Origin of the sequence: Desulfovibrio oxyclinae DSM 11498 (genome assembly GCF_000375485.1) — a bacterium.
Classification (GTDB): Bacteria; Desulfobacterota; Desulfovibrionia; order Desulfovibrionales; family Desulfovibrionaceae; genus Pseudodesulfovibrio; species Pseudodesulfovibrio oxyclinae.
Map to the genome: position 1 here is coordinate 1 of NZ_AQXE01000008.1, position 55,832 is coordinate 55,832.

Below are 55,832 nucleotides of genomic sequence, written 5' to 3' on the forward strand. Positions count from 1 at the left end.
GGACCAAAGGGGCGGGCCCCCTTTGGAATCCCTGAGTTGTCAGCGGGGTTGCAGCTGCCGGGTTCATGCGGCCGCACAACCCGCGTCCCAGCTGCAACCCCGCTGACGGGGATTTGGGAGCTGGGGGGCTTGGTTGACGGGCTTCTGTAGCAAGGAGAATTCGTCAAGGAGAGCTTTCTCTGCTCACAAGCTTATCATCAAAACTCCCCCCTGCACTCCCACTCCCCCGCCAACACAACAACCGCCATCAGCCTCCCGCCAAGCCGCCTATACGCCTTAGCTTTCGGAAAGCCTCGTGCGGCTTGGCAACACAAAAGGTTTTGGGAGATTCTTAAGAACCCTTTTGCAAAAGGGTTCTTAAGCCCCCGGAGGGCCGTCGGAGACCCGCCGGAGGCACAAAAAGAAAGGGCGTCCCGGTTGGGACGCCCCTTTTGTAGATATGGTGCGTTCGCCTACTTCTTGGCTTCGCGGGCTTTTCTGAGCCAGTCGTACCACTTTTCGAGGTTGTCTCCGGTTCTGCAGGAGATGGGGAGCACTTCGATATCTGCGTTGAGCTTGCGAGCGTGTGCGCTGGCGCTGTCGAGGTCGAAGTCCACGTAGGGGAGCAGATCGACCTTGTTAAGCAGCATGACTGCGGAGATATGGAACATGAAGGGGTATTTTTCCGGCTTGTCGTCGCCTTCGGTGACAGAGAGCAGGGTAATCTTGTGGTCTTCTCCCACGTCGAATTCTGCGGGGCAGACGAGGTTGCCGACGTTTTCCACGAAGAGGATGTCGAGACCTTCGAGGTCTATCTGCTTGATGGATTCGAGAATCTGGCCGGAATCGAGGTGGCAGCTGCCTTCGGTGTTGATCTGGACGGCCTGTGCGCCGGTTGCTTCGACGCGTTTGGCGTCGTTGTCGGTCTGCAGGTCGCCTTCGATGACTGCCATCTTGAATTCGTCGCGCAGGTCGGTGAGCGTGCGTTCAAGCAGGCTGGTCTTACCGGCTCCGGGAGAGCTCATGAGGTTGAGGCAGAGTATCTTCTTCTCTTTGTAGATTTCCTTGAGTTTTTCGGCAAGCTTGTCGTTTGCTTCAAGGACGTCGCGTACTATGGGAATTTCGCTGCTCATGGGGTGCTCCTTGTGAATCCCGGCCCTTATTCTTCGGGGTCGGCGGGTTCGATACTGTCGATGTAGAGTTCCTTGCCTTCAAGGACGTTGTGGCCGAGCACTTCCTCACAGCTCGGGCAGGGCATGTAGCGGTTGTGGTCGGGGGTAAATTCCGTCCCGCACTTTCCGCATGCGACCTTGAGCGGTATCTCGACGATTTCGAGCTTGGCTCCGTCGAATTCACTTGTGCCGGGTGTCAGCGCTTCCCACGCGAACTGCATGGCTTCGGTCACGACGCCAGCGAGTTGCCCGTTCTTGATGACCACCCTTTTGAGGCGGCCGATGTCCCTGTTGGTCATTTCATCCCGGAGAATGTCCAGAATGTTTTGTACTATCGACATTTCATGCATGGCTCATCGGCATACCGCAAATTGGAAAAGGCAGCAAGGAACTCATGAAGATAACACGCTCCCGGAAAGGTATGAAAAAGGCCCGGTTCCGAGTCGGAACCGGGCCTGGAGTCGCGTCTGGAGGCTCTTTAGCGGGCGATCATGTTGCGCAGGGTGTCCACGCAGTTTTCGCAGCTGTGACCCATGTCGCCGAGGCATTCGCAGAAGTGGATGAGCTGGTAGATGTCCTTGAACTCCATATCGTCGGAGTTGTAGATCTTTTTGACCAGTTCGTTGGTACTCCTGCGGATGCTTTCGCGTTCCTTGCGGACTTTGCGGTAGGTCTCCTTGGTGCCTTCGCGGTCGATGGTCTCGCCATAGACGAGGTCGATGGTCGCCTTGAGGGCGGGGCCGAGGAGTTCGGTGGCGGTCCGCACGCTGTCGAGCAGGTTGATGAGGTCCTTTTGCATGTCCGTGGGCACGTCCACGGGGCGCATGCCGAGCCAGTGCAGGGCGTCCTGCGCGGCATCGAGGATGTTGTCCTGAAACTTGGTGTAGTTCAGAAAGAGGGTCTTATCCACGGCCATGTAAAGGCCTTTGGGAAGGTGGTTGCGGATGTTGCGTTTGATTTTGTCCGCGTGGTTCTCGATTTTATCGATGGCATTCTTGAGCTCCTTGAATTCGCGGCACACGCCGCCGGAAACGTAGCATTCAAGGGAGTCGTCGATCGCACCGATGCATTCGGCTATCTTGTCGTAGTGTTCGACAAGGCCGTCCATGGGGTCTCGCCGGGCAAGCAGCCCGAAGAAAGGCAGTCTCAGGTACATAATTCCTCCACTAGTCCCTTATGCTAATAGCATATGGCCTTTAACAATTCAAAGATAACAATGGAGGTCACGGCGGCTATGGGAACCGTGAGCACCCAGTAGAGCACGATTTTGCCGAGCACGCGGAAGTCAACTGCACGGAAACCGCGGGCCATGCCCACGCCGACCACCGCGCCGACGGCGGCATGGGTGGTGGAGACGGGTAGTCCCATGTTGGAGGCCACCAGCACGGTGCTGGCTGCGCCGAAGTCCACGGCAAAACCGCGGGTGTTGGTGAGCTGAGTGATGCGCCCGCCCACAGTGGCCATGACCTTGTGGCCGAGCAGTCCGATACCCACGGCGATGCCGACGCCGCCGAGGATGAGCATGCTCATGGGCACGTCGGCCTGGGCGAGAAGCTGATGCTCGCGGGAGATGAGGTAGATGGCGGCCACGGGGCCGATGGCGTTGGCGACGTCGTTGGCACCCTGCGAGAGGGCCACGTAACAGGAAGTACCGACCTGCATCTTGCGGAAGACGGTCTCGACCGTTTCGGGGCCTTCCTCGGCGTCGCGAACCAGCCGGGACACGATCCACCATGCCAGGCAATACACGGCGCCCGCCACACCGGCGGCAATGAGCAGGGAGACGGCCCAGGGCAGGTTGAGGTCCTTGCCCACCGGCGTCTTGTAGAGAAACGAGAGCATGATCAGCGCCACGGTGAGGGCGATCCAGAAGGGAGCCCATTTCTTGGCCTGCTGAATGAAGTGTTTCTTGTAGAGTATTTTCTTTCGTATGCTGGTGAAGACGAAATAGCCTATGGCGGATGCGAAGAAGGGCGAGATGATCCAGGAGAGCACGATGCCGCCCATCTTGAGCCAGTTCACCACGTCCGCGCCGCCGGCCACCATGCCGAAGCCCATGATGGCTCCGACTATCGAGTGTGTCGATGAGACCGGTAGCGAGGTGAGTGTGGCTATGAGCACCCATATCCCTGCGGCAAGCAGCGCGGCGAACATGCCTATCATGATGATTTTGGGGTCGGATATGGATGCGGGGTTGATGATCCCCTTGGATACGGTGGCGGTCACGTGGGAGCCGAGGAATACGGCACCGACGAAGTTGAGAATACCGGCGATGAAGACCGCCTGCCGCACCGAGATGGCCTTGGCGCCCACGGCGGATGCCATGGAGTTGGCAACGTCGTTGGCGCCGAGGTTGAATGCCATCATGAATCCGGCGCCCAGCGACAGGTAAAAGAATACGTCGTAAATGTCCATTTTTCCCCCCCTCCGGCCTTGGAGGGTCGCGTTCGTTAGTTTTTTTCGGCGGCGTCGAGACTGAAGCAGAACCTCGCTCCGCTGCCGTCCCTTCCCGCTCCGTCATGCCAAATGTCACCGCCGAAATTCCTGACTATCCGACGGCATATGGCCAGGCCGAGTCCTGCTCCGCCCTGACCGTCTATGGTGTTCTCGTCCACTCTGTAGAAACGTTCGAACACCTTGTCGCTGTGTTCCTTGGCGACCCCCGGACCCTGGTCTTCGACGCAGAAGCGGACCTTGCCGTCGGATCTGCTGGCGAAGACGCGGATCTCGCCGCCCTCCGGGCTGAACTTGACCGCGTTCTGGATGAGATTGTGGAAGACGTGCAGCAGCCCTTCTTCGTCACCCATGACCGCGAGGTCGCCTTCTTCGACTTCGGTCCGGATGGTCACGTCCTTATCCGAGGCCAGCGGGGTCACGTCAACCACGGCCTGTGCAAGAGCGTCGTGTCCCGAGACCGCGTTCATGCGAAACGCCTTGCCTACCTGCTCGGATTTGGCCAGTGCCAGCATACTGGAGATGACCTGACTCATATGGTTGGCGTTTTTGACGATGATTTCGAGAAAGCCGCGTGCACCTTCGAAGTCCTTGGGCGGGCTGTCCAGCAGCGTTTCCGAGTAGCCCTTGATGCTGGTCAGCGGTGTGCGCAGCTGATGCGATGCGTTGGCCACGAAGTCCTTGAGGGCTTTTTCCGAGCGCTTCATGGCGGTGATGTCGTGGAAGACGAGGATGATCTTGCGGCCACCGTCGTGATCCGTGTACGGCACGGCGCTGACTTCCACCACGCGATTGTCGAGCAGGTCTATGACCCTTGGCTCCATGTCCTCTTCGGTGGCGGTGTCAGAGAGCAGGCTGTCCACGAGGTTCTGGACCTCGTAGCGGCGCGTCACTTCGATGGGGGTGCGGCCGCGTGCGGTGGCGGGCATGGAGATCATGCCGTCCAGTGCGGAGTTGTAGGACTCCACGCGGCCCTGTGCGTCGAGGGTCATGACGCCTTCGGTCATGCCTTCGAACATGGCCCGCAGCTGGCCCTTCTGGTCTTCGATGGTGCGGATGTGCCGCTCGATCTTCTTGGCCATGGCGTTGACCGATTGGGCCAGCGGGTAGAACTCGCCACCGGGGATGACTCGGATGCGTTTGGAATAGTTTCCGTCGCCGATTTGCCTGGCCAGGTCGGAGAATGCCTTGATGGAGCCGCTCATGACGCGAGAGAGCAGGGCCGCGAGGCCCGCTGCGGCCACCATGGTCAGCAGCATGAGCCAGAAAAAGTTTTCCCTGAGGTCGCCCACGCGCTCCCGGACCTGAGAAAACGGGGTGGCGACGCGCAGCACCCCGGCGGGCAGGCCGCCGGTGGCGGGCATGTTCCAGGCCACGTACATCATTTCCTGATCCAGCGTGGCGGAACGGCGACGGTCCATGCCTTTGCCCGCGTGCAGGGCGTTGAGCACTTCAGGCCGGTGTCCGTGGTCTTCCAGCCCGTCGAGGGCGTTGAAGGGTACTTCGGAGTCGGCAAGTACCTTGCCGTCGTGAATGTAGGTGATGCGGACGCCCAGCCGACTGCCGAGCTGCGTGATCCATTCGTCGAATTCGAGGCGGGACTGGAAAGGGCGGTGATCGAGCGCAAGCCAGCGCACGGTCTGCAACTGCCGCCACGAACGCTCTTCGGTATCCTCGATGAGGTCGGAGCCGACAAGGGTGGTGCTGTAGTAGAAGACCACTCCCATGGCCGCCAACAGCAGGGCCCCACCCCAAAGAAGGACCCGCATCCGGAAGGATTTAAGTATCATGTTCGGATTTTCCTCATAAGGTTCCAGCGTCCGTGGACGCGCGAGAACTATCATAAAAGGCGTCCCCTTGAAACAGCGTTTTGTTACAATCACGTTACACGAGGAGGGTGGGTGCGCTTGTGGCCGAATTAATGGTCGTTTTTTGGCAAATACGCATAAGAAAGCCGGAGAATCAGCGATTCTCCGGCTGAAAAGTCAGCGTAAACGTATCTCAGTGCTCCGAGACCATGATGAAGTCATTGTCACGCGAGGCGGTGTGACAGGCGATGCAGCCGTTGGGTCGCCCGGATACCAAGACCTCGCCCTTGGGGCCGTACTTCGCCCAGAACCAGTCGCCGGCCGCGGGGTTGTAGCCCTCCACCTTGTACATGACGGTGATGGCCTTGAGGGTTTTCTCAGCGCCGTAGTTCTCCTTGACGATGACGGAGCCGTCCCCCTTTGGATGTCCGGGGATTCCGGTCTGATCGTTGATGTAGACCTCGTGCCACTGACCGTGGGGGGCATTGCCTTCCTGCATTCCCTCGTGGTCGGGGAACTGGCCCCACTGCGTGTAGGGATCGTCGATGGCGATGCGTTTCCAGAGCGCTTCCGCGTCGGGGCTGGTGGCGCTTCCCGCCATGGCCGCGGCCGTCACCGCAAGGAGCAGGATAATGCCGAGCAGAACCTGTTTCATCACACCCTCCGAGTTTGCGAGACACTAGCATCAAACGTGCGGCGTTGCCAGAGCGAAGCCATGATAATCCTGCCGACCAATGTCACAAAAAAAGGGCGCTTCCATAATGGAAACGCCCAGGGTGCCGCCAACGGCAAAAGCTGCTACTTGAAATCGGCGATCTTGCGAATCTCGCCGAAGCCCGGATTGAGGGACCGGACGTGCCGTTCCAGCTGCAATTCCATCTCGAGGTAGTTGTCGCCGGTGGACACGATGGTTTCCGAGTCGCCCTTGATGATTACGAACTGGTACATGCTGTTATCCTCTCGTCGATTGTTTTTTTGAAGCGATGATATTAACCGAGGTCGCCCTGGTCGGCAAGCTCGTCCTCTTCAGGGGCGCCGAGCGCCTGCACGGTGGAAGTGGCTTTCACTTCCGCCTGCTTTCCCGAGGTCATGGCGATCTCGCCTTCAAGGAAGGCGCCCTTTTCCATGACAAGGGTCGGCGTGGAGAGGCTGCCGCTCAAGCGGGACCCTTTCTGGAGAATGGTCCTGCCGCCGACGAACACGTCGCCTTCGATCTTGCCGCTTGATGCGAGATCGCCCACATTGACGACCCCCTGGATATATGCCTCGGGTCCGAGGACCAGCGTGCCTTCCGTGGATATCTCGCCCTGAAATATGCCGTCAATACGGACCGTGCCCACGAAGTGCAGCTTCCCGCGGTATTCGGTACCTACGCCGAGGAAGGCGTTGAGTTCCGACGAGTCGCCCTGTGCGGATGATTTGCTGAAAAAGCCCATTGTACCTCACGAACTGTCTTTGCGCGCCTCGAAGCAATGAAACGTGCCGATGGGGCATATACCGTCCCGGCCCGCCGAACGCCACAAATTTTTTTCATGTTTGTATCAGAACCGCCTCCGGAGCGTCGATGTGAAAAGCGGGCACGGCAGTAAGGTTCAATGCCCTGAAAGCCGCTGTGGCGCAGGGACGGCTCAGGATTCTATGCGGATTGTTCTTTGCACGAAAAACGGCTACGTTGGGATAGGTTGGCAAAGTGGCAAGGCTCGTTATCCCTGGGGTGAATACACGCATGATGACCGAGAGAAAGATTCAGAACGTCAAGACGTACCACAAGGGGCAGGTCATTTTTCAGGAGGGCCAGCAGGGTACCTATGCCTATATGATAAAGAAAGGCTCGGTAACCCTGTACCGGACAGTGGACAACCGGAAGGTGGTGCTGGACCGTCTGGGCAAAGGCGAGATATTCGGCGAAATGGGCGCGCTTGCGGAGCAGGCCCGCTCGGCCAGTGCCGAGGCTGCGGAGTACTGCGAGCTGATGGTCCTCACCCGGCAGCAGGTCACGGGCATGCTCGACCGAAGCCCCAAGACCATCAAGCATCTGGTGAACCTGCTGCTCAAGCGGTTGCGCAAGGCCAACAGCGCAGGCGGCACCAGAACCGGCACCGACACCTTTCTGGCGATCTGCAGGATTCTCGAAATGTCCTGGGCCACGCACAGCAACCTGCCTCCGGCGCAGGCCAAGCGCATCCCCAACTACAACATGGGGTTGCCGATCCGCGAACTCGCCCGCACCTGCAAGACCGTGCTGCTCACCACCGAGGCCGAGCTGCAGCAGGTGCTGGAAAAGCTGCGAACCCTCAAGATCATCGAAATCAACGCCACGGGCACGGGCAAGGCTTTTTCGGACCGCTACGTGCGCATCACCTCGCCGGACACCTTTCTCGAAGTTGCCGGAAACCTCGCCAAACAGCTCGGCCCCGAGGCCGCCTGTTCGGACCTTGAGTTCATGGACATCTTCGACTTTGCCGAAGCCGTGAACGCCTCGCCCGAGGTGATTTACAAGAAGATGGCCGCAGGGGAAATTCCCGAATCGCTGTTTTTGTTTCATAAAGCCAACACCATGGCCTGGGCGGAACAGCAGGAGGAAGGGTTCTTCAAGAAGGTCAAGCGCAAGCGCAAGAAGATCGAGGATCTGGAAGACGTCAACGACATCGTGTTCGTGGACAACGCCACCCTCAAGGACGTGTTCGCCAAGCTCGGCTACTACAAGCTGGGCATCCTCATGAGCGTGGCGGAAGAGGACGCGCGCAAGAAGATCGTGACCAACCTCGCCCGCAAGATCGCGGCAATCGTTCAGGAAGAGGCGGATAACCGCGAGAGCGTGGACGAGGCCGAGGCGCAGGACGTGCAGGATGAGCTGATTTCGCTCGTCAAGGCCGCAAAGGGGGTCTCCCAGTAGTGAACGTCGCAACCATTTTCGGCATCATCACCGGCATCGCCGTACTCTGCGGCGCCACGTGGGTCGCCACCGACTCGGTGGAGGTGTTCATCAACCTTCCCGGGCTGGCCATCGTGCTGGGCGGCACCATCGCGGCCACCTTCATCTGCTATCCGCTCAAGGAGGTCATGCGGGTCTTCGGCCTGTTCATGACCGCTTTCCGGGCGGAGGAGCTGCCCATCGGCAACTACATCAAGGTGCTGGTGCAGATTTCCAAGGATTCTTCGTACAAGGGCGAGGAATATCTGGAGCGATCCATCAAGAAGATCGAGAACGAATTTCTGCGCGACGGACTCCAGATGCTGGTGGACGGCTACAGCCGCGACGAACTCAAGGAGATTCTCGACACGCGCATCCAACAGTACCACGAGCAGGAGATATACGCCACGGGCATTTATCGGACCATGGCCACCCTCTCGCCCGCCTTCGGCATCATCGGCACCCTCATTGGACTCATTGCCATGATGCAGGGGCTCGGCGGAGACATCACCCGCATCGGCCCGGCCATGGCCACGGCGCTGACCACCACGCTCTACGGCGTACTCTTCGCCAACCTGCTCTACCTGCCCATCGCCACCAAGGTGGAACGCCGGGTGGAGGAGCGCACCATCCTCATGAACGTCATCCGCGACGGCATCCTTTTCATCAAGGAAAAGACGCCGCCCGCCATCGTCATGGACAAGCTCAAGGGCTACCTGCCGCCGCGCAAGTGGTCATCCGTGAGCGCACGCTAGGAGGGGAGCCGTGAATCCGCTGCCGCCGCGCAAGAAGAACCGAGGACCGGACAACAGCACATGGGCGTTGTCGTTCGCGGACATGATGATGCTTCTCATGTGCTTCTTCGTGGTCATGCTGGGCATCGCCAAGGTGGATCAGGGCCGGTACGAGGCGGTCTCCGACATTCTTGCGGAAGCCATGAAGGGCAAGGCCGCGCCGAGCCGCGCCATGGAAGGCGACCCCCAATCCAGCCGGTTCCCGGTGGAAGGCAGGAAGAAGAACCTTTTTGCATTGCAGCTGGAACTCGCCAAGCTCATTGATCAGGATGCGGAAACGGTCTCCCTTCGCATGCGTCCCGATGCGGTGGCCATCAGCCTGCCGTCCACGGTGTTCTTCCGCATCGGCGAGGCCGGGCTGACGGCCCGCGCCCGTGAAATCCTGTCGCGCATCGTCGCGCCGCTGACAGGACACGGCTACCGGCTGACCATCGAAGGTCACACCGACGACATCCCCATCCGGTCGGCGCGCTATCCGTCGAACTGGGAGCTCTCCTCTGCGCGTGCCGCTTCAGTGGCGCGTTATTTCATCGGCGAAGGGTTCCCCAGAGATGAAATTGAGATCAAGGGTCTTGCGGATACGGAGCCGCTTGTTCCCAATCGCGACGAGAGCGGCAATCCCATTGTGGAGAACCAGTCCCGCAACCGTCGCGTGACCATTCTTGTCCGTCCGGCGCCGACAGCCTGATTCGTCCGGCGGGCGATCATGCGCCCGGCAGGTCGCGGGCCTTCGGTTGCCGTTGCAGGGAGCCGAGGTAGATGCCGCAGAGCGCCAGCGCCACCCCTGAGAGTTCCACCGGGTTCACCGGCTTTCCGAAGAAGAGAATATCCCACAGAAACGAGAGCACGGGCTGAAGCAGCAGCACTAGCCCGGCAAGCGAGGCGCGCACTGAGTCCAGCCCCCGGCTGATGAGCAGCCAGCCGCCGCACTGGCAGAGGATGCCCAGTGAAAGCATGGACGACCACGCGGCCATGTCCGGCAGAGCGAAGGAGCCGCCGCCGATCAGGTTGGCCGCTCCGCAGGCTGCGGCGGTCCACAGGGTGATGGCGGCCACACTGGCGAGTGCGTCCCCGGTGCGGGCCACGAGCCGTTTCAGGGACAGGATGTAGGCAGCGTAGAACAGTCCCGTCGCCACACCGTACAGCACTCCTTTTTGGAAGGCCTCGCCGCCGAGGTCCCATTGCGGGCCGACGGTGAGATAGACGCCGCCGAGGGCGAGAATCAGTGCACCCCCGAATCGGATGCCGGGACGCTCGCCGAGGATGATCACGGAAAACACGGCGATGAAGACGGCCTGAAGGTTGCCCAGCATGGTTGCCAGCCCCGGCCCCACCGCGAGGATGGCCCGGTGCCAGCAGAGAAAGTCGCCTGTCAGAAAGAATGCCGCAGTCAGCGATGCGGGCAGGACGGTCTTGAGCGTGCCGAGTCTTCCCTTGGCCGCCAGCAGGCCGACCATGGTGACGCCGCCGAAGAGCATTCGATAGAACGCCGAAGCGTCCGCCGAGATGCCGGCGGTTGTGACGAAGACGGCGGCGAAGCTGATGACCACCGCACCGAGTGCGAGCGAGCCCATCTAAATTGCCACCGGAAGCCTGCGTCCGAGCCGGATGCCGTCCATGCTCACCTCGGCCTCGAACGGCCACGCTTCCACGCCCTTGTCCAGAGCCTTGGCAAGCAGGTCCGCATATTCCGGGTCGATGAAATCGGCGGGACCGAAGCAGTCGCCGTCGGGCCGCTGCACGAGAAAGAACAGGGCGACGCGATCACCGCGCTCGGCGAGGGTCATGAGTTCGTGCAGGTGCTTCCTGCCGCGTTCCGTGGCGGCGTCCGGAAAGCAGGCGCGGCAGTCCTCCACCATGGTGACGTTTTTGCACTCCACCCACAACACTCCGCGGGGGCCTTCGATGCGGGCGTCCAGACGGCTGTTGCCGGTCTTGGCCTCGCTCCTGAACGTCGTGTAGCCTTCGGTGTCCGGCAGCTGCCCGGCCTCAAACGCCGCGCGGACCATTCTGTTGGGGGTGGAGGTGTTGACGCCGACCCAGAAATCGTCAAACTCTACGGCTTCAAGCGTCCACTTGAGCTTTCTGGCCGGATTGGCGGCAGGGGAGAGGAGAATGGTTCTGCCTTCCCGAAGCAGCCCCATCATGGAGCCGGTGTTGTTGGTGTGGGCGGCGACAGGCCCGTCGGCCCGCTGCGCGTTCACCGTGAACCGTTTGCGGCGTTCGATGAACTCGGCCCGAATGCACCCTTCGGGATATGGCAGAAAGGCAGTCGTCATTGTATACTCCTGTGGCTTGCGGGCGGAGAATAGGGTATGATCAGTCTCTTCGGCAAGTGATGTCGAGAGAATTGGACGGTTTTTCGAATCATGAGGCGCAACTATGGCATGGCGAGCGATTGAGGAAGCGCGACCGGGCATGATGCTCGAAGGCGATCTGGTAACCCCGCAGGGGCGACGGCTTCTTCGGGCCGGTGCATCGCTGACCGGTTCCAGCCTGGCCAAGGCCGTTGCCGCAGGTGTTACGAGGGTGGATGTGCGCGATGATGCGCCTGATGCGTCTCCCGAAGCCCTCGCCGCAGCTCGCGACCTCGCCCGGCGGCGATTCCTGCTGACCAATCATCGCCATTCCGCCGTGAGAGAGGCTGCCCGGGCATTCGTGCAGGTGGCTGCTGCCCGGCACCGTCCCGAAGAGTTGCGGGAAATGACCGGTGCCTACGAACCCGATCCGGATCTGAAGGTCGAAGCGTCCGGCCCTTTGGACGGTGCGGCGCTGGTGCAGGGCGAAGTCCGGCTTGCGAGCCTTCCGGCGATTTTCTTCGAGATAAGCGAAGCGCTCGGCGACCCGCGCAGTTCATCTTCTTACATGGCGGACATCATCAGCAAGGACGTGGCCATTTCCGCAAGGCTCCTGCGCATGGTCAATACGCCGTTCTATGGCTTTCCCGGCCGCATCGACTCCCTTTCGCGCGCGGTGACCATCATTGGAGTGGAGCAGCTGGTCAGTCTGGCGCAGGGCATTTCCGTCATCACCGCTTTTGAGGGCATTCCCGAAGACCTGCTGGACCTCAAGAGCTTCTGGCTGCACAGCATCATGTGCGGCACGCTGGCGCGATTGCTCGCCAGTCATCACGGCATTGCCAACGACGAACGGTTTTTCGTGGCGGGGCTGCTGCACGATATAGGCAGGCTGGTGGTGCTGCGCAACCTGCCCGAGCGGGCTCTGGAGCCGTTGCAGGCGTGCCGGGTCAAACCGCAGTCCGTGACGCAGGCGGAAATGGAGTTCTGGGGAACGACGCATTCGGAGATAGGGGCCGACCTGATGCGGGCATGGAAGCTGCCGCAATTCCTCGAACACCTGCTGCGGTATCACCACAGTCCGTCCGTTTCGCCGGTGATGCTGGAGTCGGCCATCGTTCATGCGGCGGATTTTATGGCCAACGCGCTGGGTACGGGCCGAAGCGGCGATCTTTACGTGCCACGGCTCGACAAGGCCGCGTGGGAACTGCTGAGCGTGACCCCCGAGCGCTTCAGGCGTTTGGCGCTGGAGGCCGAGAACCAGTCCCACCAGATCATGGAAGCATTTTTCGACGAAGCCTGATCGCTTTATGAGTGCTTCTTTTTGGCCGCCTGACGGATCTGGTCCCCTTCGCCCGGATAGACCTCCCGCTCTTCCGGCGGCGTGAACCTGTCGGGTTCGGGCCAGCGTCCCGGTACCGGATCCGCGCCTTCGCGAGCGAGGGCGGTCGGCTCGCTATCCACCATGACCGGCGTGCTGCGGATATCCACATCAGGTAAGGGCACGCTGAATTCGATGGCGATGCCGTTGGGGTCGAAGGTGTAGATGGAGTGGATGAAACCATGATCCACGGCCTCGGAGACCCAGATGTCGGCGGCTTCGAGGCGGTCCCGGAGTTCCCACAGCTCATCCTGCGAGGCCAGTTCAAAGGAGACGTGGTCGAAGCAGGCCGGGCCTTTCACCGGGACTCCATGATCCTTTTCCGGGCAGTTGTCCAGATCGGGCCATTCGAAAAAGGCGATCATGTCGTGCTCGGTCAGTTCGAAAAAGTAGTGTCGGTACCCCGGATGCCCCAACCCGGTCACCAGGCGGCAGCCCAGAAGATCGCGCCAGAAGGCGATGGTTCTGTCCATGTCGGCGGTGACCATCGCCATATGATTGATGCCCGTAAATCGTGCCATGATTCCTCCAGCTTTCATACATAACCATCCGCGCCGATTTGGCAACCGGGTTATTATCCCGGCGTTGCAGGTCCGGGCACGGCTGTGCTACGGATGATTTACTGGAGGAAGAATGTCTCGAATCAGCCTCGCGTTCGCACTGATCCTGTTGCTCTCCGCTGCGGCTTTCGCCGAGCCGCTGAAGATCGTCACGCTCTCCTATCCCCCGTACGAGTTTATGGAGGATGGCAAGGTCAAGGGTGTTGCGACCCGAGTGGTGCGTGAAGTGTTTCAGCGTATGGACGTCGAGATTGAGATCGAACTGCTGGAATGGGCAGACGCGCTGGAGGCCGTCAGGACCGGGGAGGCCGATGCCATTTATACCGCCTTCAGAACGCCGGAACGAGAGGAGTTTCTCGTGTACCCCACAACCGAACTGGTGGGGCAGGTGACCTCGCTTTTCGTGCGTGAGGGGTCAGCCATCGATTACAACGGGGACTTGGTGCCGCTGGCAAAGTACTCGTTCGGCGTGGTCGAAAAGGTCAGCTACGGCAGTTTCTTCGACGCCGCCGTGGAGCATGGAATCATCGACAAGCTCATCGTTTCGCGTAATGGAGAACAGTCGGTGCGGCGCTTCCTCGCCGGTGAGTCGGATATCCTTGTTTCGAACTGGCTGGAGGCGTGGACCATCCTCGATAAGCTGAACCGAAAGGACGGGGTGCGGGCGCTCTCGCCGCCGCTTCAGAACATACCGAGCTATCTTGCGTTTTCCAAAAAATCCGAGCATCTGGATTTGGTGCCGGGTTTTGAGGAGGCCTTGAGAAGCATTCGCCTCGACGGCACTTACGGAAAACTCTTCAAGCTCAACTGATTCCCGCCAGCCTGCCGCCTGCGAGCTCCACCGTGCGCTGCGCCCTGCATGCGTAGTCTGCTTCGTGGGTCACCATCACCACACTGAGCCCGGTCTCGGGCAGCGATCCCAGCAGGTCCATAATGCCGTCACCGGTCTTGCGGTCGAGACTGCCGGTGGGTTCGTCGGCGAAGAGCACGGCGGCCTTCTTGGCAAGCCCCCTGGCTATGGCCACGCGCTGGCATTCGCCGCCGGAAAGTTCGCCGGGCAGACGGTGTCCCTTTCCGTCAAGGCCGACGCGTGCGAGGCATTCGCGGGCCGCTTCTGTCTGCTCGCGGGAAACGGGTCGCAGGCCGCGCATGGCTGGCAGCAAAACGTTCTCTTCTGCCGTGAGGTAGGGCAGCAGGTGGTGTGCCTGAAAGATCATGGCAAACCCGGTAGCTCTCAAGCAGTCGAGCTCGCGACTGCCCAGTTCGGTGATGTCCCTGCCTTCAAAGTGCAGTGAGCCGCCATCCGGGCGCATGATGCCTGACAGGATGTTGAGCAGGGTGGATTTACCCGAGCCGGAGCGTCCGGTGATTGCGACGAATTCGCCGCAGTCCACCGCGAGATCCACGCCGTTCAGGACGCTGTCCTCCGGCTCGGGACCGAAACGTTTTTCAATATTGCGTGCTTCAATAAGCATATCGATTCCTTGTGCGGGCTAAAGCGATACGAGCGCCTTTGAGGGTTCCACGGATGCCGCCTTGAGCGCGGGAGGAACGGAGGAAAGGGCCGCAACCAGCGCCGCGGACAGGGCGGACAGGCCGAATTCCGCTGCCGAAAAACTCGTTGTCCCGCCCATGTCGAGAAGCGAAAGGATCTTCGAGCTGGCGCCGAGGCCCAGCAGGTAGCCCGCGAGACCTGCCGTGAGCCCGATGAGCAGAGCTTCGAAGCAGAATACGGTGAAGACGCCCTGACGTGAAAAGCCCAGCGAGCGGAGCAGGCCTATCTCGCGAACCCGCTCGTTAACCGAGGACAGCATGGAGAGTCCCACGGAAGCGCAGGCGATGAGCAGTATCACCGAGCTGACGCCGAAGGCGAGGCGTTCCACGAATCGGATGGAGTACATGCGCTGTTTGACCACCTGCTGCATGGCGGTGACTTCGGTACCCGGCAGTGCCTTGGCAAGTTGGCCCACGATGTCCTCGATGGGGCAGCCGGAGCAGAGGGCAGCAACCTCCATGAAGGTGGCCCGGCCGGGAGTGCCCGCCATCTCACCCACAAGGGAAAGACCGGCGAAAAGTACCGAGTCGTCGTCGCTGCCAGTAGGCATGAGAACGCCGGATATGGTGACCGGACGTCCGTCGAGGGTCGTGCTGTCGCCCGGTCGAAGCCCGAGTCTGTCGGCCAGCTTGGATCCTGCAAGCACCTCGTTGCGTTTTTCGGGATAGCTGCCGTCAACGGCCCAGTAGCCCTTGAGGGCCTTCTCGCGCTCCCAACGGACGCCGATGACACCGGCGGGAGCGCCTTCCACACGCCCCGCGTGGATCAGCTTGGGGGCCACCACGCTGATGTTTTTGCGAAGTTCGATGGAGTCAATGGCCTTGTCCACTTCGTCGGCCACAAGCATCTCCGTGCCGAAGTCGAGGTCGCCGAGGCTGAATCCTCCGTAGCTCACGCTGAGTGTCTCGGAGCGGGGAACGATCAGTATGTTCGCGCCAAAGGCAGTGAGCTTTTCCTCCATGCCCGCACCCACCGCGCGGGATACCAGCGACAGGGCAGTGATCGACGTGGCGGCCAGAGCGAACACGCCGAGGAGCAGGGCCGACTTGAGCCATTTGCGCCTGACGTTGCGCAGCGGGATGGTCAGCAGATTCATGTACGATGTTCCCTGCTAAAGGAAATAGCGCCGACCGGCAAACAGGTCGGACTCGGGAATCATGACTTTGCCGTCCTCGACGTTTCGCTCAAGAGGCGCGGGATTGCAGCCGCCGCGAGCCTCGTTGATGCGGGCGGAATGGAAGCGTTGGCCGCAGTTGTCGCAAACCATCCATTCGCCGTTTTGCGAGTAACCTTTTCCTTCCCGCCAGCAGACGTCACAGGCGTCAAGGGCGGCGCGGATGACGCCGTCTCGGCTCTTGATGACGAAAAAGCGGATCGTCTTGCCTGCGGCATCATAGGTGAAGTGGTGTGCTTTGCCGTCCGAAACCGTTTCGACGTCAATGGTTATGAAACCGTTTTCTGCCTCAAGCGGTTTGGGGCCGAAAAAGTCGAAAAATCCGTAGGCCGTCCCGGCGCTGAGCGACAGGATAAAGGTCAGGGCAAGCAGGTGTATGGTCTTCATGGTTGTCTCCGTGTGTTTCATACCGAACAGGTATACATTTATGCGAGGTTTGGCAAGAGTGCCGCGTCATGAATTATATGGGGAGGAAAAGTCCCGTCATGCGGGACTTTTCGGGCTGACGGAGAGTGCCGGAGTGGCCGCTTTTTTTGGCAAAAAACCTTGACCTTTCCGAGTCTATCTGGAATAGAAACTTGCATCTTTACGTGAGGGTTTTCACAATTATCCTCAGCCAATTCGAGCGTGAACCGGTGACCCTTGGGGGAGGCGTCGCTGTTTCGCGAGATTTTTTTGTAGGAGCTGGTAGCGTTATGGGTATGGAGGAGCGCCTAGGCGCCGACCGCGAGAAACTCGCGGACAAATGGGTGGACGCCATCCTCGGGAGCTATCCCGAGGAGACTCGTCGTATATGGAAATCCGGCGGCAACGCGTTCGCAAACCCCGTGGGCGAGACCATCTCCCGCTGCGTTGGCGAGTTCATCGACCACCTCATCCGCTGGGATGATGCCGAGGCCATGGCCGATTCCCTCGACCGCCTCATCCGCATCCGCTCCGTTCAGGAGTTCAGCCCCTCTCAGGCCCTGAGCTTTCTCTTTCTCTTCAAGAAGGTGCTTCGCGAAGCGTACTTCAAGGAAATGGAGAAGAGTGGCGAGCTGGCCGACCTGCTTCGATTCGAGGCAAAACTCGACAACATGGCCATGATGGCCTTCGATATCTACTCAAAGACGCGCGAGGAGCTTTTCGCCATGCGCGTGGACGAGGTCAAGCGTGCTCACCGCAACATCGTGCGGCGGGCCAACTGCGTTTCGGACGTGACGGCCGGCAAGGCCGAGGAATAGAGGCGGTCCCCGCGAATGTTCGCGGGACCAAAATGCAAGCGAGGTGACGGTAGATGAATGCTTTGTACTCACTCCTCTTCGTTTTTCTCCTGGTCTTCATCCCATTGTTTGGGGTGGGACTGGCACACCTGAATACGATATTCGGCGTGTGCATCCCGATGACGGCCTTCGTCATCTTCGTCCTGGGCTTTGCCTACAGGATAATCAAATGGGGTAAGAGCCCGGTGCCTTTCAGCATCCCCACCACCGGTGGGCAGCAGCGCTCCTTCGACCCCGAAACCTTTAAACAGAGCAAGTGGGACAACCCCACCAACGGGACGCAGACCGTTGTCCGCATGCTCCTGGAAGTGCTGACTTTCCGCAGCCTTTTCCGCAACAGCAAGGCTTCCCTGCACAAGGTGGGGGACGAGCCGGTGGTGGCCTACGCCTCCTCCAAGTGGCTGTGGCTCTTTGCCCTGCTGTTCCACTACAGCTTTCTGGTCATCGTGCTGCGGCACCTGCGCCTGTTCCTTGAGCCGATTCCGTTCTTCGTCAACGGTCTCGAATTCATGGACGGCATCCTGCAGATCGGCGCTCCGGTGCTGTACCAGTCCGACATGCTGATCATGGCCGGCCTGCTCTTCCTTCTTTTCCGCAGGCTCGCCGACTCCAGGCTGCGCTACATCTCCCTTGTCAACGACTACTTCCCGCTGCTGCTCATCATCGGCGTGGCTCTGTCGGGCATCTACATGCGCTACTACGCCAAGGTCGATGTCATCGCCATCAAGGAACTGACCATGGGACTGGCCACCTTCAACTTCCACATTCCCGAGAACATCGACGTGTCCTTCTACGTGCACGTGTTCCTCGTGAGCGTGCTGCTGGCCTACTTCCCGTTCAGCAAGCTGATGCACCTCGGCGGCGTGTTCCTGAGCCCGACCCGCAACATGCCCAACGACGCGCGCATCCGTCACCACGTGAACCCGTGGAACGATCCGAACATCAAGCCTCACTCCTACGAGGCCTATGAGAAGGACTTCGGTCCCATGATGGCTGAAGCCGGTCTGCCCCTGGACAATCCCGAGAACGCCAAGGGCGCGGACGAGGCTTAGGCCCCATCCGGACTGATAAGCAATTTAAACGACTGGAGAGAATAATATGGCTGTTCCCAAAGCTGAAGAACTCTTCAAGAGCATAGACTACACCCCGCCGGCGACCGGCTGGATGGAGACCCCGGTGGACTTCTCCCCCGGCAACTGGTGCTATCCGGCAAAGCCGGAGGTTCTGGAAAGCGTCAATTTCCCGAACCCGCGCATCTGGGCTCCGAACGAAGAGGACTGGAAGCTGCCGCCGAACTGGCGCGACATCGTCCACCAGGGGTTTGTCGAGCGTCTTGAAAAGTATCGTTCCCTGAAGCTTTTCATGGACATCTGTGTGCGTTGCGGCGCTTGTGCCGACAAGTGTCACTTCTTCATCGGATCCGGCGATCCCAAGAACATGCCGGTGCTCCGTGCCGAGCTGATGCGCTCCGTCTACCGCAAGGACTTCACCATGGCGGGCAAGATCCTGAGCAAGCTCACCGGATCCCGCGTCATGGAAGAAGACGTGCTCAAGGAGTGGTTCATCTACTTCTACCAGTGCACGGAATGTCGCCGCTGCTCCCTGTTCTGCCCCTACGGCATCGACACCGCCGAAGTGACCATGATGGCGCGCGAACTGCTGCACCTTTGCGGCATCGGCATCAACTGGATCATGGAGCCGGTCTCCAACTGTAACCGCACCGGTAACCACCTCGGCATCCAGCCCCACGCATTCGCCGACATCGTCGAATTCATGGTGGACGACATCGAGGAAGTCACCGGCGTTCGCGTCAAGGCCCCGCTCAACGAAAAGGGCCACGAGATCATCTTCATCACCCCCTCCGGTGACGTGTTCGCGGATCCGGGCATCTATACCTTCATGGGTTACCTGATGCTCTTCCACTACCTTGATCTCGACTACACCATGTCCACCTATGCATCCGAAGGCGGTAACTTCGGGCTCTTCACCTCTTCCGAGATGATGAAGAAGCTCAACGCCAAGATGTACGCCGAAGCCAACCGCCTCGGCGCCAAGTGGATTCTCGGCGGCGAATGCGGCCACATGTGGCGCGTGATCAACCAGTACATGGACACCATGAACGGCGACAATCAGGGTCCGCAGATGACGACCCCGAAAAACCCCGTCACCGGTACCGTGTTCAACAACGCCGCGGCCACCAAGATGGTGCACATCACGGAGTTCACCTCCGACCTGATCAAGCATAACAAGCTGAATCTGGATCCGACCCGCAACGATCATCTCCGGGTCACCTTCCACGATTCCTGCAACCCGTCCCGCGCCATGGGTCTGCTGGACGAGCCCCGCTACGTGATCAAGTCCGTGTGCAACAACTTCTTCGAAATGCCCCAGGGCACCATCCGCGAAGAAACGTTCTGCTGCGCCGGCGGTTCCGGCCTGAACACCGACGAGATCATGGAAATCCGCATGCGCGGCGGCCTGCCTCGCGGCAACGCCCTGCGCTACGTCCAGCAGAAGCACGACGTCAACATGATGGCCTGTATCTGCGCCATCGACCGTGCGACGCTGATACCCCTGGCTAACTACTGGGCGCCCGGAGTCGAGATCTGCGGAACGCACGAACTCGTGGGTAACGCGCTCGTCCTGCCCGGGGAAGAGCAGCGGACTATGGACCTCCGCCAGGAGCCGCTCCCCGGCTTCGAGGACGAGGAAGATGACTGGACTCCCCCGAACGCCTAGGAGGATGTGAGCAATGCATTACGGTGGAAAAATCATCATTGGCCTGCTCATCTTCGTCGGCCTGTTGCTTTCACCCTTCGCGTACAACGCGTTGACCGTGGAAGCGTCGTACAAGCAGCCGAAGCTGAAGCTCCCGGCCAAAGAGAAAGAATGTGTCGAATCCCTCGAGTTCATGCGCACCAAGCACATGGAGCTGCTGGATGAGTGGCGCGACTGGGCCCTGCGTGACGGCAAGCGCGTCTACGTGAACCACAAGGGCAAAGAGTTCGAAATCAGCCTGCAGAACACCTGCATGGACTGCCACAAGAACAAGGCCGAGTTCTGCGACAAGTGCCACGCCGACGCAGGCGTGTCGCCTTACTGCTGGGACTGCCACATCCAGCCGGAGGGCCTGAAATAATGAAACAGAACAGAAGAAAGTTCATCAAGTTCGCCGGTGTCGCGGCGGCCGCGCTCTGCACGGCCCCCGCGGTTGCCAAGGCTGCCGGTGGCGGCCACGCCGCACCGATCATGAAGAACCCGAAAGGGCTCGAAGCCGAACGCTGGGCCATGGTCATCGATACCACGAAGCTGAAGACCGAAAAGGACTTCGCTCCGCTCATCGAAGTGTGCCACAAGATCCACAACGTGCCGCAGATCGACTCCAATCAGGAAGTCAAGTGGCTCTGGACCGGCAGCTACGACGAAACCTTCGTGGAGCAGCCCAACCCGCACATGAACGAGGAACTCAAGGAGCGCTCCTACGCGCTTCTGTGCAACCACTGCGCTAACCCTCCGTGCGTGCGCGTGTGCCCGACCAAGGCGACCTTCAAGCGCCCCGACGGCATCGTGGCCATGGACTACCATCGCTGCATCGGCTGCCGCTACTGCATGGCCGGTTGCCCGTACGGCTCCCGCTCATTCAACTTCAGCGAACCTCGCGACCATTTCACCGAGGAAGAGCTGAAGAAGCTGAATCCCAAGTTCCCCACCCGCATGCGCGGCGTGGTGGAAAAGTGCAACTTCTGTGTCGAGCGTCTGGCTGTGGGTGAACGCCCCGCCTGCGTCGAGGCCAGCAAAGGCGCCATGTTCTTCGGCGATCTCAACGATCCCGAAAGCGAAGTGCGTCAGGTGTTGCGCGAGCGGTTCACCCTGCGTCGCAAACCTTCCGCCGGCACCGAGCCGAGCGTCTACTACATCATATAGGGGAGGACAGTAATGCTTGAAAGAGCTCTGAAAGGTTCCCCGAGGTACTACGGCTGGATCGGCTTCCTGCTTGTCATCATCGCCATCGGCGGTGCTGTCTGGATCAATCAGCTGATGGAAGGTCTCCAGATCACCGGCATGAGCCGTGACGTCTCCTGGGGCTTCTACATCTCCCAGTTCACCTACCTCGTCGGGCTCGCCGCATCCGGCGTCATGATCGTGCTGCCGTACTACTTCCACAAGTACAAACCGAACAAGCACATGGTCATCTTCGGCGAGTTCATGGCAATCGCGGCCTGTATCATGTGCCTGCTGTTCATCGTGGTCGACATTGGTCAGCCGCAGCGGATGCTCAACGTCATCTTCCACCCGACCCCGAACTCCATCCTGTTCTGGGACATGATCGTCATCAACGGTTACCTGTTCCTGAACATCCTTTGCGGTTGGGTCTGCCTGGAGCATGACCGTATGCGTCTTCCGCACCCCAAGTGGGTCAAGCCGTTCATCATCATCTCGATCGTATGGGCGTTCTCCATCCACACCGTCACCGCGTTCCTGTACCAGGGTCTGCCCGGTCGCCACTACTGGCTCACCGCCATTCTGGCCGCCCGCTTCCTGGCGAGCGCGTTCTGCTCCGGACCGGCCATCCTGCTGCTGGTCATGAAGCTTACGGAGAAGTTCACCAACTTCCAGATGCCGAAGAAGGCTCTGCATACCCTCACCACCATCATCACTTATGCGATGGTCGTGAACATGTTCTTCTTCCTGCTGGAAATCTTCACCGCATACTACTCCCAGCTGCCGGGACACACCCACTCCATCACCTACCTCTTCGCAGGTGAGCACGGACACCACGAGCTGGTTCCGTTCATGTGGACCTTCATCATTTTTGCCGCCGCTTCACTGGCTCTGCTGATTCCGCCGAAGCTGCGCAAAAACCAGAAGATCCTGCCGTGGGCGCTCGGCATCCTGATCATCGCCACCTGGCTCGACAAGGGCCTTGGCCTGCTCATCGGCGGTTTCAACCCGACTCCGTTCGGTACCATCACTCCCTACTGGCCCACCGGCAAGGAGCTGATGATTTCCGCCATGATCTATGCCGTAGGCGCACTGGTCGTGACCGTGCTCTTCAAGATCGCCACCAGCGTGAAGGAAGACATGGGCCACTCTCAGGCGCTGCCCTGCGGTTGCTCCACCGAGGACAAATGCGAATGCACTCCCGCGGAGGAAGCTGCATAACCTCGGCTACCGTCACCTATAAAAGGCCCGCTCCCAGGAGCGGGCCTTTTTTGTAGGCTTGCGTAAAGACGGTGTGAATTGTATCAAATTATATGGTTGCAAAATTCCTTATCGTATTAGGGCTATTGGCCCTTCTGCTGATGCCGGGGAATCTTTGTGCCGAGCAGACCGCCCTCAAAGTGGGGACGTCCATCAAGCCGCCTTACTCAACCCGTGACGAAGACGGTTTTCTCGACAGGTTGCTGAAGGAACTCTTCATCCGTGTCGGGACTCCATTCACGATAGTCCGCCAGCCAGCAGCACGGGCTTTGATGTCTGCCAATCAAGGGCTTGTGGACATGGAATTGCCTCGAATCATCGGAATTGAAAAGCAGTACCCCAACCTCGTCATGATTCCCGAGCCCGTGGTGGAGTATGCCTTTGTGGCATTTGCCAGAGAGGGGTGTCCTACCCGAATTGACTGGAATACTTTCAATCATCTTCCGGTGGGGCTTTTACGGGGGTGGAAGATCTACGAGCGCATCCTGCAGCCCGAGACAATGCATCGTTACGCCAACAAGCCGGAACAACTGCTTCGCATGTTGGTTCACAAGCGTGTTGACGTGGCTCTGTACGAGCGCAATGCCGGTCAATTCCTTCTGCGGAAGAACAACATTCACGCGCACGAGATGAAACCGCCATACAAGATGGTTCCAATGTATATTTACATCCATGAAACGCACCGGGATATGTTGCCGCTCCTGACGAAAACCTTGCGGGAAATCAAGGCGGACGGTACGTATGCACGGCTGGCGGCGGAAACGCTCAATGCGCCCTGAGCGCGCAAGGACCGGAGGAACAGGCAGTGCGACTTGAAATACCCAAGCCCAAGGGGCGTTCCAAGGCGGAGCGCATGATACGCACCATCGCGCTTCTTGGCGTAATTGCCGCGGTGGCCTGGGCCTTCATGCAGAACAACAAGAACGTGCTGGACCGCATCCAGACTCGGCAGGCCGTGAACGACCAGACCGAGACCCTGACCCAGACCGACATGGAATTCCTCAAGGGATTCATCACCAGTATGCGTGAGACCTATGGCGTCAACATGAAGGTCACCATCTACAAGGGGCAGGCACTGGTTCCGGAGGTTGGCCCCAAGACCATGTTCTTTGGCCTCGCTCCCGAAGCTGGGGAGGTCATACTGCGCTTCCCGCCGCTGTTGCGGGCTGCGTTGGGGGATGAGTTCACCGCCACACTCACTGACGATTTCATGCAATCATTCAAACGGGGCGACTGGCCGCGCGAACTCAAGATCGTGCTGACCATGATCTGGTCGCGGCTGAGCGCCCTTGAGTCCCAACAAGGAAATTCATGACCCGGGTGACCATATTCACCGACGGCTCCTGTCTCGGCAATCCGGGACGGGGCGGATACGGTGCCGTGCTCAAGTACGGCGACACGACCAAGGAACTTTCTCAGGGCTACAGGCTGACCACCAACAACCGCATGGAACTGCTTGCGGTCATCGAGAGTCTGGAAAGCCTTACCCGGGCCTGCGAAGTGGAGCTGTATACCGACTCCAAATACGTGCAGCAGGCCATCACCAAGAAGTGGCTCGCCAACTGGCAGAGAAACGGCTGGAAAACGGCCGCGAAAAAGCCGGTAAAGAATCAGGACATGTGGCGGCGTCTCATGCCGCTTCTGGAAAAGCACTCCGTGGACTTCCGCTGGGTCAAGGGCCACAGCGGGCACCCGGAGAACGAGCGCTGCGACGAACTGGCGAGAAACGCCGCTTCCGGACGCGACCTCCTCGAAGACCCCGAATACAAGAAATCCTGATCTCGTTCAGGACCTTACCGGAGCACTCCGGCCGGCGGCGAGGTAGCGGGCACCCAGCTCGCTGCCGCGCTCCGCTTGTGCCCAGTGCAGATAGACGAGCCTGAGAAACCGCTCGTGGATGGCCGGTACTTCTCGGAGTCTTTGCTGAACCGGGGAGTCCGCGAGTGCTTTTCGGACAGTCTTGGCAAGCTGCTCGGCCCGGTGGCTCCTGCGGTGTCGTGCGTCGATTGCCGCCAGCCCCTCGCGGCGTGCCGTACGCATCCGCTCCGGGTGCGTGAGCAGTTCTCTGGCCTTTTCAGCGGCCGCTTCCGGGGCGTTCAGGGGATAGGTGAAAAGGTGCCTGCCGTCCTCGAACAACTCGCTTTGTCCGTGTCCCACCTCCGGTGTCAGGAGGCATGCTCCTGTGGCCAGCGCCTCGAAGACACGAAAATTAAGGTCGCCGCGCTCGGCGATGTTCAGCACGATCTCTGCCTGCGGGAAGAGCGTTTCGAACTGGCCGCTGCGAACCTCAAGCTCCGGCATCAGCTTTTTTATCCTGTCCAGAAAGACCTTGCGTTCCGGCGTGGTCTCAGGATCGACCGTGCCCGCGAACAACAGCGGCCACAGACGTTCCGGCTGCTCGACTGGCGGGTGCTCGTCGCGAATGGGGTAGGGCGGCAGCCAGAAGACGGCCCGCTCGTCCAGACGCAGTCGAAAGCGTGACATGTGGTCGCGAAGACTCACGGCGCAGAGGTCGAACCCCTGCGCGTAAAGCGGGTACCACTCGTGAATGTGCGAGTCGATGCAGTAGAAGACGCTGAGGCAAGGGAAGGATTCGATGCCAACGAGCGGCGGCGGTAGTGAGCGGTCGGTGTAGATGACCACTTCCGGTTCGCAGTCCGCGGCCTCGCAGAGTTCATCCCAATTCAGCGCTCTGGGACCGGAGAAGTTGACGGTGCGCACGTCGAAGCCCTGTCGGGCGAAGTCATCGCGGAAATAGATGCCGCCGACCCATGCGACTTTAGGCTTGCTCATTGGCGGCCCTCGCTCGCAGGTAGGAGATGAAATCGTCGATGCCGTTTCGGCGGCAGTCGATGTAATGGGCCACGTAGCGCGCAAAAGTCATTTTCTGCCCGTAGACCTCGTAAAGCGTTTCCGCATTGGTGAAGGCCAGTCCAAAGTGCTCGGCCACGAGCGGATGAATCGGCTGCTGGAATTCGGGGAACGGGTCGCCGCACTGGTCCAGTGCCGCTTCGGTGGGGCGTGCCATTGCAAGGTGATCCAGAATGCCGCAGGCCGAAATATCCATGAGTTCGGCTCCGGGATGGTTCACGGTGTTGAACAGCCGCCTTGTGCGCCAGTGTTCGCGGATGTGGCCGAGGTATTTGATCGGCGTCACTGCTTCGCGAGCTTGCTCACGGCGAAAAGTTTCTTCGAGCAGGTCGTTGAGGCCGAAGTGCTTGGCGGGATGCGAGCGCAGGTACAGAGTGAGAATCTGTTCGTCCGGGATGCCCGCGTCAAGCAGTTGGTCGAGCCGCCTGTCGCGGTAGTCGAATCCCGGCGCGCCGGACCACATGGGCCAGTATCCCAGGAAGAACATGTTCGGGATGCACAGGCTCCGTGCGTTGTCGGCCAGCCGCTTCAGGAGGGTCTGCGACGCCAGCGGCCCCCACTGGTCTCCCAGATATTGATAGAGGAACAGGGAAGCGTGTTCCAGCAACCCGTCGGGCATGGGCTCGCGGGTGTAATTGGTGACGATCCGCGTCTCGAAGCGTTGCGCGAAATCCGGGCTGCGGTTCAGCCGTTTCAGTAGCGGTTCGCCCTGACAGTTGGCGTGTATGACGCAGAGTTCCTTGCCCATTCTTGCTCCCTCGGCATGAGATAGCACCAACGGGGGGCGGTCGCAACTTCCCGGCATGTTTGCAATCCGAAAAGTACGGGTGTAAAAGCCTGAGCCACAAGGAGAAGGAATATGGAACGCAAGCTCGAAGCTGTCGCTGAGGCTGTCCGGCCTCTTGATGCGGCATTGGGAGTCGCGGCACAGGCCCGGCTGGACGATCTGACCAAACCCAAGGGAAGTCTCGGACGTCTGGAGGACTTTGCCAGACGCATATATATGATTCAGGAAGGCCCGGACGCCGTGAAGGCGGACCCCGCCAGAATTTATACGATAGCCGGAGACCATGGGGTAACCGCGGAGGGCGTCAGCCTGTTTCCGCAGGAAGTCACCCGTCAGATGGTGGCGAATTTCCTGAACGGCGGTGCCGGAATCAACGTGCTGGCCCGGACCGTCGGAGCCGAGCTGTACGTTGTGGACGCCGGTTCGTGCGGTGGTGAATACGAGGCGCACCCCAATCTGATTCAGGCCAAGGTCGCGCCGGGAACCGCCAGTCTCGCCGAAGGTCCGGCCATGACGAGGGAGCAGTGTCTCGAAGCGCTGTTGCTGGGCGTCAGGCTGGCTGACGAAGCGCATGTGGCAGGAATCCGCACGCTTGGCACCGGTGACATGGGCATTTCCAATACCACGCCGTCCACCGCCCTTTACTGCGCCTATCTGGGCTTTGACCCCGAGGAAATCACGGGGCCGGGAACCGGACTTGACCGGGAAGGTGTCCGCAACAAGATCAACGTCATCCGCAGGGGGCTTGAAGCCAATCGAAAGATCGTGGAATCCGGCGATCCGCTGGCCGTGCTCGCCGCGCTTGGCGGGTTCGAGATTGCCGCGCTGGCCGGGTTGATCCTCGGTGGGGCCCGCAACCGTCAGGTGGTGTGCGTGGACGGCTTCATATCCACGGCGGCGTACTGCGCTGCGCGGGCCATCTGTCCGCTGGTCTCGGAGTATTGCTTTGTCAGTCATGCATCCGCGGAGCCGGGACACGAGGCCGTCACCGCCAAGCTGGAGCAGGAACCGCTGCTGCATCTCGGCTTCCGCCTCGGCGAAGGAACCGGCGCTGCCTGCGCACTCTTTCTGTTGCGCTCCGCGTGCGACATATTTAACGAAATGGCAACGTTCAGCGAGGCCGGGGTAGATTCCGGAGCCTAGCCGAAACATATTCGATACAGCGAAGGCCCCCGCATTGTCCGATGCGGGGGCCTTCTTCTGTCCAGCCTCGGTCTCCGTCGGGAGACCCGGGGTGAGAGGAGGTGTCGGTAGCACGGCCCGCCGGGGCCGCGGTATTGTCAACCGCCTGCGCCGCTGTGGCGCCCGGAGGCTGGGCCTCCTAGTGATCGCAGGCGTTGTCGCCGGTGACCAGTGCTCCGGCCATGAACTTGTTCACCAGTTCATCCGGATTTTCCGCGGGGCAGCCCGTGACGACGCGCACTCCGGCATCGGTGAACAGGGTCTGCGCCTTGGCGCCCATGCCGCCTGCCAGCACGAGATTGGCCTTCTGTTCGGCCACCCAGCGCGGGATGACGCCGGGTTCGTGCGGGGGCGGTGTCTCCATGGTGGTGGAGATGATACTGCCGGTGTGAGCATCGACGTCCACCATGGCGAACTGCTCGCAATGGCCAAAGTGCTGGGCGAGCCTGCCCGCAGCCACGGGAATGGCGATGCGGATGCGACCGTGCTCGTCGCGCAGCTCTTCAACCTTGGGCAGCTGGCTGTTTTCCTGAAGACTGTCGCCCAGGTCGAGCATGGGCTTGATGATGCTGTTCATTGCCTGCGCGGTGGGAGAATCGTGGTCCACCTTGAGCAGGGGGTATCCTTCGTCGGCGGAGCGGCCCACTTCGGGATCGAGGGGAATGCGCCCGAGGAACTGGATGCCCATTTCCTTGGAGAGTTCCTCGCCGCCGCCGGAATTGAAGATGTTGTGCACGCTGCCGCAGTCGGGGCAGGCGAATCCGCTCATGTTCTCCACCAGTCCGAGGATGGGGTTGCCCACCTGGCGGGCGAAGGTCACGGAACGTCGAACGTCGTCCACGGCCACGCCCTGCGGGGTGGTCACGATGACGGCGTTGGCGTCGCGGCCAAGCGTCTGCAGGGCGGAGAGCGGCTCGTCGCCGGTGCCCGGAGGGCAATCCACGATGAGGTAGTCGAGGTCGCCCCAGGCCACGTCCTGCACGAACTGCTTGATCAGGCCGATCTTCACCGGGCCGCGCCAGATGACGGCGTCAGCCTTGCTGGGCAGCATGAACCCGAGGGACATGACCCAGAGATTCTTGGTCCAGGAGATGGGCTCGATGACCTGATCGCCGATGTGGGGCTGCTGCCCTTCGAGCGAAAGCAGGCGGGGAATGCTGGGGCCGTGGACGTCAACGTCCAGCAGGCCGACTTTCTTGCCCGCCAGCGACAGGGCCACGGCGATGTTGGTGGCGACGGTGGATTTGCCCACGCCGCCTTTGCCGGACATGACGACTATCTTATGCTTGATGCGCGAGAGGGTGGTCTTGAGTTTGAGATCTTCGGGACCTTCGGCGCATCCGCCGGAGGAGCAGCCGCCGCCAGCGGTGGCGGAACTGCAGCTGTTGCAGGCTTCACTCATTGTGGTTCTCCTGAGGTATGTATTTCCGAATACGCTGTTCGGAATTCTTCACATAGACATTCGTGGGCGGATGTCAACGCGTCGAGGTGCCGTGCGGCTACCAGTGGCCGTCCTTGTCCGGGCCGTCCACGGGCTTGATGGAGCCTTCGTTGAAGGCCTGAACCGCATCGCCCACGCAGCCTTCGGTGGCGAGGCATATCTTGATGCCCGCGTGATCCAGCGCACGGAAGGCCTTGGGACCCACATGGCCGGTGATGACGACCTGAGCGCCCGTGTCCGCCACGTTCTGGGCGGACTGGATGCCGGCGCCCTGAGCCGCATTGAGGTTCTGGGTGTTGTCCACATACTCGTTAACGCCGCTGTCCGTGTCGTAGACCACGAATCCGGCCGCGCGGCCGAAGCGGGAGTCGAGGGCGCTTTCCAGGCCGGGCCCGGAACTGCTGATGGCTATCTTCATGACTGGTTCCTCCTTCCTTTGCCCGCTCGGGAGCGGCCCCGGCACATGGCCGTTCCGGGCCTGTTGCGGCATCCGGGCAGGGCAAGGTTATGCAGTGTGTCGTTGCGGAAGGCATCCAGAACCTCCTCGACGCTCCCTCTATGCCAGGAGAGGACGTCAACCCCGGAAGCGTCGAGAAGGTTTCTGGTGCGACCGCACATGGCTCCGCAGAGCAGATGCGTCACCCCGCAGGCCAAAATGGCGGATGTCCTGTCCGTTGGGTCCTTTGAGGGAAGGGATAAATGGCCTGCGGGGCTATATGTACCGTTCTCCGCCGTGAAGAGGCGCAACTCGGGCGCGTTTTCAAAGACCGACGCGAGCCGGTCGCCGTAACAGGCAAGGCAGAGAAGCTTGGTTTCCTTTTCACTCACGCTGCTGCATGAGCATAGGCTGTGCCATGTTTTAAATGTTCGTTATTTTAAGTATTTGTGTGGTTTCGCAAAAAGGGATGAGGCGAAAATGATGCCTCGACGGGCAGGGATGGGCGAACTCTGCGCCCGGTCAGTCCGCGTTGTCGCAACGGGCGAGCATGCGGCGCAGGGTATCCTTTGAAATGTCCAGCTCGCGACATGTGACCATGCGCTTGCCCCCGTTCCGTTCCAGCGCGGCCTTGACCGCCATGCACTTGATCTCCTCAAGCGTTCCCATGGGCATGGTGCCGGAGGGCGTCTTTTCTTCGGGACGAAGGTGTTCCGGAAGGTGCTCGACCTGAATGAAGCCGGATGAACAGAGGATGAAAGCGAACTCCATGATATTTTCCAGCTCGCGCACGTTCCCGGGAAACTCGTGGCGCATGAGGATGCTCATGACGTCTTCCGAAAGCCCCTCGACGTTTTTGCCCTGCACCGCGTTGAAGTGCTTCACGAAGTGGTCGGCGAGCAGGGGGATGTCCGCGCGGCGCTCCCGAAGTGGCGGCAGGCGCAGCGTGACCACGTTCAGCCGGTAGAACAGGTCCTGCCGAAATCCTCCCTCCTTGACCAGCAGGTCGAGGTCGCGGTTGGTGGCGGCGATGACGCGGGCGTCGGAGCTTACCGGTGTGACGCCGCCCAGCGGTTCGAAGGTCTTCTCCTGCAGCACGCGCAGCAGTTTGACCTGAAGCTTGCCGGGCATGTCGCCCACTTCGTCCAGAAAGATGGTGCCGCCGCGTGCGGTCTCGAAACGGCCGGGCTTGTCGCGTCGGGCATCCGTGAAGGCGCCCGCCTTGTAGCCGAACAGTTCGGATTCAAGCAGCGTCTCGGGCAGTGCGCCGCAGTTCACTGGGACGAAAGGGCCTTCCTTGCGGCCGCTGAGCTGGTGGATGGCCTGTGCGAAAAGCTCCTTGCCGGTGCCGGATTCGCCAAGCAGCAGCACGGTGGATTCGCTTCTGGCGATCTGCGGCAGGATGCCGAAGATGCGGTCCAGCGCTTCGCTCTTGCCCACGATGCTTTCAAAGGAATAGGACTCGCGCATTTCACGCCGGATGGCGTGGATCTCCGTCAGATCCCGGAAGGTCTCAACCCCGCCGATGACCTCACCTTCGGCGTTGCGGAGCGGGGCAGCCGAAATGGAAACCGGCCGTTTCTCCCCGTCGGGGCGGATGATGAAGATGGACTTGTTGGTGATCCTTCCGCCATGAGCAAGGCACGATTCAAGAGCGCAGTCCCCGTCGCAGAGGCTTGAGTGGAGAACATCCCAGCACTTGTTGCCCATTGCCTCTGCGGCGGGAACGCCCGTTATGCGTTCGGCGGCCTCGTTGAAGTAGGTGATGTTCCAGTCGGCATCCACCGTGAAGAGGCCGTCGGCGATGGACGAAAATACGTCCTCAAGCGGGAGGTCTTTGGGAAACGGCATGGGCGAGATATAAGCCCTAAAATGTCCTATGTGAAGTGCGGAAATATGCTTTTTTTACGTTTTGCTGGAATAATTCAGGGAGCCGTCCGTGGACGACTCCCTGCCGAAGTGCCGATGAAAGACCGTTTCAGGAGAAACGGGGGTGAAGGCTATGAGCCGAGGTGTTCCTTGAGCTGTTTCACCGCGCAGAACTTGCCGCACATGGTGCACACGTCCTCGTCCTCGGGGCTGCGGCTGTCGCGGATCCTGCGGGCAGTGACCGGATCAAGGCAAAGGCGGTACATGCCTTCCCAGTCCATGTCCGCACGGGCCTTGGCCATTTCACGATCGCGCTGCACCGCCTGCTCATTGCCGCGCGCTATATCCGCCGCGTGGGCAGCGATGCGCGTGACGGCCACGCCTTCGTACACATCGTCCGGACCGGGCAGGGCGAGGTGCTCGCTCGGCGTAACGTAGCAAAGGAAGTCAGCGCCGGACCACGCGGCAATCGCCCCGCCGATGGCGCAGGCCACATGGTCTCGCCCTGCAGCCACGTCCGTGACCAGCGGTCCCAGTACATAGAAGGGAGCATTGTGGCAAAGCCGTTTCTGAAGCTCCATGTTGGCGCGGATCTGGTTCATGGGTACATGCCCGGGCCCCTCAATGATGATCTGCACGCCCGCATCCCACGCCTGTTGTGTCTGCTCGCCAAGGGTGATCAGTTCATGAATCTGCGTCCGGTCCGTCGCATCCGCAAGGCAGCCAGGCCGACACGCGTCGCCCAGACTCAGGGTGACGTCGTACTCACGAGCGATTTCCAGAACCCTGTCGAAATGCGTATACAACGGATTCTCCGCCCCGTTCGCCACCATCCAGCAAGCAAGGAACGACCCGCCGCGGCTGACGATGTCCAGAATACGCCCTTCCTTCTTCATGCGCTCCAAAGCACCCAGCGTGAACCCGGTGTGCAACGTCATGAAATCCACACCTTCGCGAGCCTGATCCTCAACCACTCGAAGCAGGTCGTCGATGGTCATGTCAACGATGCCGCCGCCACGAGCCGTCACGTCCGCAGCAGCCTGATAGATGGGAACCGTCCCCACCGGAACAGGACAGTGTTCCAGCGTCTGCCTCCGCAGGTTGCCCAGCTCACCGGCGATGGAAAGGTCCATCACCGCGTCAGCACCTGCATCCAGCGCCGCACGAAGCTTCAACAGCTCCTGGTCCGGATCCTCATGGTCCGGGCTCGCGCCGATGTTTGCGTTCACCTTGACGCTCAACCCCTCGCCCACGCCACGTAACTCACTCTTCTCATGCAACGGATTATGCGAAATACTCACCCGCCCCGCAGCCATAGAACGCCGAAGCGCCTCCACATCCAATCCCTCCCGCTCGGCAACAAACGCCAAAGCGTCCGAGACCTTACCGGAACGGGCAATCTCCAGTTGTGTCATGAAATACTCCCAATTCTTCAGGTTCAAAGAAATGGGCGGAAAAAAGGCAAAAAAAATTCCACCCGCAGGTGGAACACAGAAGGAATGCGCTTCGCAATGCCGTTTCCTCCGCCGGTACAAGCCGGGTCAGGTTCCAAGGGTTGTCGATCATGCGACTCTCAGCCCACAACAGGGCACCCCTACGGTCAAAAAAGAACCTAGCAAGAGTTGATTCGCCAATCAATGCTTTTTACAAATTGGAAGAGGAATGCGTCCGCCTTTGCCTCCGGCGGGCAGGGGCGCTGCCCCTGCACCCCGCCAAAGGGGCGGGCCCCCTTTGGAATCCCTGGGTTGTCAGCGGGGTTGCAGCTGCCGGGTTCATGCGACCGCATAACTCGCATCCCAGCTGCAACCCCGTTGACGGAAATTTTGGGGTCTGTGCGTCTTGGCTGACGAACTCGATTAACCAAACGACATCTCAAGGGACTCTCGCGGCGCACACGCTCACCAATACTCTCAAGAAAGCAGCTACTCCCGCCAACCAAGTACCGCAGCAATGCCGATCGAGGCATAGAGGCTCTTTTGACCGGTCACGCAGGTCAGGGTGGTGTTTGTTAGCCACAAACGTTTCACCCGGAGCAGTGACCGCGTCATAGAGCCTCTCGCCGAGAACGGCGGCTCACCCCCAACAGCGCAGTTTTTGCCTTCTTTTTTCTGCGCAAGCAAAAAAGAAGGTCGGCCAACAGGCCGAAACCTGCAACTGGTGCGCCTCAAGGCCCTTCTCTCTGGCCGAAAAAACCGACATCACCATTCTGGCCGTCTGCTGCTCCGAAAAACCTCTGGAAGGTAGTATTTTTCAAGAAAAAAGCACCAATCAGGCTGGTTTTATAGCTGATGGGTCACTAGCGCTTCGCCGTCATTCGAGAATGCCGCGAACTGTTCAAGGCGGCATGTTTTACCTGCCATTGCCTGGGGTTATGGATGAGCATTGATGTTTCAAGGGGTTGTCACGATAGCATTTTTCTATCTTTGGCCTATTTACGGATTTGCCGTTTTTGAGTATGAGGACGTATCCATTCGTTTGTTCAGTTCAGTGGAGTGGACTGAACGACGAGTCGGTTTTCCGGATGAATCATCCCTTTTCCCGAAGGGGTGTTTTCGGACGGATTCCGTTCTTTTATATGCAGTGGGAAACCCTTAACAATGAGGTGAGGAGTATGGGCGAACCCGCAATAGTTCTTGAAGGTGGAGTCAAATCCACGTTCAAGGACAAGGTCATGGAGCTTCTGCCGGAAGGTGGAAACCTCAACATGTGCCTTACGTGCGGTCTGTGTTCTTCCGGCTGTCCGGCAACCGGACTGGAAGAAATGGACCCCAGGAAATTCCTGCGTATGGCCATGTTGGGTATGGATGAGGAGATTCTTAATTCGAAATGGATCTGGATGTGCACCATGTGTACGCGTTGCGTGTACGCATGTCCCATGCAGATCAACATCCCGCAGCTGGTCTACAACGCCCGCGCGGCGCAGGATCGCGAAAACAAGCCCAAAGGCATTGTCGGTTCCTGCGACCAGGGTCTCAGGACCGAAGGCGCCAGCGCCATGGGCGCCAGCTCGGAAGACTTCAAGTTCGTCGTGGAGGACGTGCTTGAAGAGGTCTGCGAGGATCAGGAATCCTGCAAGGACCTGAAGGTGAGCATCAACCGCAAGGGTGCTCATTTCTATCTGAACCAGAACTCTCGCGAGCCGGTCACCGAGCCGGATGAGATGGTTCCTCTTTGGAAGATTCTCAATGTCGTCGGCGCCGACTGGACCTACGGGACAGTTGGCTGGGCGGCTGAGAACTACTGCCTGTTTGCAGCGGAGGACGAGAACTGGGAAGCCATTGTCAAGAAGAAGATGGACGCGGTGAGCGAACTCGGGGTCAAGAGCTGGCTCAACACCGAGTGAGGCCACGAATTCTACGCAGTCCGGGCCGGACTGCAGAAATTCGGCATGGAAGTGCCTTTCGAGCTCGAATCCATCATCAGCTACTATGCACAGTGGATCCGTGAAGGAAAACTCCCGGTCAACTCCGACTGGAACAAGGAACTCGGCGTCAAATTCACCGTTCAGGACCCCTGCCAGCTGGTCAGGAAGTCTCTGGGTGATCCCGTGGCCGAGGACCTTCGCTTCGTCGTGAAGCAGGTTGTCGGTGAAGAAAACCTCATCGACATGCACCCGAACAAGTCCAACAACTATTGTTGCGGCGGCGGGGGCGGATTCCTGCAGAGCGGTTTCCCCGAAGCGCGCAGGTACTACGGCAAGCGCAAGTTTGATCAGATCATCGCCACCGGCGCTGACTACTGCATCACCCCTTGCCACAACTGCCATTCCCAGGTTCACGATCTCGCGCACCACTTTGGTGGCACGTATCAGACCGTCCATCTTTGGACGCTGATCTGTCTCTCGCTCGGCATTCTGGGCGAGAACGAGCGCGAGTACCTCGGCGACGACCTCAAGGAAGTCGGCCTGTAGGCGGAACTGAACGGAACGAGATTCCAAGGAGGACTCAATGTCTGCGAATAAACTTGGATCGGTCATGGTCGTCGGCGGCGGTATCGCCGGTATTCAGACGGCGCTTGATTTGGCCGACTCCGGTTATTACGTGCATTTGATCGAGAAGAGTGCCGGTATCGGCGGCGTCATGGCGCAGCTGGACAAGACCTTCCCGACCAACGACTGCGCGATGTGAATCATCTCGCCCAAGTTGGTTGAGTGCGGTCGGCACTTAAATATCGAGTTGCATACACTGGCAGAGGTTCAGAACGTTTCCGGCGATGAAGGCAACTTCACCGTGACGGTGAAGAAGTCCCCCCGATACGTGGATATGGAAAAATGTATCGCGTGCGGGGAATGTGCCGCGAAATGTCCCAAGAAAGTTGACGACGAATATCAGGCCGGTCTTTCCAAAAGGAAAGCCGCCTACATCCCTTACGGGCAGTCCGTGCCGCTGAAGTACGCTTTGGACGGCGCAACCTGCATCATGATCCAGAAAGGCAAGTGCGGCGCCTGTGAAAAGGTCTGCCCCACCGAGGCCATCAAGTTCGACGACAAGGAAGAAATCGTCGATCTGAACGTCGGTTCGGTCATTCTCACGCCCGGTTTCAAGGCGTTCGATCCGTCCGATCTGGATTACACCTACTACAAGGAACTCCCTGACGTAGTGACCTCGCTCGAATACGAGCGCCTGCTGTCTTCCTCCGGTCCCTGCCACGGCCACCTGACCCGCCCCTCGGACGGCAAGGAGCCCGCAAAGATCGCATGGCTGCAGTGCGTCGGTTCGCGCGACATCAATCGCTGCGGCAACGGATTCTGCTCCAGCGTGTGCTGCATGTACGCCATCAAGCAGTCTGTCATCACCGCCGAGCACACCACCGGCGACATCGACCAGACCATCCTGTACATGGACATCCGCAGCCACGGTAAGGAATTCGACAAGTACTACGAAAACGCCAAGACCAACGGGATCAACTTCGTGCAGGCACGCCCGCACACGATCCTGCCCGGTCCCGACGGTGTGGGTGCCATCATCCAGTATGCCGACAAGTCCGGCAACATGGTCGAGGACGTGTACGACCTCGTCGTGCTGTCCATCGGTCTGGAAGCGCCCAAGGACGCCAAACAGCTGTCCGAAACCGCCGGGTTCGAACTGAATAAGTACGGCTTCGTGGAAACGAACTCCTTCGAGCCGGTGTCCACCTCCAGGCCGGGAATCTACTCCTCGGGCGCGTTCAACGCTCCCATGGACATCCCGCAGGCGGTCACCGACGCTTCCTCCGCAGCGGCCACCGCTGCCAAGCGGCTGGCGGAAGTTCGCGGCACCATGACCGAGGAAAAGGTCTGGCCCGAAGAGCGCGACATCTCCGGTGAGGAGCCGCGCATCGGCGTGTTCGTCTGTTCCTGCGGTACCAACATCGCGGGCACCGTGGACGTCAAGGCCGTCTCGGAATATGCCGCGGCCCTGCCCGGCGTGCAGATGGTGGAGAACAACATGTTCACCTGTTCCACCGACACGCAGGAGCTGATCAGCCAGAAGATCAAGGAAAACAACCTGAACCGCATCGTGGTCGCTGCGTGTACGCCGCGCACCCACGAGCCGCTGTTCAAGGAAACGCTGAAGGAAGCGGGCCTCAACGAGTACCTCGTTGAAATGGCGAACATCCGCAACCAGAACAGCTGGGTCCACCAGAACGAGCCCGAAAAGGCCACCGAAAAGGCCAAGGATCAGGTCCGCATGGCTGTTGCCAAGGCCGCGCTGCTCCAGCCCCTGAGCAAGATGTCCGTGGACGTCACGCAGAAGGCGCTGGTGGTCGGCGGCGGCATGTCCGGCATGACTTCCGCCCTCGGCATCGCCGACATGGGCTACGAAGTGGTGCTGCTCGAAAAGAGCAACATGCTGGGCGGCAATGCCTGGTCGCTTTCCCAGACCTGGCGCGGCGAAGAGATTCGCCCCGAGGTGGAGAAGATGGCGGCCAAGGTGGACAACCACGAGAACATCACCGTGCTCAAAAACGCCATGCTCAAGACCGCCGTCGGTTCCGTCGGCAACTTCGTGAGCGAGGTGGAAGTGGATGGCGAAACCAAGGCCATCAAGTACGGCGTTGCCGTGGTCGCCACCGGCGGCAAGGAATACAAGCCGAACGAATACGGCTACGGACAGTCCGACCGGGTGAAGACGCATCTGGAATTCGACAAGATGCTCGATTCCGGCGACTCCGCCAAGGCCGACTCCGTGGTCTTCATCCAGTGCGTCGGTTCCCGCAACGAAGAGCGCCCCTACTGCAGCCGCGTATGCTGCACCCACTCCGTGGAGAGCGCCATCCGTCTGAAGGAACAGAAGCCCGAGATGAACGTCTACGTGCTCAACCGCGACATCCGCACCTACGGCCTGCGCGAGGACCTGTACACCAAGGCCCGCAAGCTCGGCGTGATCTTCATCAAGTACACGCTGGACGGCCTGCCGCAGGTGGACGCTTCCGGCGACTCGGTCTCCGTGAAGGTCAATGATCCCATGCTGGGTCGCGATCTGGACATCAGGGCCGATTACCTCGTTCTCGCCACGGCCATCGTGCCCAACGAGACGAGAGAACTGGTCGAGCTGTATAAATGCGCTACGGGCGATGACGGGTTCCTCACCGAGGCACACCCGAAACTCCGCCCCGTGGACCTGTCCGTTGACGGCCTGTTCGTCGCCGGTCTGTGCCACTATCCCAAGCCCATCGATGAAGCCATCGGTCAGGCCCAGGCGGCCAGCAGCCGCGCCGGAGTCATTCTGGCACGCACCGAGATGCCTCTCGACTCCATCAAGAGCGAGGTCACCGAGCATTGCGACGGCTGCGCCCTGTGCGTGGACACCTGCCCCTACAACGCCATCAGCCTTGAAGCATTCGAGGATGAGAAGGGCAAGGAACACCGCAGGATCGCCACCGACAAGGCTCTGTGCAAGGGATGCGGCGTGTGCATGGCCACCTGCCCGAAGGGCGGCGTGGAAGTGAACGGCTTCACCATGGCCCAGCTCAAGGCGCAGGTTACCTCCGCCTTGGCAGGACTCTAATCGAAGGAGTTGAAAATGGCTGACTTCGAACCGAAAATCATCGGCTTCCTGTGCAACTGGTGCGCATACGCCGGTGGCGACCTGGCCGGTGTTTCCAGGTTGAAATATCCTCCGAACATGAAAGCCGTGCGGGTGATGTGCTCCGGCATGGTCCATCCGGACCTTGTGGTGGATGCCCTCAAAGGTGGCGCCGACGGCGTCATCGTCATGGGCTGACACCTCGGAGAATGTCATTACCTGGATGGTAATCATAAAGCATTGGCAAGGGCCGGAGCTACCGAACTGCTGTTGGAAGACCTCGGCGTCGATCCCGAAAGGTTCGCCATCGAATGGGTCTCCTCCGCGGAAGCTCCCCGGTTTGCGGAAGTGGTCACCAAGTTCACCGAGAAAATCAAGGAACTTGGGCCCAATCCCGCGAAAAGCAAAAAGGCTGCAGCCTAAGGAGGACTCGCAATGGTCAAGATTGCAGAAGAGTGGCTGAACTCCTGTTCGGGCTGCGAAATCGCCATACTGAACATCGGCGACGTGCTTGTGGACCTGCTCCCCTCGCTGGAGTTCGTGCACATCCCCGTGCTGATCGACAAGAAATACTATGGCCAGACCGGTGAAGGCACGGAGCTGGACATCCCTGAAGCGGTTGTCGGCATCGTCTCCGGCGGCGTGAAGAACGAGGAGCACCTTGAAGTGCTCAAGAAGATGCGCGAACGCGTGCAGATTCTGATCGCCCTGGGCACCTGCGCCACCGACGGCGGTATCCCCGCGCTGGCCAACATGTATTCCAACGACGAAATCCGCGACTTCGTGTACCGCGACTCTCCGACCACGGAAGCCGGTCCGAACCCGGACGTCAAAGGAAACCATATCCCGGACATGCTCGAAAGCTGCTCCGCCCTCGACGAACACGTCAAGGTGGATTTGAAGCTGCCCGGTTGTCCCCCGCATCCCGACTGGATCGCCGCCGCCATTCTGTCCCTGCTGGACGAGAAGAACGTGCTGGAGCTTCCGGAAAAGTCGGTTTGCGACACCTGTCCGACCCAGAGGGAACGCAAGAAGAGCATGGGCGACATCCGGCGCATGCTTGAGACACCGGACTACGACCCGGAAAAGCCCATCAGCGAAATGCGCTGTCTGCTGGAGCAGGGCTTCATGTGCCTCGGCCCGGTCACCAAGGCCGGCTGTTCCGGCATGACCGGCGAGGCTCCGCGCTGCATCAGCGCGCGCGTGCCCTGCCGAGGCTGCTACGGTCCCGTCCGTGATGACCGCATTCCCCTCGTGGACTACGTCGGCGCACTGGCGACGGTGGGCTACGACCCGTCCCGCATGCCGGACCGTCGCGGCTATCTCTGCCGCTTCAACGGCGGGCACGGCGTCCTGAAAAAACTGGGTTAACAGGAGTAAATGATGAGCAAAACGCTGAGAGTAGCGCCCATCACCCGCATTGAGGGCCACGCCGGGTTCGAGATTATGCTCGACGACAACGGAAACGTTGCCGATGCCCGGATGCAGGTCATGTCTCTGCGGGGATTCGAGAAGTTCGTTGTGGGCAGACCCGTGGAAGAGGTCTCCCGCATCGTCAACCGCATCTGCGGTATATGCCCGTGGCAGCACCATCTGGCGTCCAACAAGGCCGCCGACCTCTGCCTCGGAGCCGAAGTGCCCGAAACCGGCAGGAAACTCCGTGAGCTGTGCCAGATGTTGGCCTACATTCCGGACAAGATCCTGCACTTCTACTTCCTGGCGGCCCCGGACTTCGTCATGGGTCCGGATGCGGACTATTCGGTCCGCAACGTGGTCGGCGTGGTCGGCGCCGTGCCCGATCTGGCGAAACAGGTCGTGCACATGCGCTACAAGACCCAGATGGCGCTCGAAAAGTTTGCCGGAAAGGTCATCCACCCCATCGCGGCGGTTGTCGGCGGCTTCTCCAAGCCGCTGCTGGAAGATGAACGCAAGGAACTGCTGGAAGTCGTCAAGGAAGCAAAGGACTTCTGCCTGTTCACCATCAAGTTCGCACGCGAAAACGTGTTCCCCAAGTATCTGGAAGCCGTGAAGACGCTGGGCGTCTTCCCCTCCGGTTACATCGGAACCGTGGACGGCAACGGCTCCCTTGAGCTGTACGACGGCCAGCTGCGCCTGATGAACATCGACGGCTCCTACGACCAGTTCGACTACTCCGAGTATCAGGACTACATCGCGGAGCACGTCGAGGACTGGTCCTACCTGAAGTTCCCGTACATCAAGAAGGCCGGGGGCATTAAGCTGGACGAAAACGACCCCGTGGGCGTCTACCGTTCCAACTGCCTTGCACGCGTCAACGTCTGCGATCAGATGAAAACGCCGCTCGCGCAGGAGGAACTGGAGATATTCCGCAAGGAGTTCGGTCGTCCCGCGCACTTGACCCTGCTGTATCACTGGGCCCGCCTCATCGAGCTGGTGCAGTGCTGCGAACGTGCGGAAGAACTGCTCAACGACCCCAAGATCACGGGACGCGAAATCCGCGCCGAAGGCATCAAGCCGCAGGCCGGAGAAGGCGTCGGCTGCGTGGAAGCTCCGCGCGGCACCCTGATCCACCACTACAAGACGGACAGCGACGGCATGGTCGAACAGGCCAACCTGATTGTGGGAACCACCCACAACAACGCCGGCATGAACCTGTCCATCAAACAGGCCGCCAAGGCGGTCATCAAGGATGGCAAGTACGACGAGGAGGTCATGAACCTCATCGAAATGGCCGTACGCGCCTACGATCCGTGAATGTCCTGCGCTACCCACCGCCTGGATGGCGGTATGGCCATGGAACTGAAGATCGTCGACGCTCAAGGCAACGTCCTTGATACCTTCAATAAGTAAGGACGGGTTTCCCGTCTGACAGACAGGGGGGCCGATACATCGGTCCCCCTTGTTCTTTCCGCGCAAGCGACGGCTGCGGTTCAATCTGTTTTATGCTACTGACGTGCACCTGCTAACGTGGCTTCGGCCACACGACCTGTGAGAAAGCGCATGGACTGGTCAAAAATGTTTACCTCCCGCGTGGTGGTGTTCGGCTGCGGAAACATTCTCATCGGCGACGACGCCGCCGGACCGAGAGTGATAGAACTGCTCGAAAAGGATGCCGAGATTCCCGAAGACGTGGGGCTGCTTGATGTTGGCACCTCCATCAGAACCATCCTCTTCGACCTCATCGTGGCCCCTACACCGCCCGAACGGGTCGTGGTCATCGATGCCACCACCGAAGAGCAGGGCCGCGAGCCCGGAGAGTTCTGGGAAATCAGTATCGACGGCATGGACCCCAAAAAGGTCAACGATTTCTCCCTGCACATGTTCCCCACCGTGAACCTTCTCAAGGACCTGAAGGAGAACACGGGCATCGACGTGAAGATTCTCGTGGTTCAGACCGGGTACGTCCCCGACGAGTTGGACGAGACCATGAGCCCCGAAGTTGAAGGCGTGCTTCCGGCCATGGCCGAGAAGGTCAAACAATGGTGTATGCCCGAGAACGGCTGATTGAAGGCTGTTCGGAAAGATTTTGAAAGCCCGGGGTCCATAAGGAACTCCAGGTTTTTGTTATTCTCGTGAGTTGAAGAGTATTGGAAGCGGAGCATCAAGCCTTGCGGCCCGATGGGTGACTGTCCTGTAAGCAGCAGTTGCAGGTTTCGGCCTGTTTGCCGACCTTCTTTTTTGCTTGCGCAGAAAAAAGAAGGCAAAAACTGCGCTTTTGGGGGCGCGCCGCCGCTCTCGGCGAGAGACTCTATGACGCGGTCACTGCTCCGGGCGAATTGTCTGTGGCTACAGGCACCACCCGGACCTGCGTGACCGATCAAAAGAGCCTCTAGACCTCGAACGGCATTGCTACGGTACTTGGCTGGCTGAAGAAGATGCTTTGATTGAAATTCTGTTGGGAGAATGCGTGCATTGAAGGGGCTCTTTTTAATGAAACTCTGCCAACGTATTTCGTCAGCCAAGATGCACAAAACATAGATTCCCGTCAGCGGGGTTGCAGCTGGGACGCGGATTGTGCGGCCGCATTGCTCCAGCAGCTGCAACCCCGCTGACAACCCAGGGATTCCAAAGGGGGCCCGCCCCTTTGGTCCGCCTGAAAGGCCCGCCGGAGGCAATGCAGTTGTGCTCAGTTGCAGGTTTCGGCCTGTTGGCCGACCTTCTTTTTTGCTTGCGCAGAAAAAAGAAGGCAAAAACTGCGCTGTTGGGGGTGAGCCGCCGCTCTCGGCGAGAGGCTCTATGACTCGGTCACTGCTCCGGGCGAATTGTCTGTGGCTACAGAAAGTACGAGGAAAAGAGCCTCTAGACCTCGAACGGCATTGCTACGGTACTTGGCTGGCTGAAGAAGATGCTTTGATTGAAGTTCTGTTGGGGAGTGTGTGCACAGAAGGGGCTCTTTTTAACGAAACTCTGCTAACGTATTTCGTCAGCCAAGATGTACAGAACGTAGATTCCCGTCAGCGGGGTTGCAGCTGGGACGCGGGTTGTGCGGCCGCATTGCTCCAGCAGCTGCAACCCCGCTGACAACCCAGGGATTCCAAAGGGGGGCCGCCCCTTTGGTCCGCCTGAAAGGCCCGCCGGAGGCCGAAATATTGTTTGCCGCTGCTTGGTTTGAGCCCGCTTCGCCTTACTCCGTGAGCTTCTTCCAGTCATTCAGGAAGGCTTCGAGTCCTGAGTCGGTGAGCGGGTGTTGTGTGAGTTGGGTGATGACCTTGTAGGGGACGGTGGCGACGTCGGCTCCGAGCAGTGCTCCTTCGAGGACGTGGTTGGGGGAACGTACGCTGGCTACGAGGATTTTGGTGTTCATGCCGTAGTTGTCGAAGATGGTTCGTATCTGGGAGACGACTTCCATGCCGCTTTGACCGATGCCGTCGAGTCTGCCCACGAAGGGGCTGACATAGGTGGCGCCGGCTTTGGCTGCAAGAAGGGCCTGCATGGCGGAGAATACGAGGGTCACGTTGGTGCGGATGCCGCGTGCTTCGAGTTCGCGGGTGGCGACGAGGCCTTCGGCTATCATGGGAATCTTGACCACGACGTTGTTGCCGAAGGTGACGAGGTGTTCGGCTTCGCGGACCATGTCTTCGGCCTTGGTTCCGACGACTTCGAGACTGACGGGGCCGTCAACGGTGTCGCATATTTTTCTTGCCTGTTCCTGCCAGTCGCCGCCTTCGCGGGAGAGCAGGGTGGGATTGGTGGTCACGCCGTCTATCAGGCCCTGTTTGCGTGCGGCGGCAATTTCGTCGAGGCTTGCCGTATCCAGAAAGAATTCCATGTGGTCCTCCTATGATCGTGATAATTTTCGAGTTTGACCACTACACTGCCACAGATGTGTAACAAAGGGTAGGGGGGGTGACCATTACGTTGTTTCATCCTTTTCATTTTCGTTTTCAGGAGCGGCGGGAAGCACGAAGGTGATGGTCGTGCCGCGTCCGGGGGTTGAGTCCGCGTGGATTTCTCCGCCGTAGTGGAGCACAATCTGCCGGCAGATGGCCAGACCAAGTCCGGATCCGGTTGGTTTGTGCCCGTCAGTAGGGTTTTCAGCTTGATGAAAGCGCTCGAAGACGGCGTCGAGCTCGTGCTTCGGTATTCCGGGACCGGTGTCAGATACCGCTATGCTCAACATGGTGCCGTCGGCTGTTTCGGCGCGGGAAGCACTGAGCTCCACTCGCCCCTTGCTCGTGAACTTTGCTGCGTTGTGCAGCAGGTTGACGACCACCTGCGTCAATTTGTCCGGGTCCACGGTGATTTTGGGCAGATCTTCTTCAAATGTTTGGATTACCTGTACCCCGCGGTGAAATTCGTTTCTGGTGATGGCCAGAGCGTGGGACAGGATGCGTACGGGATCCAGTGTGCGATCGTTCCAGAGCATCTTTCCCGACTCGATGCGGGTGAGGTCCAGCACGTCGTTCACCAGCCGGGACAGGCGCTCTCCCTCGCCGATGATGATGCTCAGGTTGTCATCGATGGTGGCGGCCTTCTTTTCTTTTAGCGCGTCGTCCTCGCCGGGGCTCCAGAAGTGCCGGGAAAAGCTCTTGCGGGTCACCTTGGCGAAACCGAGGATGGAGGTAAGCGGCGTGCGCAGTTCATGGGAAACCGAAGAGAGGAAGGTGCTTTTGAGGGCGTCCAGTTCGCGAAGGCGACGGTTGGCGGCTTCCAGTTCCTCGGCTTTGAGTTGAAGATCCCGTGTGCGTTCGGCAACGGTGGCTTCGAGATTCTTGTTCAGTTCTACAAGATTCTCCGCGGCGAGACGTTTGTTGTGTTCGCTTTCACTCAGCGCCGTGAGAATCTCCTTGTACTCTGTCAGGTCTTCAAAGACGCCCAGCAGCGTGCTTTCGGTAATACGGATGAGCCGTGCCCGGACGTACACGCGCCGTTTGCCGGTCAGGGAGGTGTAGTAGTCCTCGTAGCTTGCCCTGCCCTGAGATATGGCCTGGCTCACCGCAGCCTTGACCGCGTCGTTGCGAACGTCGCGGAGGATATTGATTCCGTTGATCTGTTCAGGGCCCTTGGCTCCCATTATGGTGGCGAAGTATCGGTTCGAGCTGGAAACGACGCTCTCATTGTCGAACATCATGATGCCGACGGGGGCCTGTGTAACGATCCCGCGGAATTTGGCTTCGCTTTCCCTGAGGGCGTCTGCCACACGCGCGGACTGATCCAGCGCATTGCTGAGTTGCAGGTTTTTTTCGTCCAGCGCTCGATAGGATGCGTAAAGTCGTCCTGCCATGTCCTCGAAGGACTGTACGAGATCCGCGACTTCCTTGTCCTCGCTGTATTCCGGGAGGTCGGGTTTGTCCTTGCCCGCGTGCAGGGAGGCCATGGAATCACGAAGCCTCAGCAGCGGCATGATGACCGACGTGTTGAGGCGTTTGCGCAGCAGGGTCAGCATGCAAAGCAGTGTAATGAGCAGCAGACAGCCGAAGAACAGATAGAAAGTTGCCCTCTGGTTGAAAACCTGACCCAGATCATAGGAGAGTCTGACCCACCCGAATGTTTCGCCTACCGCGCGGATGGGTTTGGTGAAAAGCAGAATGGTCCCGTGCCGCTCGTAAAGGAATCGTTTTCCTGACGGCATGGTTGGCGGTGTGATGTCGGAACTGACCGGAACGGTCGTTTCACCGGCTTTGACGACGAGCTTTCCTTCGGCGTCATAAAGGATGATGCCGTGAATGTTCTTCACCCGTTCGATCTGTTCAAGGCGAAGGCGTAGCGACTTGATGCGCCCTTCGAAAAGTTCGTTGGCGATGGTGTCTTGTTCACGGGTCAGCAGCGTGTCGAGCAGGAAGCAGGCGGACTCGATGTTCTGCTGCGTCCATTGCAACTGGACAGGCACTGCCGCTGCAACGAACAGGACGCTGATGCCGAGAAAGGTCAGAAGGATGGATTCAGTTACCCTGCGGGAGAGACTCTTCATGTCCGGGAGGGGTGTCCGTTTTGATGTAGCGGGTTCCGCTTTGGGTTATCTGTAAAATGACGAGTGGCTTGAGCGGGTCGCGTGAACCGTTGAAGGTAATGGTGCCGGTCACGCCGTGATAACCTTTGGTGGCAAGGAGCATGTTGCGTATGGCGCCTGGCGAAGCGCTCCCGGCGCGCCGAATGGCGTCGGCCACGATCATCATTGCATCGTATGCGCAGGGGTTGCCGGAGTCCACAAGGGAGAGGGCTTCGGGGCCGTATTCCTTTTTCAGCAGGCGAATGAATTCGAGACTTTCCGGCTGCTCGGAATCCGGATGCCAATGGGACGTGTAATAGTTGTCGCCGTTGGCAGGGTCGAGGTGGGGGTACTGCTCCAGAGCGGTCCAGCCATCGCCGCCGAGGAAGGGCATCTGCATGCCCATGGTGCGGGCCTGCTTCAGGATCAGTCCTGAATCGCGGGCAAAACCCGGAACGAAAACCACGTCCGGCTTTGCGCTTTGCACATCCGTGAGCTGTCGGGAAAAGTCCATGGAACTTTGCAGGTACGATCTGCTGACGAGCATCTCCCCGCCGAGCCGGACGAATTCCTCGGCAAAGCCTTCCGCAAGGTCTTCGCTATACACCTCGCCAGCTATGCTAAGCACGGCTGCGGACTCTGCCTTGAGATGCTGCACGGCAAAACGGGCAAGTGCCAGAGCCTGATGCCGGTTGGTATAGCAAATGCGGAAAATGAAGTCGCCGACCTGTGTGACTTCCGGGGCGGTGGTTGTTGCGCCGACCATTGGAATCCCCGCTCTTTGCAGCACCGGGGCCATGGCCATGGCATGTGAGCTCCATGAAGGACCAATGACCGCCGTTACACCGGCTTTGACCGCGTCGCGCGCCGCCTCTCTGGAGCCGAGAGCGGTGCTCTGATTGTCAATTTCCAATAGCTCCAGACGTCTTCCGAGTAATCCGCCGGTTTCGTTTATCCTCTCCACGGCAAGGCGCACCATGCGATAATTCGGTGTGTTTTCCTCGGCTGCCGGTCCGGTATGGGCGAAGATGCTGGCGACGAGGATCGGGCCTTCATCTGCGAAAGACTTTGCTGAGTGCAGGGAGAGCGTAAAAAGCGTCAGCACAAGGGCTGCCCCTGAGAGTATTCTGAAAATGAAGCTGCTACGTATGGACGTCATTGGTGCTATCCCCATTGTACACTCATACGTTGAAAAGGACCTGTTGCGCAAGAAGTGAGTTGAAATCGGCGTAAAAGGCAGTAAGGCCAACCTTAGCATGCAAGGCCACCATTCGTGCGGTTTATTTGCGACAGGGATGCCACCTTGCTGTTTGCGGTTTTTGCCATATGGCGTGTAACAAGTGTTTGAATTGGAACACTGTCGCGTATATTCCAATAAACAGGGGGCTTATGCGCACCGCTTTGCTGGTTTCATTTTTCTCGATTGTGCTGGTTTGGCCACGGGCGATCCATGCGGAGGAGGTCTGGAGGATAACTTCATTGAATTGGCCTCCCTACAGTGGTGCCCAGCTCGACTCAGGCGGATCCTCAATGCAGCGTTTGCGGCAGGCCCTGAAGCCGTTTGGAATAAAGCTTCAGGTGGATTATCTGCCGTGGGCCAGAGCCAGAATGGCGGCTCGCGGAGGCGACTACATCGGCTATTTTCCTGCGTGGCCGGAAGAAGTGGATGACGGATTCACGGCCTCTGTCCCTGTGGACTGGTCGAGCGTTGCGGTGATGGTGCGAAAGAAGAGTGGACTTGAGAGCGGCAAGCTCAGTGAGATATTCCGGCACCGCGTCGGATTGGTGAAGACCTACGATTATCCTTCGAGCGTGGCGGCTCAGGCCCTGCGCCGTCCCCACAATGTGGACAGGACTCCCGACGATGAACTGCTGTACAAGAAATTATCCGAGGGCAGGATTGATGCGGCAATTACGGACCCGGCCGTCATGCGGTATATGGCTGCGGAGTCGGGGGCGAGAGACGTGGAGGTCTTGCGCATTCTGGAACGCCGTCCGCTCGTCATCGCTTTTCGCGACCTGCCGGGAACGCAAAGACGCCTTCGCCTGCTCAAAGAGGCCATGGAACGTTTGAAGGGCGCGGGCTTGTCATTGACAGCCCCCAACTGACAGGTTCACCTTTTTCACAAAAAATGAAGCCCTTCGTTTGATGGCGAAGGGCTTTTTTGTGCGCTTGGCGGAAGCGTATAGGAGTCGAACCTACCGACGAGGATTAGCCCGTCCACTGGATTTGAAGTCCAGGCGCCACACCGGTGACGAAACGCTTCCGAATGGAGCTAATTAGCTATCAGGTTTGGGGATTGCGTTCAAGGGAAAAGAGTGAATCCGTCGATGCCTTGGGTGGTTGGTGAGTGCTTGGGGATCGTTTCCACAACGCGCGGATTCTGTTATGGAGGGCTAAGGTCGGGCACCGGTCCGGCAGGCAATCAGAAACAGTAGTCGGAGGTTTTCATGAAACGTAATATCGCAATCATGGCAGGCGCAGTCCTTTGCGTGAGCCTGTTGAGCGCTGGCGCCTGTGCTTCGGGACTGGGCGATGAACTCAGCAGCACTTGCAGCAGCTGTCACTCAACCAAGCGCATCTGTCGATTCCAGGGCGTTAAGGACGCCGAGGCATGGAAGGAAACCGTGGAGCGCATGATTGGCAACGGTGCAGAGCTTTCCGAGGGCAGAGTTGACGAGGTCGCCGCGTACCTGAATGGGCTTGCGCCGGGGACCGGTCCGTTCTGCGAGTAGAGCGTAACGCTTTTCGTAAGCCCGTGCCCGCATTGTCGCGATGCCGGGCACGGCAAAAGACCCCTTCACGCCGCCGGGCGGAAGGGGTTACCGAAAGCTGTGTTCCGCGATCCCTGGGACCGCGTATATGGCCGGAATGCCGCGTTGGCGGCTAACGGGGACGGAAGGTGATGCGTCCGCGGGTCAGGTCGTACGGGCTGAGCTCGACGGTGACGGTGTCGCCGGGCATGACGCGAATGCGGAACTTGCGCATCTTGCCGGAGATGTGTGCGAGCACTTCGTGACCGTTTTCGAGCGCCACCCTGAACATAGCGTTCGGCAGTGCTTCTTCCACGGTTCCCTGAACCTTGATTCCTTCTTCCTTGGCCATTGAGACTCCCTGTTTGTGTTTCTCACGGCGGCCGGACTTGTCCGTCCTTGCCGCCCGCGCGTGTCTGGCGCGCGTTGCTGTTGCTCGTTGCCCTCGTACGTTGAGGGCCAGTTTCCCATATAAGAAATTGTAGCGATTGTCCAATCCTAATGCGCACAGAGCCGGAAAACGGCTGTCGTTCGCAGGGGCATCATGGTAGTTTGCCGCAGTGTATGCAAGGAGGAATAATGCAGGATCGCGAAGCGGACAAGGCGGCGTTTTCCAAGCGGCTGGCGGGGTTGCTCAACGAGGCCTCGTTGACCGTAGCCATGGCACTCGGATACAGGGCTGGACTTTTTGAAGCCATGGATCGCCTTGGTGGGCCAGCGACGTCTTCGGTCATTGCGGATGAGGCAGGATTAAGCGAACGGTACGTACGCGAATGGCTTGGCGTCATGGCCTCGGGCGGTGTGGTCGAGCTGGCTGGAGATGATTCTGAACAGTTCCGGCTCCCCAAGGGGCACGCCGATCTGCTGACGGAGCGCGCCGGGCCCGAGAACATGGGCGTGTACATGCAGGAAATCCCGCTGCTCACCGCCAGCGTGTACGATGACGTGGCCGAGAGGTTTCGAAGCGGCGAAGGTATAGGATACGATCGGTATCCGCGCTTTCACCGGTTCATGGACCAGTTGGCGGTGGCGAAGCACCGGCAGACCCTTGTCGATGTCTTTGTCCCTTCCGTTGAGCAGGGAGCCATGTCGGAGCGCTTGAAAAGCGGTGTGCGGGTGCTTGATGTCGGTTGCTCCGAAGGAACCGCATTGCGGCTGCTCGCCCGGGCCTTTCCCCGTAGCGAGTTTCTGGGAGTGGATATTTCGGAAGAGTCGGTTCGTTGCGCTGAGAACAAGACCCGGGATGAAGGGCTGTCAAATATCTGTTTTGAAATGCGTGATGTGACGCGCATGACGAAGAATTTGGATGGAGCCTTTGATTGGATCACCGCGTTTGATGCTATTCACGATCAGGCGCGGCCCGCGCAGGCGCTTTCGGCGATTCGGTCGCTGCTCGCTTCTGACGGCGTGTTTTCCATGGTGGATATCGCTGCCGAGAGCACCATTCGGGAGAATATGGACCATCCCATGGGCGCGTTCCTGTACACTGTGAGCCTGATGCACTGTATGCCCGTCGGACTCACGGATGGCGGCGTGGGGCTGGGGATGATGTGGGGCAGGCAGCAGGCAGAGGCCATGCTTGCCGAAGCAGGCTTTTCCGATGTACGAACAACCCCGATCCCCGACGACCCGTTCAATCTGCACTACTGCTGCCGGGTGTGATCCGGCGGGGCTGAACAGGCAAACACAAGCATACGGAAAGAAAGATGACCGAATCCAAAATGACTTTGCAGGAATTTCTTGATGGCTGGGAGCCGGGCTTCTCCCGCGATAGTTTTGAACGTTTCCGCGCTGCGCTGGAAGCCATGGAAGGCGTGGAATGCGAGTTTGTGGCGCGTCCGGGGGTGAGCTATTCCCTCAGGCCGCGCAAGGAAGGCCAGCAGCGCCCGCTGTTCGCGCTGGTGGACGTGGTGGACGATCCTTCCGGCCGCTGGCTCTCGGTGTGTTCCTACGCGGATTTTGTCACTGACCCGGATGAGCAGGGCGACTTTGTGCCTGAAGGACTTATGGGGCAGGATGCGATCTGCTTTGACGTGGACGAGGATGCTCCCGAAAGCGTTGCCCTTGTGCTGTCCAAGCTTGGCGAGGCATACGGCAAGGCCGACTAACCCCTCTTTGTCCGGCAGGAACGTTTGTCGGATCTGTTTCGGATTTCATGGTCAGGTCGCGTGGGCGGCCTGACCTTTTTTTGAGGCTTGAGGGGCGGACGTTCTGATCATGTAGTGAAGAAAGCGCAAAAAAAGGCCGGAGCATTTGCTCCGGCCTTTTGAATAGGCTTCGTATGTCCAGCGGCTTAACGCTTGGAGAACTGGAAGCTGGCGCGTGCGCCGCGGAGACCGTACTTCTTACGCTCTTTCTTACGAGCGTCGCGAGTGAGGAATCCGGCCTTCTTGAGCACGCCACGGAGTTCCGGGTCGAGCTCGCAAAGGGCACGTGCGATGCCGTGACGGACGGCCTGAGCCTGTCCGGCGACGCCGCCGCCACAGCAGCGGATCTTGACGTCCACGCTGTCGAGTTTCTTGGTCAGGCGCAGCGGCTGCTGCACGACCATCTGGAGGGTCTTGCGGGGAAAGTACTCGGTGAAGTCTTTTCCGTTGACCTGAATCTGCCCGGAACCGGCGTAAATGCGGGTACGGGCGATGGCATTCTTTCTCTTGCCGGTGCCGTAATTAAAATCGCTCATGATGTCTCCCGATTACAGTTCCAGGGTTTTGGGCTGCTGGGCCGCATGCGGGTGTTCGGAACCGGCGTAGACCTTGAGCTTCTTCAGCTGCTGGCGGGCCAGACGGTTGTTGGGCAGCATGCCCTTCACCGCAGCGGTGATGACGTTTTCCGGCTTGATTTCGAGCATGTCGCGCAGGTTCTTGCCGCGAATGCCGCCCGGGTAGCCGGTGTGCTTGTAGTACATCTTGTCATCCAGCTTCGCGCCGGTGACCTTGATCTTTTCGGCATTGATCACAACCACGAAATCTCCCATGTCCATGTGGTGGGAGTATTCGGGCTTGTGCTTGCCGCGCAGGCGATTGGCGATTTCGGTGGCCAGGCGACCGAGAATCTTGTCAGTGGCGTCCACGACGATCCAATCGTTCTTCACGTCTTCCGGAGTCGGACTATATGTCTTCATAAAAATGCTCCTTGCACAAACTGGGAACGGGACAGTTACGGTGTTTGTCTCCGCATGTCAAGCGACAAGACGAAACCCCGACGCGATGAAACGATGTCCCGGTGCCGACCGTAACGGGGTGGGGAAATTCGGGATGCGACCGATCCCGGGCCTTTCTTCGCGTCAGAATCCGACTTGCGGATATATGAACCTCTCGGGGTCCGGATGGTGCAAATACATTGATCGGCACCAAAAATCAAAACCTTTTTTCCCTGCGGGAACAGGAAATAACGGTCATTCTTTATTGTGAGACGCTGGCTCCCCGGAATCATTGGAGATCGAGGTCGCCAGTGCCGGGGTCAGTCAAAGTCCGCAAGCAGGGCGTTTATCTGTACCCCCGCAACCGTGGTGCGACCCTTGTAATGGTTGCGGATGCGAAACAGCGCCTGATGCAGCTGGTCCGAAGAGATGCCGTTTTTCAGGGCGGTATGCGCTTCGATGAACGCGGCCAGCCGGTCGCACATTTTCAGCAGTTCCCCGTCCTTGGGGTCCAGTGAGTCCTGATTGTTTGCGGCCAGCTCGTCCGCAGCCACCGCGAGGACCTTGCCGTCGCGCACGATGGTGGCCTGAAACTCACTGCCGACCTCAAGGCCGAGGAAGTAGGCCATGCGCTCGGAGACGTCCTCGTATCCGCCGTCACGAAGCGGTGCCAGCACCACCTTTTCCAGCTCGTACAATTCATATTGACGGATAAGCTCCGCAATCTCCGGCGCCGACTGCTTGACCGGGGAAATGATGTCCCGCGTCAACAGCTCGGGCAGGTCGTGCACGAGCCCGGCAAAAAAGTTGTTCTGCTGCCTCGCCCGGCAGGCGCCCACCTCCTGACTGAAGAACCAGCCGTAGGCCGCCACGATGAACATGTGACCAAGCACCGAAGTTTCGGGCACGCGCGGCGTCTGGGACCAGCGCTTCTGAAAGCGCAGCCGGCCGCACATTCTGGCGAACCGACCCAGCGTGGTGTTCTCGTCGTCGAGCAGTTCATCCACGCCCTTGATGTCGCGCAGATCCTCAAGGCGATCGACGAAGCTCTGTTCGATCTCCTTGAGCTCGTGGTCCATGGTGTTGATGCTCTTGAGCAGTTTGAACTCGGACCAGCTGGCGTAGAGGTGCGCGGCGCGAAGGATGCGCCGGGCAAGCCCCTTTTCCTCCGGCTCCATGAGAAATTCGCCCATGCGGCGCAGGAATCCTTCGCCCAGCGGCTGAAGGCGCGGGGCCAGCTCCGAGACCACCCACGAGGTGAGCTTGCGGTAGTCCTCGCGGTTCTCCTTGATGCGGTAGAACACGGGCGGCTTGATGTCGGTGATGACCAGCCGGTAAAGGTAGTCGAAGATGCCGCCTTCAACGATGCTCTCGCCGAGGGCGCGCCGTCTGGCGACATCCATATCCCGGGAGTTGATGACAAACAGGACCCACGCCACGATCATCTTGTGGGCCTGTTTGTCCACCTCCACCAGCTCCATGGGGCGGAGCTTGTCGTTCCAGCGTTTCATGAACGCGCCGGAAAAAACCAGTTCCAAAAGGCTCTTGCGAATGATCACGGACATGATGCGTTATCCTGCGGTTTCCGGTTCATCCGCTCACCATAGACGGTGCGGGCCGATTTGTGAATGCCCGAAATCCTGCCGGATTATTTGCGCCTGAGCACCGCCACGGCCTCCACGTGGGTGGTATGCGGGAACTGGTCCACGGCCTGTACGCTCTCAACGGCGTAGGCATGCGAAAGCCTGCCGAGATCGCGCGCCAGCGTCGCCGGGTCGCAGGAAACCGCCACGACCTTGCGGGGCAGCATGTCCAGAATGCCGCGCACCACGGTCTCGTGCATGCCGGAGCGGGGCGGGTCGGTGACGATGATGTCCGGATCGGGCACGCCCTTCACCTGTCCGAGGCCGTGCTCCAGCGTTCCGGCGTGGAACTCGCAGTTGGAGAAACCGTTGATCTCGGCATTGCGCACGGCGTCGCGGACGGAGTCCTTGGAAAGCTCGAATCCGAGCACCTTCTTTGCCTTGTCGGCAAGGGCCAGTGCCAGCCCGCCGGTGCCGCAGTAGAGGTCCATGACCGTATCGTCCGGACCGGGGTCGGCTGCCTGACGGACTGCGCCGTAGAGGAGTTCCGCGGCTGCGCTGTTGGGCTGGAAGAATGCGTTGGGCGAAATACGGTAGCGAACCTCGGCGTCCGGCAAATGCAGGCGTTCTTCCACAGAATCCTGTCCAATGACCTGCTGAATGCGTTCGCCAAAGGCCAGATCGCGGCGGCTCTTGCGAGTGGAGTGAACGAAGGAGGTTATCTCCGGGAAATCGGCTTGTAGCGCGCGGCCAAGTTTTTCCGCTGCGGAGTGATCGCGTGCGGTGGCGGTGATGAGGTGCACCATCAGCTCACCTTCGCCTGAGGTGGTGCCGTGGTGTCGGATGACGAGGCGGCGCAGGTAGCCCTTGCCCGTCTTCGGGTTGTAGGCGATGCGTCCGAGCGAGGGGCCCAGCTCGTTGGCGCGGCGTAGGATGGCGGCGGTCTTTTCCGTGCAGATGCGACACTCGGGCACGGGCATTACGGAGGCATCGAGCCTGCGCCGCAGCCCGGCCACGGGCTGCCCGTCGATGGAGTCGTAGACGAATTCCATCTTGTTGCGGTAGCGCCAGACATCCGGGGAGCCGATGGGCGTCAGCGCAGGGACGTCCTCAAGCCCGCCGATGCGTTCAAGCGCGTCGGAAACGCGGCGTGTTTTCCATGCGAGCTGCTCGGCCGGGTCCATGTGCTGTAACAGGCAGCCGCCACACTCGGGAAAATGCGGACATTCCGGTTTCACTTCGACTGGGGAGCGTTCCACCACCTCGGCCGCGAGGGCTTCGGCATACCGTTTCTTCACGCGCTGCACGCTGGCCTTGACGCGGGAACCGGGCAGTGCACCCTCCACAAAGACCGTCATTCCGTCGGGCAGACGCGCCACCCCGTTGCCGGTTGATGCCAGATCACGGATCGCCACTTCTATTATTTCGCCTCTTTTTATGCTCATGAGCGGGGTTTGACAGCTTTCCCCGGCGCTGTCTATGACTTTTCCATGATCGACAAGGCCACCGCCATAGAAACCGTCATGGAGCGGCTCAAAAAATTGCCGCAGGGGCACGCGCTGGACATGCGCACGTACAAACGAAACCGATCCGTGCTCATCCGGCGCGTGGAGGACGACCTGTTCGAAGTGATCCAGAACGGCTACGAGCAGAACCGGTTCGAAAGCACCCGCAAGAAGATGAAAAAGCTCCTGAAGACACTGCTCAAGAAGGAGTTCCCACGAAGCACCAAGATCAGACTTTATACGCTGGAAGGGGAGGACGCGGAAAAGCATCTGCCCCGGAAGATTCTCTGAGACGGCGTTTCGACAGATCACCAATCCCTTTCGGGCGGCGGTGGAATTGTTGGAGTGAAAAAGACGGCGGCTGGAATGCGTGTCTGATGATACCGGCTTGTCGCAAAGGTCGCGGGGGCTGCGGGGTGCTGCCCCGCAAAAGCTTGACCCGGTCCGGAAAAAGGTGCATGGCACCGCCCATGAACGAACTGCTCTGGATAGGATTCGCCCTTCTGGACCTGACCATGGTCCTTGTCGTGTACCGTTTCTTCGGCCGCACCGGTCTCTTTGGCCTCGTGGTCTTCAACCTCTTGCTGTGCAACCTTCAGGTCCTCAAGACCGTGGAGATGTTCGGCCTGACCACCACGCTGGGCAACATCCTGTATGCCAGCGTCTTTCTCTCCACCGACATGCTCGGGGAACTACACGGCAAGGAGGATGCCAAGAAGGCGGTTCTGCTTGGCTTCGTGACGCTGCTGCTCATGACTGGCTACATGCAGCTTGCCTTGCAGTTCGTGCCCGGAGCGGAGGACTTCGCGCATCCGCACCTGTCTGCGTTGTTCGGCTTCATGCCGCGCATCGCGCTGGCGAGCCTCGCGGCCTATCTCATCTCCCAGATGCACGACGTGTGGGCCTTCCACCGCATCAAGGCCAGCACCGGCGGCAAGCACCTCTGGCTGCGCAACAATGCCAGCACCCTCGTAAGCCAGCTGCTGGATTCCGCGATCTTCTGCACCATCGCGTTCTACGGACTGTTCCCCGCGAACGTGTTTATGGAAATCATGGTCTCCACCTATGTCATCAAGGTCGCCGTGGCGGTGCTGGATACGCCGTTTATCTATCTGGCCAAGAAGCTTTTCCCGAAGGGCGTTCACGCCTGATTTCGATGTTGACAACAGGCCCGCTCCGGCACTCAAGCCGGAGCGGGCTTTCTTGCAGAAATTTCTTGATAATGAATTTCAAATTCAATAAAAGGGCACCCATGTACACACTGGAAGAAAGGCTGTTCGGGGCGGGGTGCGACC

The 55,832-nt window shown here is 59.7% G+C and carries 57 protein-coding genes, 1 tRNA gene and 1 riboswitch (1 of these 59 running past the window's edge); of the genes, 28 read left to right on the forward strand and 30 right to left on the reverse strand.

Features of this window, described 5'->3' with window-relative positions:
* Positions 1-452: 452 nt before the first annotated feature.
* The 8 genes from hypB to B149_RS0109610 form a co-directional block, all read right to left on the reverse strand.
* Positions 453-1,112: a hydrogenase nickel incorporation protein HypB gene (hypB, locus tag B149_RS0109575; protein ID WP_018124969.1), complete on the reverse strand. Its 660-nt coding sequence runs from the start codon at positions 1,110-1,112 to the stop codon at positions 453-455.
* A 26-nt stretch (positions 1,113-1,138) separates the two neighbouring features.
* On the reverse strand, positions 1,139-1,492 hold the full coding sequence (locus B149_RS0109580; RefSeq protein ID WP_156816795.1) for a hydrogenase maturation nickel metallochaperone HypA: 354 nt from the start codon (positions 1,490-1,492) through the stop codon (positions 1,139-1,141).
* A gap of 137 nt (positions 1,493-1,629) precedes the next feature.
* Positions 1,630-2,307, reverse strand: coding sequence for a DUF47 domain-containing protein (locus tag B149_RS0109585; protein WP_018124971.1), 678 nt, complete (start codon positions 2,305-2,307; stop codon positions 1,630-1,632).
* A 23-nt stretch (positions 2,308-2,330) separates the two neighbouring features.
* Positions 2,331-3,566, reverse strand: a complete 1,236-nt coding sequence (locus B149_RS0109590; protein WP_018124972.1) for an inorganic phosphate transporter — start codon at positions 3,564-3,566, stop codon at positions 2,331-2,333.
* A gap of 35 nt (positions 3,567-3,601) precedes the next feature.
* Positions 3,602-5,395 (reverse strand): HAMP domain-containing sensor histidine kinase, encoded by a 1,794-nt coding sequence (locus B149_RS0109595; RefSeq protein ID WP_018124973.1) that lies wholly within the window; start codon positions 5,393-5,395, stop codon positions 3,602-3,604.
* Positions 5,396-5,606: 211 nt separating this feature from the next.
* Positions 5,607-6,068, reverse strand: a complete 462-nt coding sequence (locus tag B149_RS0109600; RefSeq protein ID WP_018124974.1) for a cytochrome P460 family protein — start codon at positions 6,066-6,068, stop codon at positions 5,607-5,609.
* Between the two features lie 143 nt (positions 6,069-6,211).
* On the reverse strand, positions 6,212-6,361 hold the full coding sequence (locus B149_RS18540) for a hypothetical protein (protein ID WP_018124975.1): 150 nt from the start codon (positions 6,359-6,361) through the stop codon (positions 6,212-6,214).
* Between the two features lie 41 nt (positions 6,362-6,402).
* On the reverse strand, positions 6,403-6,849 hold the full coding sequence (locus B149_RS0109610; protein WP_018124976.1) for a bactofilin family protein: 447 nt from the start codon (positions 6,847-6,849) through the stop codon (positions 6,403-6,405).
* A gap of 290 nt (positions 6,850-7,139) precedes the next feature.
* On the opposite strand from B149_RS0109610, the gene B149_RS0109615 reads away from it, so the two are divergent.
* Genes B149_RS0109615 through B149_RS0109625 form a run of 3 tightly spaced genes read left to right on the forward strand, consistent with a single transcriptional unit; the run spans position 7,140 to position 9,809 of the window.
* Entirely contained in the window at positions 7,140-8,309 is a 1,170-nt protein-coding gene (locus B149_RS0109615; RefSeq protein ID WP_018124977.1) for a cyclic nucleotide-binding domain-containing protein, read from the forward strand.
* Positions 8,309-9,082 carry a motility protein A gene (locus tag B149_RS0109620; protein ID WP_018124978.1) on the forward strand — a complete coding sequence of 258 codons (774 nt, stop codon included), beginning with the start codon at positions 8,309-8,311 and terminating at the stop codon, positions 9,080-9,082. Before B149_RS0109615 ends, B149_RS0109620 begins: the two co-directional genes overlap by 1 nt.
* A 10-nt stretch (positions 9,083-9,092) precedes the next feature.
* Positions 9,093-9,809, forward strand: a complete 717-nt coding sequence (locus B149_RS0109625; protein ID WP_018124979.1) for an OmpA/MotB family protein — start codon at positions 9,093-9,095, stop codon at positions 9,807-9,809.
* A gap of 16 nt (positions 9,810-9,825) precedes the next feature.
* Here B149_RS0109625 and B149_RS0109630 read toward each other — a convergent pair whose 3' ends face one another.
* Together B149_RS0109630 and sfsA are read right to left on the reverse strand one after the other, a co-directional pair.
* Complete coding sequence (locus B149_RS0109630) at positions 9,826-10,695, reverse strand: DMT family transporter (RefSeq protein WP_018124980.1); 870 nt, start codon at positions 10,693-10,695, stop codon at positions 9,826-9,828.
* Positions 10,696-11,400 (reverse strand): DNA/RNA nuclease SfsA, encoded by a 705-nt coding sequence (sfsA, locus tag B149_RS0109635; RefSeq protein ID WP_018124981.1) that lies wholly within the window; start codon positions 11,398-11,400, stop codon positions 10,696-10,698.
* Between the two features lie 103 nt (positions 11,401-11,503).
* On the opposite strand from sfsA, the gene B149_RS0109640 reads away from it, so the two are divergent.
* Positions 11,504-12,721 carry an HDOD domain-containing protein gene (locus B149_RS0109640; RefSeq protein WP_026167548.1) on the forward strand — a complete coding sequence of 406 codons (1,218 nt, stop codon included), beginning with the start codon at positions 11,504-11,506 and terminating at the stop codon, positions 12,719-12,721.
* Positions 12,722-12,726: 5 nt separating this feature from the next.
* On the opposite strand, the gene B149_RS0109645 is transcribed toward B149_RS0109640, so the two are convergent.
* On the reverse strand, positions 12,727-13,320 hold the full coding sequence (locus tag B149_RS0109645) for a VOC family protein (protein WP_018124983.1): 594 nt from the start codon (positions 13,318-13,320) through the stop codon (positions 12,727-12,729).
* 112 nt (positions 13,321-13,432) lie between these two features.
* On the opposite strand from B149_RS0109645, the gene B149_RS0109650 reads away from it, so the two are divergent.
* Entirely contained in the window at positions 13,433-14,170 is a 738-nt protein-coding gene (locus B149_RS0109650; RefSeq protein ID WP_018124984.1) for a substrate-binding periplasmic protein, read from the forward strand.
* On the opposite strand, the gene B149_RS0109655 is transcribed toward B149_RS0109650, so the two are convergent.
* From B149_RS0109655 to B149_RS0109665, 3 genes are read right to left on the reverse strand one after another with little or no spacing between them, the layout of a single operon-like run.
* A complete protein-coding gene (locus tag B149_RS0109655) occupies positions 14,163-14,834 on the reverse strand; it encodes an ABC transporter ATP-binding protein (RefSeq protein ID WP_018124985.1) in 672 nt (223 codons plus the stop codon). The two genes, B149_RS0109650 and B149_RS0109655, sit on opposite strands and share 8 nt — an antisense overlap.
* 18 nt (positions 14,835-14,852) lie before the next feature.
* Positions 14,853-16,010, reverse strand: a complete 1,158-nt coding sequence (locus B149_RS0109660; RefSeq protein ID WP_018124986.1) for an ABC transporter permease — start codon at positions 16,008-16,010, stop codon at positions 14,853-14,855.
* A gap of 15 nt (positions 16,011-16,025) precedes the next feature.
* Positions 16,026-16,475 carry a DUF2318 domain-containing protein gene (locus B149_RS0109665; RefSeq protein ID WP_018124987.1) on the reverse strand — a complete coding sequence of 150 codons (450 nt, stop codon included), beginning with the start codon at positions 16,473-16,475 and terminating at the stop codon, positions 16,026-16,028.
* Between the two features lie 308 nt (positions 16,476-16,783).
* Here B149_RS0109665 and B149_RS0109670 point away from each other — a divergent pair, with 308 nt between their 5' ends.
* From B149_RS0109670 to rnhA, 9 genes are all read left to right on the forward strand, one after another.
* Positions 16,784-17,311 (forward strand): RsbRD N-terminal domain-containing protein, encoded by a 528-nt coding sequence (locus tag B149_RS0109670; protein WP_018124988.1) that lies wholly within the window; start codon positions 16,784-16,786, stop codon positions 17,309-17,311.
* A 53-nt stretch (positions 17,312-17,364) separates the two neighbouring features.
* The gene (dsrM, locus tag B149_RS0109675; RefSeq protein ID WP_018124989.1) at positions 17,365-18,402 is read left to right on the forward strand and encodes a sulfate reduction electron transfer complex DsrMKJOP subunit DsrM; all 1,038 of its coding nucleotides are present in this window, start codon (positions 17,365-17,367) and stop codon (positions 18,400-18,402) included.
* Positions 18,403-18,448: 46 nt separating this feature from the next.
* Positions 18,449-20,089, forward strand: coding sequence for a sulfate reduction electron transfer complex DsrMKJOP subunit DsrK (gene dsrK, locus B149_RS0109680; protein ID WP_018124990.1), 1,641 nt, complete (start codon positions 18,449-18,451; stop codon positions 20,087-20,089).
* Between the two features lie 13 nt (positions 20,090-20,102).
* On the forward strand, positions 20,103-20,489 hold the full coding sequence (gene dsrJ, locus B149_RS0109685; protein ID WP_018124991.1) for a sulfate reduction electron transfer complex DsrMKJOP subunit DsrJ: 387 nt from the start codon (positions 20,103-20,105) through the stop codon (positions 20,487-20,489).
* Positions 20,489-21,274, forward strand: a complete 786-nt coding sequence (gene dsrO / locus B149_RS0109690) for a sulfate reduction electron transfer complex DsrMKJOP subunit DsrO (protein WP_018124992.1) — start codon at positions 20,489-20,491, stop codon at positions 21,272-21,274. Before dsrJ ends, dsrO begins: the two co-directional genes overlap by 1 nt.
* 12 nt (positions 21,275-21,286) lie before the next feature.
* Positions 21,287-22,513: a sulfate reduction electron transfer complex DsrMKJOP subunit DsrP gene (gene dsrP / locus B149_RS0109695; protein WP_018124993.1), complete on the forward strand. Its 1,227-nt coding sequence runs from the start codon at positions 21,287-21,289 to the stop codon at positions 22,511-22,513.
* A 92-nt stretch (positions 22,514-22,605) separates the two neighbouring features.
* Positions 22,606-23,331 (forward strand): substrate-binding periplasmic protein, encoded by a 726-nt coding sequence (locus B149_RS0109700; protein ID WP_018124994.1) that lies wholly within the window; start codon positions 22,606-22,608, stop codon positions 23,329-23,331.
* 26 nt (positions 23,332-23,357) lie between these two features.
* Positions 23,358-23,867, forward strand: coding sequence for a hypothetical protein (locus B149_RS0109705; protein ID WP_018124995.1), 510 nt, complete (start codon positions 23,358-23,360; stop codon positions 23,865-23,867).
* Positions 23,864-24,331: a ribonuclease HI gene (rnhA, locus tag B149_RS0109710; protein ID WP_018124996.1), complete on the forward strand. Its 468-nt coding sequence runs from the start codon at positions 23,864-23,866 to the stop codon at positions 24,329-24,331. Before B149_RS0109705 ends, rnhA begins: the two co-directional genes overlap by 4 nt.
* A gap of 6 nt (positions 24,332-24,337) precedes the next feature.
* On the opposite strand, the gene B149_RS0109715 is transcribed toward rnhA, so the two are convergent.
* Together B149_RS0109715 and B149_RS0109720 are read right to left on the reverse strand one after the other, a co-directional pair.
* Positions 24,338-25,345, reverse strand: coding sequence for a glycosyltransferase family protein (locus B149_RS0109715; RefSeq protein ID WP_018124997.1), 1,008 nt, complete (start codon positions 25,343-25,345; stop codon positions 24,338-24,340).
* Complete coding sequence (locus B149_RS0109720) at positions 25,332-26,171, reverse strand: WcbI family polysaccharide biosynthesis putative acetyltransferase (protein WP_018124998.1); 840 nt, start codon at positions 26,169-26,171, stop codon at positions 25,332-25,334. Before B149_RS0109720 ends, B149_RS0109715 begins: the two co-directional genes overlap by 14 nt.
* A 111-nt stretch (positions 26,172-26,282) precedes the next feature.
* Between B149_RS0109720 and cobT the strand changes: the two genes are divergently transcribed.
* Positions 26,283-27,353: a nicotinate-nucleotide--dimethylbenzimidazole phosphoribosyltransferase gene (cobT, locus tag B149_RS0109725; protein ID WP_018124999.1), complete on the forward strand. Its 1,071-nt coding sequence runs from the start codon at positions 26,283-26,285 to the stop codon at positions 27,351-27,353.
* 178 nt (positions 27,354-27,531) lie between these two features.
* Here cobT and B149_RS0109730 read toward each other — a convergent pair whose 3' ends face one another.
* The 5 genes from B149_RS0109730 to thiC form a co-directional block, all read right to left on the reverse strand.
* Positions 27,532-28,794, reverse strand: coding sequence for an iron-sulfur cluster carrier protein MrpORP (locus B149_RS0109730; protein ID WP_018125000.1), 1,263 nt, complete (start codon positions 28,792-28,794; stop codon positions 27,532-27,534).
* Between the two features lie 97 nt (positions 28,795-28,891).
* Positions 28,892-29,251, reverse strand: coding sequence for a NifB/NifX family molybdenum-iron cluster-binding protein (locus B149_RS0109735; RefSeq protein WP_018125001.1), 360 nt, complete (start codon positions 29,249-29,251; stop codon positions 28,892-28,894).
* Positions 29,248-29,661, reverse strand: a complete 414-nt coding sequence (locus B149_RS18310; protein WP_083909202.1) for a NifB/NifX family molybdenum-iron cluster-binding protein — start codon at positions 29,659-29,661, stop codon at positions 29,248-29,250. The genes B149_RS0109735 and B149_RS18310 overlap by 4 nt, the downstream gene beginning before the upstream one ends.
* 130 nt (positions 29,662-29,791) lie before the next feature.
* Positions 29,792-31,120 (reverse strand): sigma-54 interaction domain-containing protein, encoded by a 1,329-nt coding sequence (locus B149_RS0109740; protein ID WP_018125002.1) that lies wholly within the window; start codon positions 31,118-31,120, stop codon positions 29,792-29,794.
* A gap of 149 nt (positions 31,121-31,269) precedes the next feature.
* A complete protein-coding gene (gene thiC / locus B149_RS0109745; RefSeq protein ID WP_026167550.1) occupies positions 31,270-32,553 on the reverse strand; it encodes a phosphomethylpyrimidine synthase ThiC in 1,284 nt (427 codons plus the stop codon).
* An 86-nt stretch (positions 32,554-32,639) separates the two neighbouring features.
* A riboswitch (TPP riboswitch) is annotated at positions 32,640-32,744 on the reverse strand.
* Between the two features lie 1,005 nt (positions 32,745-33,749).
* On the opposite strand from thiC, the gene B149_RS18320 reads away from it, so the two are divergent.
* The 6 genes from B149_RS18320 to B149_RS0109790 all read left to right on the forward strand — a co-directional run bounded on the left by B149_RS18320 (position 33,750) and on the right by B149_RS0109790 (position 41,628).
* The gene (locus B149_RS18320; protein ID WP_083909203.1) at positions 33,750-35,048 is read left to right on the forward strand and encodes a (Fe-S)-binding protein; all 1,299 of its coding nucleotides are present in this window, start codon (positions 33,750-33,752) and stop codon (positions 35,046-35,048) included.
* Positions 35,049-35,085: 37 nt separating this feature from the next.
* Positions 35,086-38,127, forward strand: a complete 3,042-nt coding sequence (locus B149_RS0109765) for a CoB--CoM heterodisulfide reductase iron-sulfur subunit A family protein (protein WP_156816796.1) — start codon at positions 35,086-35,088, stop codon at positions 38,125-38,127.
* 15 nt (positions 38,128-38,142) lie between these two features.
* Positions 38,143-38,568 (forward strand): hydrogenase iron-sulfur subunit, encoded by a 426-nt coding sequence (locus tag B149_RS18545; protein WP_156816797.1) that lies wholly within the window; start codon positions 38,143-38,145, stop codon positions 38,566-38,568.
* Positions 38,569-38,580: 12 nt separating this feature from the next.
* Positions 38,581-39,516, forward strand: coding sequence for an NADH-quinone oxidoreductase subunit B family protein (locus tag B149_RS0109775; RefSeq protein WP_018125010.1), 936 nt, complete (start codon positions 38,581-38,583; stop codon positions 39,514-39,516).
* A 9-nt stretch (positions 39,517-39,525) separates the two neighbouring features.
* A complete protein-coding gene (locus tag B149_RS0109780; RefSeq protein WP_083909205.1) occupies positions 39,526-40,974 on the forward strand; it encodes a nickel-dependent hydrogenase large subunit in 1,449 nt (482 codons plus the stop codon).
* A gap of 150 nt (positions 40,975-41,124) precedes the next feature.
* Complete coding sequence (locus tag B149_RS0109790; protein WP_026167552.1) at positions 41,125-41,628, forward strand: hydrogenase maturation protease; 504 nt, start codon at positions 41,125-41,127, stop codon at positions 41,626-41,628.
* Positions 41,629-42,748: 1,120 nt separating this feature from the next.
* Here the strand turns inward: B149_RS0109790 and fsa are convergent.
* The 3 genes from fsa to B149_RS0109805 form a co-directional block, all read right to left on the reverse strand.
* Positions 42,749-43,393 carry a fructose-6-phosphate aldolase gene (gene fsa / locus B149_RS0109795; protein ID WP_018125014.1) on the reverse strand — a complete coding sequence of 215 codons (645 nt, stop codon included), beginning with the start codon at positions 43,391-43,393 and terminating at the stop codon, positions 42,749-42,751.
* Positions 43,394-43,477: 84 nt separating this feature from the next.
* Positions 43,478-45,535, reverse strand: a complete 2,058-nt coding sequence (locus tag B149_RS17940; RefSeq protein WP_018125015.1) for a sensor histidine kinase — start codon at positions 45,533-45,535, stop codon at positions 43,478-43,480.
* Positions 45,507-46,712: an ABC transporter substrate-binding protein gene (locus B149_RS0109805; protein WP_169332914.1), complete on the reverse strand. Its 1,206-nt coding sequence runs from the start codon at positions 46,710-46,712 to the stop codon at positions 45,507-45,509. Before B149_RS0109805 ends, B149_RS17940 begins: the two co-directional genes overlap by 29 nt.
* Before the next feature lie 371 nt (positions 46,713-47,083).
* On the opposite strand from B149_RS0109805, the gene B149_RS0109810 reads away from it, so the two are divergent.
* On the forward strand, positions 47,084-47,662 hold the full coding sequence (locus tag B149_RS0109810; RefSeq protein ID WP_169332915.1) for a substrate-binding periplasmic protein: 579 nt from the start codon (positions 47,084-47,086) through the stop codon (positions 47,660-47,662).
* A 65-nt stretch (positions 47,663-47,727) separates the two neighbouring features.
* Here the strand turns inward: B149_RS0109810 and B149_RS0109815 are convergent.
* Positions 47,728-47,821 (reverse strand) — tRNA-Sec (locus B149_RS0109815).
* A gap of 183 nt (positions 47,822-48,004) precedes the next feature.
* Here B149_RS0109815 and B149_RS0109820 point away from each other — a divergent pair.
* Complete coding sequence (locus B149_RS0109820) at positions 48,005-48,289, forward strand: hypothetical protein (RefSeq protein ID WP_018125018.1); 285 nt, start codon at positions 48,005-48,007, stop codon at positions 48,287-48,289.
* Between the two features lie 151 nt (positions 48,290-48,440).
* Here B149_RS0109820 and infA read toward each other — a convergent pair whose 3' ends face one another.
* Positions 48,441-48,659: a translation initiation factor IF-1 gene (infA, locus tag B149_RS0109825; protein WP_018125019.1), complete on the reverse strand. Its 219-nt coding sequence runs from the start codon at positions 48,657-48,659 to the stop codon at positions 48,441-48,443.
* 227 nt (positions 48,660-48,886) lie between these two features.
* Between infA and B149_RS0109830 the strand changes: the two genes are divergently transcribed.
* The gene (locus B149_RS0109830; RefSeq protein ID WP_018125020.1) at positions 48,887-49,969 is read left to right on the forward strand and encodes a class I SAM-dependent methyltransferase; all 1,083 of its coding nucleotides are present in this window, start codon (positions 48,887-48,889) and stop codon (positions 49,967-49,969) included.
* A 44-nt stretch (positions 49,970-50,013) separates the two neighbouring features.
* Entirely contained in the window at positions 50,014-50,415 is a 402-nt protein-coding gene (locus B149_RS0109835; protein WP_018125021.1) for a hypothetical protein, read from the forward strand.
* Positions 50,416-50,600: 185 nt separating this feature from the next.
* Here the strand turns inward: B149_RS0109835 and rpsI are convergent, their stop codons facing one another.
* The 4 genes from rpsI to rlmD all read right to left on the reverse strand — a co-directional run bounded on the left by rpsI (position 50,601) and on the right by rlmD (position 54,477).
* A complete protein-coding gene (gene rpsI / locus B149_RS0109840) occupies positions 50,601-50,993 on the reverse strand; it encodes a 30S ribosomal protein S9 (protein WP_211208186.1) in 393 nt (130 codons plus the stop codon).
* 9 nt (positions 50,994-51,002) lie between these two features.
* Positions 51,003-51,431 carry a 50S ribosomal protein L13 gene (gene rplM / locus B149_RS0109845; protein ID WP_018125023.1) on the reverse strand — a complete coding sequence of 143 codons (429 nt, stop codon included), beginning with the start codon at positions 51,429-51,431 and terminating at the stop codon, positions 51,003-51,005.
* Positions 51,432-51,769: 338 nt separating this feature from the next.
* Entirely contained in the window at positions 51,770-53,014 is a 1,245-nt protein-coding gene (locus B149_RS0109850; protein ID WP_018125024.1) for an HD domain-containing protein, read from the reverse strand.
* 83 nt (positions 53,015-53,097) lie between these two features.
* Positions 53,098-54,477 carry a 23S rRNA (uracil(1939)-C(5))-methyltransferase RlmD gene (gene rlmD / locus B149_RS0109855; protein WP_018125025.1) on the reverse strand — a complete coding sequence of 460 codons (1,380 nt, stop codon included), beginning with the start codon at positions 54,475-54,477 and terminating at the stop codon, positions 53,098-53,100.
* 9 nt (positions 54,478-54,486) lie between these two features.
* Here rlmD and B149_RS0109860 point away from each other — a divergent pair, with 9 nt between their 5' ends.
* The 3 genes from B149_RS0109860 to B149_RS16920 form a co-directional block, all read left to right on the forward strand.
* A complete protein-coding gene (locus tag B149_RS0109860; protein WP_018125026.1) occupies positions 54,487-54,828 on the forward strand; it encodes a hypothetical protein in 342 nt (113 codons plus the stop codon).
* Between the two features lie 179 nt (positions 54,829-55,007).
* Positions 55,008-55,688 carry a queuosine precursor transporter gene (locus B149_RS0109865; RefSeq protein ID WP_026167555.1) on the forward strand — a complete coding sequence of 227 codons (681 nt, stop codon included), beginning with the start codon at positions 55,008-55,010 and terminating at the stop codon, positions 55,686-55,688.
* Positions 55,689-55,789: 101 nt separating this feature from the next.
* Positions 55,790-55,832: the start of an HD-GYP domain-containing protein gene (locus B149_RS16920; protein WP_245533211.1), read on the forward strand. It continues 650 nt past the right edge of the window; the window shows 43 of its 693 coding nt (coding positions 1-43); it begins with the start codon at positions 55,790-55,792; its stop codon lies off the right edge, out of view.

Excerpts from the sequence above, each read along its gene's own strand:
- hypB (WP_018124969.1), bottom strand. The coding sequence starts at position 1,112 with ATGAGCAGCGAAATTCCCATAGTACGCGACGTCCTTGAAGCAAACGAC.
- B149_RS0109580 (WP_156816795.1), bottom strand. The coding sequence starts at position 1,492 with ATGTCGATAGTACAAAACATTCTGGACATTCTCCGGGATGAAATGACC.
- B149_RS0109585 (WP_018124971.1), bottom strand. The coding sequence starts at position 2,307 with ATGTACCTGAGACTGCCTTTCTTCGGGCTGCTTGCCCGGCGAGACCCC.
- B149_RS0109590 (WP_018124972.1), bottom strand. The coding sequence starts at position 3,566 with ATGGACATTTACGACGTATTCTTTTACCTGTCGCTGGGCGCCGGATTC.
- B149_RS0109595 (WP_018124973.1), bottom strand. The coding sequence starts at position 5,395 with ATGATACTTAAATCCTTCCGGATGCGGGTCCTTCTTTGGGGTGGGGCC.
- B149_RS0109600 (WP_018124974.1), bottom strand. The coding sequence starts at position 6,068 with ATGAAACAGGTTCTGCTCGGCATTATCCTGCTCCTTGCGGTGACGGCC.
- B149_RS18540 (WP_018124975.1), bottom strand. The coding sequence starts at position 6,361 with ATGTACCAGTTCGTAATCATCAAGGGCGACTCGGAAACCATCGTGTCC.
- B149_RS0109610 (WP_018124976.1), bottom strand. The coding sequence starts at position 6,849 with ATGGGCTTTTTCAGCAAATCATCCGCACAGGGCGACTCGTCGGAACTC.
- B149_RS0109615 (WP_018124977.1), top strand. The coding sequence starts at position 7,140 with ATGATGACCGAGAGAAAGATTCAGAACGTCAAGACGTACCACAAGGGG.
- B149_RS0109630 (WP_018124980.1), bottom strand. The coding sequence starts at position 10,695 with ATGGGCTCGCTCGCACTCGGTGCGGTGGTCATCAGCTTCGCCGCCGTC.
- sfsA (WP_018124981.1), bottom strand. The coding sequence starts at position 11,400 with ATGACGACTGCCTTTCTGCCATATCCCGAAGGGTGCATTCGGGCCGAG.
- B149_RS0109640 (WP_026167548.1), top strand. The coding sequence starts at position 11,504 with ATGGCATGGCGAGCGATTGAGGAAGCGCGACCGGGCATGATGCTCGAA.
- B149_RS0109645 (WP_018124983.1), bottom strand. The coding sequence starts at position 13,320 with ATGGCACGATTTACGGGCATCAATCATATGGCGATGGTCACCGCCGAC.
- B149_RS0109650 (WP_018124984.1), top strand. The coding sequence starts at position 13,433 with ATGTCTCGAATCAGCCTCGCGTTCGCACTGATCCTGTTGCTCTCCGCT.
- B149_RS0109655 (WP_018124985.1), bottom strand. The coding sequence starts at position 14,834 with ATGCTTATTGAAGCACGCAATATTGAAAAACGTTTCGGTCCCGAGCCG.
- B149_RS0109660 (WP_018124986.1), bottom strand. The coding sequence starts at position 16,010 with ATGAATCTGCTGACCATCCCGCTGCGCAACGTCAGGCGCAAATGGCTC.
- B149_RS0109665 (WP_018124987.1), bottom strand. The coding sequence starts at position 16,475 with ATGAAGACCATACACCTGCTTGCCCTGACCTTTATCCTGTCGCTCAGC.
- B149_RS0109670 (WP_018124988.1), top strand. The coding sequence starts at position 16,784 with ATGGGTATGGAGGAGCGCCTAGGCGCCGACCGCGAGAAACTCGCGGAC.
- dsrM (WP_018124989.1), top strand. The coding sequence starts at position 17,365 with ATGAATGCTTTGTACTCACTCCTCTTCGTTTTTCTCCTGGTCTTCATC.
- dsrK (WP_018124990.1), top strand. The coding sequence starts at position 18,449 with ATGGCTGTTCCCAAAGCTGAAGAACTCTTCAAGAGCATAGACTACACC.
- dsrJ (WP_018124991.1), top strand. The coding sequence starts at position 20,103 with ATGCATTACGGTGGAAAAATCATCATTGGCCTGCTCATCTTCGTCGGC.
- dsrO (WP_018124992.1), top strand. The coding sequence starts at position 20,489 with ATGAAACAGAACAGAAGAAAGTTCATCAAGTTCGCCGGTGTCGCGGCG.
- dsrP (WP_018124993.1), top strand. The coding sequence starts at position 21,287 with ATGCTTGAAAGAGCTCTGAAAGGTTCCCCGAGGTACTACGGCTGGATC.
- B149_RS0109700 (WP_018124994.1), top strand. The coding sequence starts at position 22,606 with ATGGTTGCAAAATTCCTTATCGTATTAGGGCTATTGGCCCTTCTGCTG.
- rnhA (WP_018124996.1), top strand. The coding sequence starts at position 23,864 with ATGACCCGGGTGACCATATTCACCGACGGCTCCTGTCTCGGCAATCCG.
- B149_RS0109715 (WP_018124997.1), bottom strand. The coding sequence starts at position 25,345 with ATGAGCAAGCCTAAAGTCGCATGGGTCGGCGGCATCTATTTCCGCGAT.
- B149_RS0109720 (WP_018124998.1), bottom strand. The coding sequence starts at position 26,171 with ATGGGCAAGGAACTCTGCGTCATACACGCCAACTGTCAGGGCGAACCG.
- cobT (WP_018124999.1), top strand. The coding sequence starts at position 26,283 with ATGGAACGCAAGCTCGAAGCTGTCGCTGAGGCTGTCCGGCCTCTTGAT.
- B149_RS0109730 (WP_018125000.1), bottom strand. The coding sequence starts at position 28,794 with ATGAGTGAAGCCTGCAACAGCTGCAGTTCCGCCACCGCTGGCGGCGGC.
- B149_RS0109735 (WP_018125001.1), bottom strand. The coding sequence starts at position 29,251 with ATGAAGATAGCCATCAGCAGTTCCGGGCCCGGCCTGGAAAGCGCCCTC.
- B149_RS0109740 (WP_018125002.1), bottom strand. The coding sequence starts at position 31,120 with ATGCCGTTTCCCAAAGACCTCCCGCTTGAGGACGTATTTTCGTCCATC.
- thiC (WP_026167550.1), bottom strand. The coding sequence starts at position 32,553 with ATGACACAACTGGAGATTGCCCGTTCCGGTAAGGTCTCGGACGCTTTG.
- B149_RS0109775 (WP_018125010.1), top strand. The coding sequence starts at position 38,581 with ATGGTCAAGATTGCAGAAGAGTGGCTGAACTCCTGTTCGGGCTGCGAA.
- B149_RS0109790 (WP_026167552.1), top strand. The coding sequence starts at position 41,125 with ATGGACTGGTCAAAAATGTTTACCTCCCGCGTGGTGGTGTTCGGCTGC.
- fsa (WP_018125014.1), bottom strand. The coding sequence starts at position 43,393 with ATGGAATTCTTTCTGGATACGGCAAGCCTCGACGAAATTGCCGCCGCA.
- B149_RS17940 (WP_018125015.1), bottom strand. The coding sequence starts at position 45,535 with ATGAAGAGTCTCTCCCGCAGGGTAACTGAATCCATCCTTCTGACCTTT.
- B149_RS0109805 (WP_169332914.1), bottom strand. The coding sequence starts at position 46,712 with ATGACGTCCATACGTAGCAGCTTCATTTTCAGAATACTCTCAGGGGCA.
- B149_RS0109810 (WP_169332915.1), top strand. The coding sequence starts at position 47,084 with ATGCAGCGTTTGCGGCAGGCCCTGAAGCCGTTTGGAATAAAGCTTCAG.
- B149_RS0109820 (WP_018125018.1), top strand. The coding sequence starts at position 48,005 with ATGAAACGTAATATCGCAATCATGGCAGGCGCAGTCCTTTGCGTGAGC.
- infA (WP_018125019.1), bottom strand. The coding sequence starts at position 48,659 with ATGGCCAAGGAAGAAGGAATCAAGGTTCAGGGAACCGTGGAAGAAGCA.
- B149_RS0109830 (WP_018125020.1), top strand. The coding sequence starts at position 48,887 with ATGCAGGATCGCGAAGCGGACAAGGCGGCGTTTTCCAAGCGGCTGGCG.
- B149_RS0109835 (WP_018125021.1), top strand. The coding sequence starts at position 50,014 with ATGACCGAATCCAAAATGACTTTGCAGGAATTTCTTGATGGCTGGGAG.
- rplM (WP_018125023.1), bottom strand. The coding sequence starts at position 51,431 with ATGAAGACATATAGTCCGACTCCGGAAGACGTGAAGAACGATTGGATC.
- B149_RS0109850 (WP_018125024.1), bottom strand. The coding sequence starts at position 53,014 with ATGTCCGTGATCATTCGCAAGAGCCTTTTGGAACTGGTTTTTTCCGGC.
- rlmD (WP_018125025.1), bottom strand. The coding sequence starts at position 54,477 with ATGAGCATAAAAAGAGGCGAAATAATAGAAGTGGCGATCCGTGATCTG.
- B149_RS0109865 (WP_026167555.1), top strand. The coding sequence starts at position 55,008 with ATGAACGAACTGCTCTGGATAGGATTCGCCCTTCTGGACCTGACCATG.